General features: G+C 69.7%; 51 protein-coding genes, 1 tRNA gene and 2 pseudogenes (1 of these 54 running past the window's edge). 30 read left to right on the forward strand and 24 right to left on the reverse strand.

Annotated features, from left to right (window positions below; all coding sequences use genetic code 11):
* Nucleotides 1-813 precede the first annotated feature (813 nt).
* The 7 genes from GXY85_08720 (at nt 814) to GXY85_08750 (ending at nt 8,937) form a co-directional block, all read left to right on the forward strand.
* Complete coding sequence (locus GXY85_08720; GenBank protein NLW50906.1) at nt 814-1,815, forward strand: serine/threonine protein kinase; 1,002 nt, start codon at nt 814-816, stop codon at nt 1,813-1,815.
* A 113-nt stretch (nt 1,816-1,928) separates the two neighbouring features.
* The gene (locus GXY85_08725; protein NLW50907.1) at nt 1,929-2,477 is read left to right on the forward strand and encodes a thioredoxin family protein; all 549 of its coding nucleotides are present in this window, start codon (nt 1,929-1,931) and stop codon (nt 2,475-2,477) included.
* A complete protein-coding gene (locus tag GXY85_08730; protein NLW50908.1) occupies nt 2,474-4,108 on the forward strand; it encodes an FAD-dependent oxidoreductase in 1,635 nt (544 codons plus the stop codon). Before GXY85_08725 ends, GXY85_08730 begins: the two co-directional genes overlap by 4 nt.
* Nucleotides 4,109-4,207: 99 nt before the next feature.
* The gene (locus GXY85_08735; GenBank protein NLW50909.1) at nt 4,208-5,035 is read left to right on the forward strand and encodes a creatininase family protein; all 828 of its coding nucleotides are present in this window, start codon (nt 4,208-4,210) and stop codon (nt 5,033-5,035) included.
* A gap of 32 nt (nt 5,036-5,067) precedes the next feature.
* On the forward strand, nt 5,068-5,910 hold the full coding sequence (locus GXY85_08740) for a glucosamine-6-phosphate deaminase (protein ID NLW50910.1): 843 nt from the start codon (nt 5,068-5,070) through the stop codon (nt 5,908-5,910).
* A 307-nt stretch (nt 5,911-6,217) separates the two neighbouring features.
* A complete protein-coding gene (locus GXY85_08745) occupies nt 6,218-6,676 on the forward strand; it encodes an Hsp20/alpha crystallin family protein (GenBank protein NLW50911.1) in 459 nt (152 codons plus the stop codon).
* A gap of 251 nt (nt 6,677-6,927) precedes the next feature.
* Nucleotides 6,928-8,937 (forward strand): 9-O-acetylesterase, encoded by a 2,010-nt coding sequence (locus GXY85_08750; protein NLW50912.1) that lies wholly within the window; start codon nt 6,928-6,930, stop codon nt 8,935-8,937.
* A 134-nt stretch (nt 8,938-9,071) separates the two neighbouring features.
* On the opposite strand, the gene zupT is transcribed toward GXY85_08750, so the two are convergent.
* Nucleotides 9,072-9,974 (reverse strand): zinc transporter ZupT, encoded by a 903-nt coding sequence (gene zupT / locus GXY85_08755; protein ID NLW50913.1) that lies wholly within the window; start codon nt 9,972-9,974, stop codon nt 9,072-9,074.
* Nucleotides 9,975-10,177: 203 nt separating this feature from the next.
* Between zupT and GXY85_08760 the strand changes: the two genes are divergently transcribed.
* The gene (locus tag GXY85_08760; GenBank protein ID NLW50914.1) at nt 10,178-11,191 is read left to right on the forward strand and encodes a hypothetical protein; all 1,014 of its coding nucleotides are present in this window, start codon (nt 10,178-10,180) and stop codon (nt 11,189-11,191) included.
* Here GXY85_08760 and GXY85_08765 read toward each other — a convergent pair.
* Complete coding sequence (locus tag GXY85_08765; protein NLW50915.1) at nt 11,169-11,945, reverse strand: methyltransferase domain-containing protein; 777 nt, start codon at nt 11,943-11,945, stop codon at nt 11,169-11,171. The two genes, GXY85_08760 and GXY85_08765, sit on opposite strands and share 23 nt — an antisense overlap.
* Before the next feature lie 17 nt (nt 11,946-11,962).
* Nucleotides 11,963-13,120 (reverse strand): TIM barrel protein, encoded by a 1,158-nt coding sequence (locus GXY85_08770; protein ID NLW50916.1) that lies wholly within the window; start codon nt 13,118-13,120, stop codon nt 11,963-11,965.
* Between the two features lie 221 nt (nt 13,121-13,341).
* Here GXY85_08770 and GXY85_08775 point away from each other — a divergent pair, with 221 nt between their 5' ends.
* Nucleotides 13,342-14,145, forward strand: a complete 804-nt coding sequence (locus GXY85_08775; GenBank protein ID NLW50917.1) for a hypothetical protein — start codon at nt 13,342-13,344, stop codon at nt 14,143-14,145.
* 107 nt (nt 14,146-14,252) lie between these two features.
* Nucleotides 14,253-14,438, forward strand: a complete 186-nt coding sequence (locus GXY85_08780) for a hypothetical protein (protein ID NLW50918.1) — start codon at nt 14,253-14,255, stop codon at nt 14,436-14,438.
* A gap of 77 nt (nt 14,439-14,515) precedes the next feature.
* Here the strand turns inward: GXY85_08780 and GXY85_08785 are convergent, their stop codons facing one another.
* Both GXY85_08785 and GXY85_08790 read right to left on the reverse strand, forming a co-directional pair.
* Nucleotides 14,516-15,265 carry a hypothetical protein gene (locus GXY85_08785; GenBank protein NLW50919.1) on the reverse strand — a complete coding sequence of 250 codons (750 nt, stop codon included), beginning with the start codon at nt 15,263-15,265 and terminating at the stop codon, nt 14,516-14,518.
* A gap of 23 nt (nt 15,266-15,288) precedes the next feature.
* On the reverse strand, nt 15,289-15,516 hold the full coding sequence (locus GXY85_08790; protein NLW50920.1) for a hypothetical protein: 228 nt from the start codon (nt 15,514-15,516) through the stop codon (nt 15,289-15,291).
* 125 nt (nt 15,517-15,641) lie between these two features.
* Here GXY85_08790 and GXY85_08795 point away from each other — a divergent pair, with 125 nt between their 5' ends.
* Nucleotides 15,642-16,442: a 16S rRNA (uracil(1498)-N(3))-methyltransferase gene (locus GXY85_08795; protein ID NLW50921.1), complete on the forward strand. Its 801-nt coding sequence runs from the start codon at nt 15,642-15,644 to the stop codon at nt 16,440-16,442.
* On the opposite strand, the gene GXY85_08800 is transcribed toward GXY85_08795, so the two are convergent.
* Nucleotides 16,409-16,485: transfer RNA gene (locus GXY85_08800), tRNA-Cys, on the reverse strand. The two genes, GXY85_08795 and GXY85_08800, sit on opposite strands and share 34 nt — an antisense overlap.
* Before the next feature lie 289 nt (nt 16,486-16,774).
* Between GXY85_08800 and GXY85_08805 the strand changes: the two genes are divergently transcribed.
* From GXY85_08805 to GXY85_08830, 6 genes and pseudogenes are all read left to right on the forward strand, one after another.
* Nucleotides 16,775-17,935: a hypothetical protein gene (locus GXY85_08805; protein ID NLW50922.1), complete on the forward strand. Its 1,161-nt coding sequence runs from the start codon at nt 16,775-16,777 to the stop codon at nt 17,933-17,935.
* A 130-nt stretch (nt 17,936-18,065) separates the two neighbouring features.
* Entirely contained in the window at nt 18,066-19,022 is a 957-nt protein-coding gene (gene sppA, locus GXY85_08810) for a signal peptide peptidase SppA (GenBank protein ID NLW50923.1), read from the forward strand.
* A gap of 160 nt (nt 19,023-19,182) precedes the next feature.
* Nucleotides 19,183-19,275, forward strand: a pseudogene (locus tag GXY85_08815) (transposase).
* Between the two features lie 175 nt (nt 19,276-19,450).
* On the forward strand, nt 19,451-19,657 hold the full coding sequence (locus tag GXY85_08820) for a zinc ribbon domain-containing protein (GenBank protein ID NLW50924.1): 207 nt from the start codon (nt 19,451-19,453) through the stop codon (nt 19,655-19,657).
* A 55-nt stretch (nt 19,658-19,712) separates the two neighbouring features.
* A complete protein-coding gene (locus tag GXY85_08825) occupies nt 19,713-20,693 on the forward strand; it encodes a GNAT family N-acetyltransferase (GenBank protein NLW50925.1) in 981 nt (326 codons plus the stop codon).
* A 45-nt stretch (nt 20,694-20,738) separates the two neighbouring features.
* Complete coding sequence (locus tag GXY85_08830) at nt 20,739-21,245, forward strand: hypothetical protein (protein ID NLW50926.1); 507 nt, start codon at nt 20,739-20,741, stop codon at nt 21,243-21,245.
* A gap of 35 nt (nt 21,246-21,280) precedes the next feature.
* On the opposite strand, the gene GXY85_08835 is transcribed toward GXY85_08830, so the two are convergent.
* The gene (locus tag GXY85_08835; protein NLW50927.1) at nt 21,281-22,018 is read right to left on the reverse strand and encodes a flavodoxin family protein; all 738 of its coding nucleotides are present in this window, start codon (nt 22,016-22,018) and stop codon (nt 21,281-21,283) included.
* A gap of 39 nt (nt 22,019-22,057) precedes the next feature.
* Nucleotides 22,058-23,854 carry a hypothetical protein gene (locus tag GXY85_08840; protein NLW50928.1) on the reverse strand — a complete coding sequence of 599 codons (1,797 nt, stop codon included), beginning with the start codon at nt 23,852-23,854 and terminating at the stop codon, nt 22,058-22,060.
* A 233-nt stretch (nt 23,855-24,087) separates the two neighbouring features.
* Here GXY85_08840 and GXY85_08845 point away from each other — a divergent pair, with 233 nt between their 5' ends.
* The 3 genes from GXY85_08845 to GXY85_08855 all read left to right on the forward strand — a co-directional run bounded on the left by GXY85_08845 (nt 24,088) and on the right by GXY85_08855 (nt 29,285).
* Nucleotides 24,088-25,287 carry a serine/threonine protein kinase gene (locus GXY85_08845; GenBank protein ID NLW50929.1) on the forward strand — a complete coding sequence of 400 codons (1,200 nt, stop codon included), beginning with the start codon at nt 24,088-24,090 and terminating at the stop codon, nt 25,285-25,287.
* Between the two features lie 44 nt (nt 25,288-25,331).
* Nucleotides 25,332-26,618 (forward strand): iron-containing alcohol dehydrogenase, encoded by a 1,287-nt coding sequence (locus GXY85_08850; protein NLW50930.1) that lies wholly within the window; start codon nt 25,332-25,334, stop codon nt 26,616-26,618.
* A gap of 150 nt (nt 26,619-26,768) precedes the next feature.
* Nucleotides 26,769-29,285, forward strand: coding sequence for an alpha/beta fold hydrolase (locus GXY85_08855; GenBank protein NLW50931.1), 2,517 nt, complete (start codon nt 26,769-26,771; stop codon nt 29,283-29,285).
* 58 nt (nt 29,286-29,343) lie between these two features.
* Here the strand turns inward: GXY85_08855 and GXY85_08860 are convergent.
* Nucleotides 29,344-29,946 (reverse strand): annotated as a pseudogene (locus GXY85_08860) (hypothetical protein).
* A gap of 181 nt (nt 29,947-30,127) precedes the next feature.
* On the opposite strand from GXY85_08860, the gene GXY85_08865 reads away from it, so the two are divergent.
* From GXY85_08865 to GXY85_08875, 3 genes are all read left to right on the forward strand, one after another.
* Entirely contained in the window at nt 30,128-31,255 is a 1,128-nt protein-coding gene (locus GXY85_08865; protein ID NLW50932.1) for a mandelate racemase/muconate lactonizing enzyme family protein, read from the forward strand.
* A 118-nt stretch (nt 31,256-31,373) separates the two neighbouring features.
* Nucleotides 31,374-33,203 carry a family 20 glycosylhydrolase gene (locus GXY85_08870; protein NLW50933.1) on the forward strand — a complete coding sequence of 610 codons (1,830 nt, stop codon included), beginning with the start codon at nt 31,374-31,376 and terminating at the stop codon, nt 33,201-33,203.
* 46 nt (nt 33,204-33,249) lie between these two features.
* Complete coding sequence (locus GXY85_08875; GenBank protein NLW50934.1) at nt 33,250-33,588, forward strand: cupin domain-containing protein; 339 nt, start codon at nt 33,250-33,252, stop codon at nt 33,586-33,588.
* Between the two features lie 89 nt (nt 33,589-33,677).
* On the opposite strand, the gene GXY85_08880 is transcribed toward GXY85_08875, so the two are convergent.
* Genes GXY85_08880 through corA form a run of 3 tightly spaced genes read right to left on the reverse strand, consistent with a single transcriptional unit; the run spans nt 33,678 to nt 35,577 of the window.
* Entirely contained in the window at nt 33,678-33,842 is a 165-nt protein-coding gene (locus GXY85_08880; GenBank protein ID NLW50935.1) for a hypothetical protein, read from the reverse strand.
* A gap of 40 nt (nt 33,843-33,882) precedes the next feature.
* Nucleotides 33,883-34,464, reverse strand: a complete 582-nt coding sequence (locus GXY85_08885) for a hypothetical protein (protein ID NLW50936.1) — start codon at nt 34,462-34,464, stop codon at nt 33,883-33,885.
* A gap of 48 nt (nt 34,465-34,512) precedes the next feature.
* Nucleotides 34,513-35,577: a magnesium/cobalt transporter CorA gene (gene corA, locus GXY85_08890; protein ID NLW50937.1), complete on the reverse strand. Its 1,065-nt coding sequence runs from the start codon at nt 35,575-35,577 to the stop codon at nt 34,513-34,515.
* A 198-nt stretch (nt 35,578-35,775) separates the two neighbouring features.
* Here corA and GXY85_08895 point away from each other — a divergent pair, with 198 nt between their 5' ends.
* Nucleotides 35,776-38,064 (forward strand): ABC transporter ATP-binding protein, encoded by a 2,289-nt coding sequence (locus GXY85_08895; protein NLW50938.1) that lies wholly within the window; start codon nt 35,776-35,778, stop codon nt 38,062-38,064.
* A gap of 4 nt (nt 38,065-38,068) precedes the next feature.
* A complete protein-coding gene (locus GXY85_08900; protein NLW50939.1) occupies nt 38,069-38,623 on the forward strand; it encodes a DUF1854 domain-containing protein in 555 nt (184 codons plus the stop codon).
* A 9-nt stretch (nt 38,624-38,632) separates the two neighbouring features.
* On the opposite strand, the gene GXY85_08905 is transcribed toward GXY85_08900, so the two are convergent.
* The gene (locus tag GXY85_08905) at nt 38,633-39,562 is read right to left on the reverse strand and encodes a hypothetical protein (protein ID NLW50940.1); all 930 of its coding nucleotides are present in this window, start codon (nt 39,560-39,562) and stop codon (nt 38,633-38,635) included.
* A 309-nt stretch (nt 39,563-39,871) separates the two neighbouring features.
* Here GXY85_08905 and GXY85_08910 point away from each other — a divergent pair, with 309 nt between their 5' ends.
* A complete protein-coding gene (locus tag GXY85_08910; GenBank protein ID NLW50941.1) occupies nt 39,872-41,380 on the forward strand; it encodes a hypothetical protein in 1,509 nt (502 codons plus the stop codon).
* Between the two features lie 16 nt (nt 41,381-41,396).
* Here the strand turns inward: GXY85_08910 and GXY85_08915 are convergent, their stop codons facing one another.
* Complete coding sequence (locus tag GXY85_08915) at nt 41,397-42,869, reverse strand: MATE family efflux transporter (protein NLW50942.1); 1,473 nt, start codon at nt 42,867-42,869, stop codon at nt 41,397-41,399.
* Between the two features lie 219 nt (nt 42,870-43,088).
* Between GXY85_08915 and GXY85_08920 the strand changes: the two genes are divergently transcribed.
* Together GXY85_08920 and GXY85_08925 are read left to right on the forward strand one after the other, a co-directional pair.
* Nucleotides 43,089-43,922 carry a sugar phosphate isomerase/epimerase gene (locus GXY85_08920; GenBank protein NLW50943.1) on the forward strand — a complete coding sequence of 278 codons (834 nt, stop codon included), beginning with the start codon at nt 43,089-43,091 and terminating at the stop codon, nt 43,920-43,922.
* A gap of 60 nt (nt 43,923-43,982) precedes the next feature.
* A complete protein-coding gene (locus GXY85_08925; GenBank protein ID NLW50944.1) occupies nt 43,983-45,413 on the forward strand; it encodes a proline--tRNA ligase in 1,431 nt (476 codons plus the stop codon).
* A 64-nt stretch (nt 45,414-45,477) separates the two neighbouring features.
* Here GXY85_08925 and GXY85_08930 read toward each other — a convergent pair whose 3' ends face one another.
* From GXY85_08930 to GXY85_08950, 5 genes are all read right to left on the reverse strand, one after another.
* Nucleotides 45,478-46,506, reverse strand: a complete 1,029-nt coding sequence (locus tag GXY85_08930; protein ID NLW50945.1) for a DUF4380 domain-containing protein — start codon at nt 46,504-46,506, stop codon at nt 45,478-45,480.
* 101 nt (nt 46,507-46,607) lie between these two features.
* Nucleotides 46,608-47,918: a hypothetical protein gene (locus GXY85_08935; protein ID NLW50946.1), complete on the reverse strand. Its 1,311-nt coding sequence runs from the start codon at nt 47,916-47,918 to the stop codon at nt 46,608-46,610.
* Nucleotides 47,919-48,093: 175 nt separating this feature from the next.
* Nucleotides 48,094-48,297 carry a cold-shock protein gene (locus GXY85_08940; GenBank protein ID NLW50947.1) on the reverse strand — a complete coding sequence of 68 codons (204 nt, stop codon included), beginning with the start codon at nt 48,295-48,297 and terminating at the stop codon, nt 48,094-48,096.
* 423 nt (nt 48,298-48,720) lie between these two features.
* Nucleotides 48,721-49,560, reverse strand: a complete 840-nt coding sequence (locus GXY85_08945) for a M55 family metallopeptidase (protein ID NLW50948.1) — start codon at nt 49,558-49,560, stop codon at nt 48,721-48,723.
* 35 nt (nt 49,561-49,595) lie between these two features.
* Nucleotides 49,596-50,474 (reverse strand): TIM barrel protein, encoded by an 879-nt coding sequence (locus GXY85_08950; GenBank protein ID NLW50949.1) that lies wholly within the window; start codon nt 50,472-50,474, stop codon nt 49,596-49,598.
* Between the two features lie 263 nt (nt 50,475-50,737).
* On the opposite strand from GXY85_08950, the gene GXY85_08955 reads away from it, so the two are divergent.
* Complete coding sequence (locus GXY85_08955; protein NLW50950.1) at nt 50,738-52,438, forward strand: HEAT repeat domain-containing protein; 1,701 nt, start codon at nt 50,738-50,740, stop codon at nt 52,436-52,438.
* A 9-nt stretch (nt 52,439-52,447) separates the two neighbouring features.
* Here the strand turns inward: GXY85_08955 and yidD are convergent, their stop codons facing one another.
* Genes yidD through hflX form a run of 5 tightly spaced genes read right to left on the reverse strand, consistent with a single transcriptional unit; the run spans nt 52,448 to nt 56,202 of the window.
* Complete coding sequence (gene yidD, locus GXY85_08960) at nt 52,448-52,687, reverse strand: membrane protein insertion efficiency factor YidD (protein NLW50951.1); 240 nt, start codon at nt 52,685-52,687, stop codon at nt 52,448-52,450.
* On the reverse strand, nt 52,674-53,048 hold the full coding sequence (rnpA, locus tag GXY85_08965; GenBank protein ID NLW50952.1) for a ribonuclease P protein component: 375 nt from the start codon (nt 53,046-53,048) through the stop codon (nt 52,674-52,676). Before rnpA ends, yidD begins: the two co-directional genes overlap by 14 nt.
* Nucleotides 53,048-53,731, reverse strand: a complete 684-nt coding sequence (locus tag GXY85_08970) for a hypothetical protein (GenBank protein ID NLW50953.1) — start codon at nt 53,729-53,731, stop codon at nt 53,048-53,050. The genes rnpA and GXY85_08970 overlap by 1 nt, the downstream gene beginning before the upstream one ends.
* Nucleotides 53,731-54,822, reverse strand: a complete 1,092-nt coding sequence (locus GXY85_08975; protein NLW50954.1) for an FAD:protein FMN transferase — start codon at nt 54,820-54,822, stop codon at nt 53,731-53,733. Before GXY85_08975 ends, GXY85_08970 begins: the two co-directional genes overlap by 1 nt.
* 45 nt (nt 54,823-54,867) lie before the next feature.
* Nucleotides 54,868-56,202: a GTPase HflX gene (gene hflX / locus GXY85_08980; protein ID NLW50955.1), complete on the reverse strand. Its 1,335-nt coding sequence runs from the start codon at nt 56,200-56,202 to the stop codon at nt 54,868-54,870.
* 269 nt (nt 56,203-56,471) lie between these two features.
* Here hflX and GXY85_08985 point away from each other — a divergent pair, with 269 nt between their 5' ends.
* Nucleotides 56,472-56,555, forward strand: the beginning of a protein-coding gene (locus tag GXY85_08985) for a pyruvate synthase (GenBank protein NLW50956.1). The gene runs 498 nt beyond the window's last position; the window shows 84 of its 582 coding nt (coding positions 1-84); its start codon is at nt 56,472-56,474; its stop codon lies beyond the right edge, outside the window.

Raw genomic sequence — 56,555 nt, forward strand, 5'->3', positions numbered from 1 at the left:
GGCCGCGGCGAAGAGGAAGAGGAATGCCGATACGGTCCGTACGGAAGCCGACGTGCGTCCCCGATGCGTGCCTGCCATGGCCGCCCGCCCGAGAGCAAGAGGGCCGATCACCGACACATGGCACGGCACTCCGCCGGGCAGAGGCGGCTGTTCTGCCGCCGGCCGGCCCGCCGGGCTGCCGCACCCCATGCCGAAGTCCGCCCCCCCGGCCCCTCCGCCCCGGGGGCACACTTCATGCCGATGTACTATAGCCCATGGGGCGGAAGGCGGCAATTGGCTATTTATTCAGTCTCGTGTAAATATTTATTTACAAAACATCTGCATAGTGGAAGACGGCCCCGGGGCCGCACGGGACGCCGCGGGCGGGGACGCCGCCGGGCGGGCCGCCCGGGGCTGCCGATTGAGGACGCCCGGGGTTACGCATTGCGGGGGCGGTGCGCGGCCGTCCGGCCGTGCGAAGAAGGTGTCAAGATGGGATCGTCTCTTTGCATCTGCCCATGTTTCGTGTATACTGGATGCCGTGGCGGAAGCCCGGCGATGGGCGAGCCGACGGGAGGAGCGCGGGATTATCTCGGAGAGCGGGTTCATCTATCCATCCTGCCTGCAGTCCCGGCCGATTCGCGCCTGCCCTGGCGCCGAAGCATTCGCTGCATGTGAGTGGATGTTCCGTGGCCTGCAACAGAGAGGTCGCCGGAGCGGCAGAGACTAAAGGTATTGTGCTGAAGATCGCCTCCGGGCGCCCTTCCTGCCGGGCCGAGGCATCGACGGACCGGTGCCGGCTGCCGGGCCGTCATGGGCCGCAGGGACAGGAAGATGCCTGAAAAGAAACCGCGCCGGTTCGCAGGATACCATCTGAGGCGTATCCTGGGGCACGGCAGCATGGGTGTGGTCTACCTGGCCGATCACGAGGCCACGAACACGCCGGCGGCCGTGAAGGTGCTCTCGTCCGCACTGGGGCGGGACCACTCCTATGCCCACCGCTTCCTGACGGAAGCCCGGCTGGCCACCCAGCTCGACCATCCGAACATCGTCAGGGTCCACGACTACGGCGTGGACGGCGGCCACTACTTCATGGCCATGGAGTATGTCGACGGGCGGAACTGTCGTGCCCGGATCGCCGAGGACGGCGCCATGGACTGGCGCGAGGCCGTGGCCGTGGCCGCCGAGGTCGCCGAGGGGCTTCGCGCTGCCGCCCTCAAGGGCATCATCCATCGGGACATCAAGCCGGAGAACATCGTCATCGACTCCAGCGGCCATGTCCGCATCACCGATCTGGGTCTGGCCAAGGAGTTGGACGTTCTGGAGCCCGCGCCGAACGACACGAGCCTCGGCACGCCCGACTACATGAGTCCGGAGCAGGTCAACAACTCGGAACTGGTCGATCAGCGCAGCGACATCTACTCGCTCGGGGCGACGCTCTTCCACATGATCTGCGGCCGCGCGCCTTACACCGGCCGCAGTGCGTACGAGGTGATGGTCAAGCACGTCTCGGCCACCCTGCCGTCTCCTACGAAGTACGTTCCCGACCTGCCGCGCGAGGTCTGTGACGTCATGCGCAAGATGATGGCTCGGGACCCCGCAGACCGCTACCAGGACTACGACGTCCTGATCGCCGACCTGCGCGCCCTGCTGAGCGGCGGGCGCGTCGCGGCCTCCAGCTTCGACGACGACAGCCTGCTGGGCAGGAACGGAAGCAGCCAGAACGGCGCCGCCTGCGCCCGTCCGAGCCGCCGGGGCGTCTGGGTGGCCGCGGCCGTGCTGCCGGTCCTGGGGGCCATCGGCACGATCATCTACTTCATCCTCAACATGGACTGAACGGTCCTCGGCCGGCTCGCCGTCCTGCCGAACGGCAGGCGGTCGACAGTCCGCATCCGCCTCGCCTATAATGGAGGCGTTCCGTCGTTCATCGCTGGTCAAGGGGGCCTTGCATGGTGTTGCGGATCGCTGTGGCTGTGCTTGTGGGAGGCGGCGTGGGGCTCGGCGTCGGCCTGGTCGGCAGTCGCCTGGGCGGGCAGTGCCCGCTGGCGTGCAATCCGTACATCTCTACGGCCATCGGCGTGGTGATGGGGCTGCTGGTCGCCAGCAGCGGCGGCGGGGTGATGCCTGCGTCCGCCCTCGTGAAGATGCCGAGGTCCGATGACGAGTACTCGCTTGTGATCGGGCAGGACGGCGTGGTGGTCGTCGAGTTCCATACGCGCAATTGCCCGGCCTGCGCCCGGCAGGCCCCGATCATCGATTCGCTGGCCGAGCGGCTCGCCGGTCGCGCGACGGTGGCCACAGTCGACGCGCGGCGCCTGCGCCGGGCGGCGCACGCGGAGGGGATCGGGACCGTGCCGACGACCCTGATCTTCCGCAACGGCCGGCGCGCGGAGAGGCTGGTGGGCCTGACGGACGAGGAGACGCTGGCCCGCCTGGTCGAGAGGCACCTGTCGGCGGACGACTCCGCCGTCGAGACAGAGGGGACGGACGCACAATGAAGGTCGTCATCGTCGGAGGTCTGGCGGGCGGCATGTCCGCCGCCACGCGCACGCGGCGGCTGGATGAGAGTGCGGAGATCATCGTCTTTGAGAAGGGGGCGCACGTTTCCTTCGCGAACTGCGGCATGCCCTACTTCATCGGCGGGATCATCCCCGAGCGCGACGACCTGATCATCGTCTCGCCGGAGCGGCTCCGCTTGCGTTTCCGCATCGACGTGCGCACACGGTCCGAAGTCACGGCCATCGACCGCCGGGCGCGGCAGGTGACGGTGCGCGACCTGGAGACCGGGCGGAGCTACACGGAGTCGTACGACCGCGTGGTCCTGTCGCCGGGCGCCAGCCCCGTCTGTCCGTCCAGTTGCGCAATCGGCGACCGCGACGTCCACGTGCTGCGCAACCTGGAGGACATGGATCGCATCGCCGAGGCGGCCCGGGCCGCCGAGGGCGGGCGCGCCGTGGTTGTCGGCGGCGGGTTCATCGGGCTCGAACTGGCCGAGAACCTGCGCGAACGGGGCCTGCAGGTCGCCCTGGCCGAGATGCTGCCCCAGGTGCTTCCCCCACTCGACCCCGAGATGGCCGAACTCGTCCATGCCGAACTGCGTGCGCACGGAGTGGAGCTTCATCTCTCGAACGCCGTGGCGGCCATCGAGCGCCAGGACGGCCGGCTGACCGTGCGGCTGCAGGACGGCACGGCGCTGCCGTGCGCCTTCGCCGTGCTGTGTGTCGGGGTGCGGCCCAACGTCGACCTGGCCGCCCAGGCGGGGCTGACCCTCGGCGCGACGGGCGGCATCCGCGTCAACGAACGTCTCCAGACCAGCGATCCCGACATCTACGCCGTCGGCGACGCTGCCGAGACGGTCGACTGGGTGACCGGCCGGCCCGTGCTGATGCCGCTGGCCGGCCCCGCCAGCCGCCAGGCGCGGATCGCTGCCGACAACATCTGCGGCCGCGACAGCACCTTCCGCGGCGTGCAGGGCACGGCCATCGTCAGGGTCTTCGGGCTGGCCGCCGGGCAGACGGGCGCCGGCGAGAAGGCCCTCCGGCGCGCCGGCATCCCGTATGAGAAGGTCTACGTCCATCCGGACAGCCACGCCGACTACTACCCCGGCGCGTCCAGCATGACGTTGAAGCTGCTGTTCGCCCCCGGGGACGGCCGCATCCTGGGCGCGCAGGCCGTCGGCGCGGACGGGGTGGACAAGCGCATCGACGTGCTCTCCACCGCCATTCAGGCGCGCATGACCGTCTACGATCTGGAAGAGGCCGAACTCGTTTACGCTCCCCAGTTCGGTGCCGCCCGGGACGCCGTGAACATGGCGGGCTTTGTGGCCGCCAACGTCCTGCGGGGCGACCAGCAGCTGGTCCATGCCGACGCGCTGCCCGAGCGCGCGTTCCTGATCGACGTGCGCACGCCGGCCGAGTTCGAGACGGGGCACATCCCCGGAGCGGTCAACGTGCCGGTCGACGACCTTCGCGGCCGCCTCGGCGAGGTCCCCCCGGACGGCCCCGTGGTGGCCTACTGCGGCGTCGGCATGCGCGGCTACATGGCCGGCCGCATCCTGAACCAGCAGGGGCGCCCGGCGGCCAACCTGTCCGGCGGCCTGCGCACCTGGAAGCAATACCACCCGGCATGAGGGCCGTCCTGGAGCGCCGCCGGTCCTTGAAATCCTGTCGTCGGCGTGCGATCCTGCCCGCTCTCCGTCCCGATTCCGGAGCCCCCAGGGAGATGCATCATGGCTGAGTCAGCGAGTTCTGTGAAGAGGATCATGGCGGATACGATGACGACCGGCGAACTGGCCGCGCATCGCCGCCGCAACGGGATCGTCCTTCTGCCCGTCGGCTGCCACGAGATGCACGGCACGCAGATCGGGCTTGGGTGCGACACGTTCGAGGCCGAGGCGGCCTGCCGCGTGCTGGCGCCCGAATGGGACGCCGTCGTGTTGCCGCCGATCGCCTACACCTTCGGGGGCGCCACCGGCCCGTGGCCGGGCACCGTCAGCCTGCATCCGCGCGAGACGATGGACTACGTCTCGGCTGTCGTCCGCGCCATCCTGCGCAACGGCTTCCGGCGCGTCGTGCTCATCAGCATCCACGGTCCCAGCCGCTCCTACCTCGCCATGGTGCTGCGCGGCGTGTTCGAGGAGACCGGGGAGCTGCCCATCCAGTTCCACCCGCAGTGGGGCGAGTTCAACCGCCTGGTCCGTGAGGAGTTCGGCGAGGGCCAGGCCTCGACCGCATCGCACCTGGCCACGCTCTACATCTGCGGCCGCCACGGCGAGTTCGACCCGGCCGTGATCGGCGACGAGACGGCGCCCCGGACGGTTCCGCTGGACAGCCTGGTCACGCTGGAGAAGCACGACGTCCACGCTCCCTATCGCTATCTGCGGCCCGAGGACCACGTGGGCCGGAAGCCCGGGCTGACGCTGGACGACGCCCCGCGGCTGGCCGAGCAGTTCCGCCAGGCGGTCCTGACCCGCGCCGCCGGCCTGCCCGAGGACTACGAACGCTACCAGAGGGAAATGCAGCAGGCCATTGCAGGCGCCCCCTGGGATCAGGTATAGAATGGCGTCCCTTTTGAATCAGGAGGAGCATCGTGTCCCCGAAGCCCGTAGACATCGCCGGGATCGCCCGCAAGACGTACGCCACCGAGGCGGAGATGGGAAAGGCCGCCGCCGAAGAGGTCGGCGCGCTGCTGCGCGACCTCACCGTGCGCGACGGCGTGCCCGTGCTGCTGAACCTGGCCGCCGCACCGTCGCAGGACGCCTTCCTGGACGCGCTCAGCGCTGAAGAGGGCATCGACTGGACGAAGGTCACGGCGATCCACCTCGACGAGTATTTCGACCTGCCGGCCGATCACCCGAACACCTTCCGCAGCTACCTTCAGGAGCACATCATCTCGCGCGTGCCGATTCCGGCCGGGCAGGTGCACTTCATCAAGGACGTCCCGGCCGACACACCGGCGGCGCTCGCCGAGGAATACGGCCGTCGTGCGCTGAGGATCCTCAAGGACGTCCGCGCCGCCGGCGGCGTCTACCTGGCCTGCATCGGCATCGGCGTCAACGGCCACATCGCGTTCAACGAACCCGGCAGCGCCATCCGCACGGACCGCTTCCTGGTCCCGATCGAGATCGACGCGGTCTCGGTGCAGCAGCAGTATGACGACTACAAGAATCACCCGGATCCGGCCGCGCGGTATGCCACGCTCGACGACGTGCCGCGCCGCGCCATCACGGTCAGTTGCGCCGGCATCCTGGCGGCCGACCGCATCGTCTGCCTGGTGCCCGGCCCGCAGAAGGCGGCCGCCGTGCGGGGCATGTGGGACGGCCCCGTGTCGGACGACATGCCCGCCTCGCTGCTGAGGCTCCACCCGTGCGTGACGGTCTACCTGGAGGTCGACTCGGCCGCCCGGCTGGACCACCGCCCGACGCCGGCGTAGACGGCCGGTCCAGACACCGCCCTGCCTCAGGTATGGGGACGGCCGAACGCATCGGCCGTCCCCGTCGATATCCGGCCTCCCTTCTCCCCGGGTCTGCCGATATGGCAGGCCAATGACTGCCATTGCCATCCTGGCACCCCGGGCAGGCCGGTGCATGGACGCTCCCCGGAGCGACGATCCCGTAAAGCGCTCCTGTAGAATCCTTTACGTGGAGGCGGCACGATCGGCACGCGGCTTGCTTATCTGAGGGGCGGACATGAGAGAGCCCTCCGAAGGGGGCGGAACCGGAAGGCAAGGAGGTGGGACAATGGCGAACGCACTTCAGAGAAGGTACCCGGGCGGGTCGTGGCTGGAATGGCCGTTCCGTCGCCTGTTCGACGACGTGTTCGAGGGGTTCGAGGGCGAGGGAAGCCGTCTGCCCCAACTGTGGGCCGAGGGACGGTTCGTGCCGGCCGTGGATGTCTCTGAGGACGACGACCAAGTGGTGCTGACCGCCGAGGTGCCAGGCATGGACAGGAGCGACCTGGACGTCTCCGTGGACAACGGCGTGCTGACCATCCGGGGAGAGAAGAAGGAGGAGCAGAAGTCGGAGAAGGCCGGCTGGCACCGCGTCGAGCGCCGCTACGGGCAGTTCGAGCGGCGGGTGCGCCTGCCGGAATCGGTGGACGTGCAGAAGATCAAGGCGAGCTACAAGGACGGCGTGCTGAGGCTCGAGATGCCGAAGGCTGAGACCGCCCGGGCCCGCTCGATCCAGATCAAGGACTGATGTCTCACGGGCGGTCGTTGCGCGGCGGCCGGGGCTCCCACCCCGGCCGCCGCCGTTGTCCGGCCCGGCGGCTCATACCCCTGGGGCACGACCTGCGCAGAGGCGCCAAGACGCCGGGAACGGTCAGACGGACAGAGGTCGCTCTCGGTCCCGTCCGTCTTGCGTGACACCCAATTGTCTTTGCGGCGGTCGCGCGGTAGAGTGACGTGCTGGACCATTCCCGTGGATCCGTTTTGGGGAGGGTTTGCGCTATGAACAAGTCACTCGCCATCGTGCTGGGTCTGTTGCTGGTCGCCGCGGTGCCCGTTCGAGCTGAGGTCAGCCTGTCGCCGGCCTTCGGGGATCACATGGTGCTTCAGCGCGGCGTCAAGGCGCCGGTCTGGGGCCGGGCGGCGCCGGGCGAGCAGGTGACCGTGGCCATCGCCGGCAGGACGGCAGAGGCGACCGCCGACGCCGATGGACTCTGGCAGGCCGCCGTTGGGCCGCTGGAGGCCGGCGGGCCGCACAGGCTGTCGGTCAGCGCAGGGCAGGAGACGTTGACGCTCGGCAACGTGCTGGTGGGGGACGTGTGGATCTGCTCGGGCCAGTCCAACATGGAATGGCCGCTCTTTCGGGCCCGTGACGGCGCCGACGAGGTGGCCGCGGCGGAATGGCCACGCATCCGCCTGTTCACTGTGGCGAAGAACGTATCCCGGACCCCCATCCGCTCGTTGACGGGGCAGTGGAGCGAATGCAGCCCTGCGACCGCCGGCAGCTTCTCGGCGGTGGGCTACTTCTTCGGGCGCGAGCTTCTCGGCGAACTGGACGTTCCGATCGGTCTGATCGATTCCTCCTGGGGCGGAACCGTGGCCGAGGCCTGGACCCGCTACGAAGTGCTGCAGGCGGATGACGTGCTCCGTCCGATCGTGGAACGCTTCGAGAAGCTCCTTGCCGAATGGCCCACCCGCCGGATCGAATACGAGAGGCAGTTGGCCGAGTGGGAGGCGGCCAACTACTTCCCCGAGCCGGTCAACGAGGGCCTGGTCAAGGGCTGGGCCGCGCCGGAATTCGACGACTCGGAATGGGCCGAGATGTCGGTCCCCGGCGCGTGGGAGGGATCCGGGCAGCAGATCGATGGCGTCGTCTGGTACCGTCGCGCCGTGGATATCCCTGCCGACTGGGCGGGCAAGGGTCTGGCGCTGGGTCTGGGCACAATCGACGACGCGGACGTGGCCTACTTCAACGGTACCCAGGTGGGCGAGACGCGGAGGGACACGCCCAATGCCTACCGGCTGCCCCGCACGTACACGGTGCCCGGGGGACTCGTGAGGGCCGGCCGGGCCGTCATTGCCGTGCGGGTCTACGACCGTTACGGAGCGGGTGGGTTCACGGGCACGCCGGCGACGATGCGCCTGAAGCTCCTGGGGGGCGCCCACGACGGGTTGGCTCTCGACGGCCAGTGGCGGTACGCTCCGGGTGCCCACCGTGAGCAGCCGGCGGAGTATCCCCCCAGGCCTCGCGCCCCGCAGGGGCCGGAGGACGCCAACTCGCCGGCCGGGCTCTACAACGCGATGATCAACCCGCTCATGCCGATGGCCATCAAGGGCGTCATCTGGTACCAGGGCGAGTCGAACGGGTGGCGGGCCGAGCAGTACCAGACGCTCTTTCCCGCGATGATCCGCTGCTGGCGCCATGCCTGGGGCCAGGGCGACTTCCCCTTCCTGTTCGTCCAGTTGGCGAACTTCACGCAGATGCAGCAGGACCCCGTCCAGCCGCAGGATGCGTGGCCGGAACTCCGCGAGGCCCAATCGATGGCGCTCGCTGAGCCGAACACCGGCATGGCCGTCATCATCGACATCGGTGCGGCGGACGACATCCACCCCCTCAACAAGCAGGAGGTGGGGCGGCGTCTCGCACTGGCCGCCCTGAAGGTGGCCTACGGCCACGACCTCGTCTACTCGGGGCCGATGTTCGACTCCATGAAGGTCGAAGGCAACAGCGTGGTTCTGAGCTTCCAGCACGTCGGCAGCGGGCTGTGTACCAGGGACGGGGGACCGCTGAAGGGGTTCATCGTCGCGGGCCAGGACCGCGTGTTCCATTGGGCCGAGGCCCGAATCGAGGGGGACACGGTCGTCGTGCGCTGCGACGAGGTGGCCGCGCCGGCGGCCGTGCGCTACGCATGGGCGAACAACCCGATCTGCAACCTCCAGAACCGCGAGGGCCTGCCGGCCTCACCGTTCCGCACCGACACCTGGCGCGGCCTGACGGCCGGGAACCGCTGACTCCGGAGACACGGAGCCGCGGAGCGCTGCCGGCGGGAGTTGCCCACCGGGTAGAGCCGGGCTGGGCGAGCAAGGTCGGGCCGTGCGGCGAGCGGCGGCCAGTGCCACTGTCGATGCCTTCGCCGAGCCCGGTGTCAGCGCATCAGCAACAGGCTGAGGGCCATCACGGCCATGCCGCCGACGAGGCCGAGCAGGCTGTCGTGGCCTTTGCCATAGGCGCGGCTGGTGGGCAGCAGTTCGTCCAGGCTGATGTAGACCATGATGCCGGCCACGCCGCCGAAGAGGACTCCCAGCACCTCCGGCGGTACGACGCTGACCGTGCCGCCCACCACGAGCCGGAGCCCCAGGTAGGCGACGAGGGCCCCCGCCGGTTCGGCCAGGCCGCTGAGCACGGAGTAGACGAACGCCGTCCGGCGTTTGCCCGTGGCGTAGTAGATGGGCACCGAGACGCTGACGCCCTCGGGGATGTTGTGCAGCGCGACGGCGACGGCAATCGCCGCCCCCAGCTGGGGGTCGGCCAGCGCGGCCATGAAGGTCGCCAGGCCCTCGGGGAAGTTGTGGATCGCGATTGCGAGCGCCGTGAACAGGCCCATGCGCATCAGCCGGTGGTCCGGCGAATGATCGTGCGGCCCCTGGTGCGCACCCGTGCCGTCGGCGGCGGGCGCGCCGGGCGCGGGGGGGCGTGCGTGGGGGTCCCGCAGTGGGGCGGACTCGGCGGCCGAGTGCAGGTCGTGCGGGTTCTCGGCTGCCGGGATCAGGGCGTCGATGAGGCCGATCAGCGCGATGCCGCCGAAGAACGCGCCCACGCCGATCCAGTCGCCCGTCGGCTCCCCGTAGGCGCCCGTCAGTTGTTCGGTGCCCTTGAACAGGATCTCGACGAACGACACGTAGAGCATCACGCCGGCGGAGAACCCGGTGGCGACCGACAGGAACCGGTAGTTCGACCGCCGGGTGAAGAACGCGATGACGCTGCCGATGCCCGTGGCCATCCCGGCAAACAGCGTCAGGCCCAGCGCAATCCACACGTTCCCTGCCATCCCGCGCCTCTCCAGGACCAGAACGCAGAACACACCGTTCGCTACAGCCTACCGCATCCGCTCGCTGCCGTCGAGTCGGGCCGCCAGCGTCGCCGGCGCACGGGCCGTGCGTCTGTTGCGGCCCCGGTGCGGCGGTGGCACAATGGTCGTTCGTCACGTTGCGCGCCGGGTGTCGTCGTGGTTCCATGCCATTGGAGATGGCGGTGAACAGGAAGGAACGTGTCCAAGCCGTGCTGGCCGGCCGCAGGCCCGATCGGGCGCCCGTGAGCTTCTGGCACCATTTCCCGGCAGACGCGGCCGCCGGGCAGCCGGCCGTCGATGCCCACATGCGGCACCTGGAGGCCTACGACCTCGACTTCCTGAAGATCATGGGGGACAACGGCTACCCGCGGCCCAAACCCATCGTCACTTCGATCGGGGACCTGGGGAGTTTCCAGGTACTGAACGGTGACGAAGGCCCCTTCGAGATGCAGCTCGGTCTGATCCGAGGCCTGCGGACGCGTCTCGGGCCCGACGTGCTGTGCTGTACGACCCTCTTCAACGCGTGGACGGTCCTGCGGCGCTGCCTGGGAGACGCGGACATGCCCCCCGTGCCCGGCGGGGGCGGGGCCGACCCGCGCGACGATGCCATCAAGGGTTGGCTCGAACAGGACAGGCCCGCCTTCGTCGAGGCCCTTGATCGGGTTGCCCGGTCGCTGGCGAACTTCGCGGCCCGGTGCGTCGAGGCCGGGGCGGACGGCGTCTTCCTCTCCTGCCGTGAGGACTGGGTCGAGGGGCCCGGCGGCCCGGGGACCTACGAAGAACTCGTGCGCCCGCGCGACCTGCTGATCCTGGACGCCGTCAAGGACGCGACGTTCAACGTCCTGCACGTCTGCGGCACGCCCATCGACTTCCGGCGCTTCAACGACTACCCCGTCCACGTGGTCAACTGGCCCGACCGGCAGTGCGGCCCCAGCATCGCCTCCGTGAAGGACTGGCTCCGGCCCGCCATCTGCGGCGGAGTCAACAACCTCACGACGATGCCGAAGGGCACGCCGCGGCAATGCGCGGACGAGGTGCGCGACGCCCTGCGCCAGGCGGGCGAACGGCCCATCATCATCGGCGCCGGCTGCACCTACGACCCCGCCGCCGTCCCCGCCGAGAACCTCCGCGCCATCCGCCGCGCGGTCGGCGATCAGGCGTTCCCTCACGGCGCTACGTACTCGCCGAGAGGTTGATCCGGCGGAAGGTCTCGAAGCAGCGGCCGTCCGGCCGGCGCGTCTCCTCGATCATCCGGCGGATGACGTGCGCGCGGAGGGCCTCCTTCTCGCCCGCCGGCACGCGCGCCAGGAAGGGGACAAGGCTCGGCTGATCGACCCAGCGCACCATCGCGTCCACGTCGGGGAAGAAACGGTCCGCGTTCTCGGCCCACACGCGCGCCTCGCCCGGGCCGCTTTCGGCCACGAGCGCCGCGTACTCCTCGAGCGGCGGCATGTACCACGGCCATTCGAAGCGGGCGAAATGGAGGGCGAACCGCTCCGTCGCCATCGCTTCGCGCACCACGCGGAAGAAGTGGGAGCAGTTCCCCTCGCCCGCGAAGTTGAACCGCACGTGCCCAGCCGGGCGCAGCGCGCGGCGCACGTTCGCGAGCAGCCGCCGGTGGTCCTTCACCCAGTGCAGCGTGGCGTTCGAAACGACTACGTCGAACCGGGACTGGAAGTCGATCTCGTTGATGTCCATCCGCAGGAACTGCAGGTTCGGGCGGGCCTTCGGCAGCGCGGCGTCGATCATGCCCTGCGAGGCGTCGATGCCCACGACCTGCCCGCGCGGCACGAGGTCGGCGATGCGGGCCGTGAGCGTGCCGTCGCCGCTGCCGAGGTCGAGCACGCACTCATCGCCCTGGAGTGCCAGCTCGGCGATCAGCACGGCGCCCCATTCCTTCTGGTGCGTGGACGCCTGCTCGTATCTGCGGCCGTCGAATTCGTGTGCCATGCGGGCGGGCGATTCAGTTACTCGACGGGCGGCATGGGCGAGAGCTTCACGCCCTCCGGGCTGCGGGCGCGGATCAGCATCGCTTCGATCAGCCCCCGGTTGCGGTCGGGGCGTGTCGTGCACGCGATGACCTGCTCGTGGTCGAGCCGGTTGATCCGCTCGTTCATCGACTTCAGGGCGTCCATGCAGTTGATGAGTGCGCGCTGGACCGGCATCCGCTCCGGGTTCAGGTCCAGGCCGAAGTAGCCCTTGTAGCCGTGCATCTTCAGGACGTAGAGTGCGGCCTCGGCCTGGTCCGGGCTGATGGCGCCGACGTTCTGGTCCTGGTCGTAGTTTCCGAGCGGTTGGGCGTTCCAGTGCGTGTGGAACAGCCGCCCGTACTCCATCACCAGGCTGAAGGCGTACGGCAGGTCCTCGAAGCCCATCAGGACGTGCCCGACCTCGGGGTTGAGGCCGATGAGCGCCTCGCCCTTGTCGAGCAGCCTGCGGTTCTCGGGGTTCTTCAGGAGCGCCTCGGTCTTCATGCCCATCAGGAGGCCTTCGGGCGTGGTGCCGTACAGGATGTGGCCCCGCGGCTCGTAGGGCTTGGGCTCCTCGGCCACGCGCACGCCGGGCACGGCGTCCATGGCCTCGGCCAGTCCCTCGCAGAAGCGGTCCCTGGCGGCCGTCAGGTCGATGCCGAACGGATTCTCATAGCCGTCGATTCCGGGCCAGACGATGGCGAAGTCGCTCTGGATGCGCTTGTTGAGTTCGAGGGTGGTCTTCGTGCGCCGGATGGCGGCGCGGCGCACCTTGGGGATGGGGCTGCTGAGGGCGCCGAACTCGAACTGGGCGTCGTAGAAGAGGTTCGGCACGATGGTGATCAGACGGATGCCGGTCTCGCGGCCGAACCGGACGTAGCGGTCGATGTTCTCCTCGTTGACCTCGTTCGGGTAGTGCGCTTCGAGGCCGCAGAGGCCGTGCCTGGCCAGCGGGGCGGCTGTTTCGAACACGCGGTCCAGCCACTCGTCCGGCCCCGGCTTCTCGACGTACTTGTCGTGGAACCGCCCGCCGCCGGGCCAGAAAAACCAGACGCCGGCGGAGAATTTCAGGTCGAGTTCAAAGCTCTGCAGGTGCTTGATGAGCGCCTGCGGCGTCCGTCGCCGTGCCTGCTGTCTGGTGCTGACGCGGGGCATCGCCGCCTCCTTGACCGAGGTGGGAACCGAGGGATCCGGTACCTTCTTCGCGCAGTGCATGGTAGCAGAGGGCCGGCGCGGGTCAAGTGCGAGCGTCTCCCCGCTGACGGGCCGACCGGATCTTCACTCAACGTGCGGGCCGGTCTGCGGTATAATGGTTGCGGCGGCCCCGGCCGGAAGGGCGCGGCCGACGGCGTTCAGCGAGCCCAGAGATCGAGCCCATGGCGACAACCGCCTTCGTACGATATGGAATCATGGACAAGACGGAGCCGTTCTCGGCTCCGGACAACGTCCTGCAGGTCAACGACGAAGTGATCGTCCGCACGCAACGCGGTGTCGAGTGGGGGCGGGTGGTGCTGCTGCAGCCGCAGAAGCCCGGCAAGGGGCGCATGGCGGGCGAGGTGCTGCGCGCCGTGACGGCGGCCGACGCGGAGAAGCACGCCGACATCGTGGACCGTCAGGAGATCGAGGAACTCAAGTGCTGCCGGAGGCTCGTCAAGGAGCACGAGCTGCCGATGAAGGTCGTCGGAGTCGAGCACCTGTTCGGCGGCACGAAGATCATCTTCTACTTCCTGGCCGAGGGCCGGGTCGACTTTCGCGATCTGGTCAAGGACCTGGCCAAGGCCTATCGTACCCGCATCGAGATGCGGCAGATCGGCGTGCGGGACGAGGCGCGTCTGATGGGGCAGCTCGGGCCCTGCGGCAAGGAGCTGTGCTGCCGCACCTTCCTGACCGCGCTCAAGCCCGTGCCGATGAAACTGGCCAAGGATCAGAAGTCGACGCTCGATCCGGCCAAGATCAGCGGCACCTGCGGGCGGCTGAAATGCTGCCTGAAGTTCGAGGAGGAGACCTACCGCGAGTTCAAGCGGAATCTCCCGCGGCGGGGCACGAAGGTCAGGACGCGGCAGGGCGACGGGGTCGTGGTGGACTACGAGATCATCACGCAGACGGTCGAGGTGGATATGGGGAAGGGCGAACGGCAGAAGTTCCCCCTGGAGGAACTGCAGTTCGACCACGAGCGGTAGCCGCCGCGCGATCCCTTGACACGGCCGTCGGCACGTTCTACACTTGCCGGTGTGCGGTTGGCGCAAGGCGGCCGCGCGTGGGCCTTCGAGGAGTTGTGAGGGGACATATGCTGCGCCCAAGAACCCTGGGGAAGATCGCCATCGGGGTGCTGGTATTCTGCTGTCTGGCCACCGCCTTCCTGTTCGCGCTCGAGGTGAAGAACGAGGCGACCCTCTACAAAGGGTTCCGTGCCGTCGCCTATGCGGTCATGGGAGTGGCGTTCGCCATCGTCTACCGGTACTTCGAGGACTGACGAGCCCCCCGTACCCGGCCGAAGCGTGCGGCGTCTTCCGCGTGCGGTATCCCCCGTGCCGCACCGGCCCCGGGCGCCTATTCCTCCTCGCCGCCCTCCGTCGTGTCCGGCGCCGGTGCCGGTTCCTCCTCCCGTCCGGTGCGGCCTTCCTTCTGGCGCATGTCCGAGAACAGGGGCTCGACGGTGATGATGTTCTCCCGGCGTCCGTCCGGATCGAAGGAAGCGGACGGCCGGGTGGGCTTCCGGTGGCTGCTGAAGGGGCTGGACGGCCCCGGCGGCGCGGCGACATCGTGCAGGATCTCCTCCTGGACGGCCTCCAGCGCGGCCAGGACCGTGCTCTCGACGGTCGTCAGGGAGTCGGCGACGAGCTGCCGGACGGCCTCCCGAAGCTCCCGTTCCAGGGTCGAGAAGTCGCCGCGGAACTCCCCCACGTGCTTGGCCAGGGCCTCGGCCGTCTGTGCGCCCTTTCGTGCATCCGCCGCGACCGCCTCCAGCTTCTCCTCGAGCGACTGCAGATCACGTCGCAGCGCCTCCACGTTGCGCCGGGCCTGACGAAGCTCCGCGGCCTGGGCCTCGGCGGCGGTCTTCCATGCCTCCCGGGCCTCGATCATCTCCCCGCTGGTTCGCTCCTCCAGTTCGTCCACCCGGCCCTGAAGCTCGCCCGCCACGCCGCTGAAGTGCGACTCGACGCCCTTGAGGCCGCCGCCGAGCGCGTTCACGCGCTCCCGGAACCTCTCCAGAGGGGCCATGAAGATCAGGCAGTAGGTGGCCATGCCGAGCGCCGTCAGGCTCGTGACGATCAGTACCACGCCCAACCATCGGTCCATCGCGTCGGCTCCTCCCCGCAGGGTTACGGTTCGTCCTGGCGGCCTGTGAACGCGCGATGCACGCGGCGGAACCTTCGCCAGAACACCACGGCCATCAGGATCAGCACGCCGACCAGCGCGGCCTGGCCCCAGACCGTGTCCCGCACGAATACCGTCAGGAAGAACAGCGCCCCGACCGACAGCAGAATCAGCAGGTCCTCCCCGCGGATGCCGGCCCGGGGGGCCTCTTCATTGTCCCACTCATGGGGCACGTGCGCCTCCGGGTGGACTCGGGGCAAGGCGAACGTCTATATTCTAACGGGGCACGCGGCCATGTCAACGCGGTCGGGCACCGACCGGGCGGCGCGCCCGTTCCCGAATGCGGCAGGGCAGGGCGATGGATGGCACTGAATCGCTCCGGCGGTTCCTGGCTCCCGATGCCGGACGGGTCGGGCAGGTGGTCACGCTCGGGGCCGAACAGAGCCGCCACCTGTCCACGGTCCTGCGTGTCGGAGTGGGCGCCCGGGTGCGCCTCTTCGACGGGCGCGGCGCAGAGTTCGCCGGGCACGTCGAGCGGATCGGACCGGCGGGGGTCCAGGTGCGCGTGGATCAGGCGTGTGCGCCGCGAGCGGGTGGCGAGGCCGTTCTGACCCTCGCCTTTGCGCCGCCGCCCGGGCAGCGGGCCGACGTGCTCGTCGAGAAGGCCGGCGAACTGGGCGCCTGGCGGATCGTCCCGATCGTGTGCGAACGCCTGCAGGGCTTCCAGGCGACGGCGGCGGGCAAGCGACAGGACCGCTGGGAGCGCAAGGCGCGCGAGGCGGCCCGGCAGTGCGGCCGCGCGCGCGTGCCGGACGTGGCCGAGCCGGTGGCCTTTGACCGTTTCGTGCAATCGGACGGCGCCCGCGTGCGGCTGATCGGCTCCACGGGCGAGGCGACGCCGCTCTGGCATGCGCTGGCCGGTCTGCACGGCCCGGCGGCATCCGTCACGATGATCGTCGGCCCTGCCGGCGGCTTCACGCGCCGTGAGACGGATCTTGCGCAGGAGGCGGGGTTTGTCGCGGTGTCGCTGGGGCCGCACGTGCTGCGGGTCGAGACGGCGGCGGTGGCGATGCTCGCGGTGGTCACGGCCTGGCTGGCCGGTGCCGGGCCGTCGGCGGCAGGAACTGGAGGCGGCGACGGGATTCGAACCCGTGGATGACGGTTTTGCAAACCGTTGCCTTGGTCCACTTGGCTACGCCGCCCCTGGCACCTATCTTACTGGAAGGCGGGGGCGAAGCCAAGCACCTGTGCGTGGGGCCGCCGTCGGGCGGGCGCCGAGCCCGGGTCGGGCGGGCGGCGAGGTCGGCCTCCGCGCCGTTTTGGGCTTGACTTTTGCCCGTCGGGCTGTTGGTGTAGAGGTGAGGGCGTCGGGCGCCCGGAGGGCGCAACGGGGGACCTCGGACGGTGGCGGGCCCGGCCGTGCGGCGGGCCGCTCCGGGGCGGTGCCCGAACGTCATCCGGTTCATCTTCGGGAGAGTCAGGAGGGGCGCCGTGGCACTGCTGACGAAGGACGAACTGCGGAGTCTGGTGGCGGACGGGGACGGTCCGGCGGTGTCGGTGTACACGCCCACGGAACGCCAGGGGAAGGAGACCCGTCAGAATCCGATCCGCTTCAAGAACCTGGTGCGGTCGGCGCGGGACGCGCTCGGCACCTCGGGGCTGACGCCGTCGGAGGCCGACGCGTTGCTCGCGCCGGCCCGGCGGCTCCTGGAGGACGTGGATTTCTGGCAGCACCAGGCGGACGGGCTGGCCGTCTTCGTCGGACCGGACCGCATGTTCTGCTATCGCGTGCCGCTCCCGGTCGAGAGCCTGTCCGTCGTCGGGCGGCGCTTCCATATCAAGCCCCTGCTGCCGCTTCTGAGCAGGGACGGACGGTTCTACATCCTGGCGGTCAGCCGCAGGAGGGTTCGCCTTCTGGAGGCGACGCACTGGAGCGTGCGGACGCTGGACGTGCCGGGGATGCCGCAGAGCCTGGAGGAGGCGCTGAACCTGGACGTGCCCGAGAAGCACCTGCAGTTCCGCACCGGCACGGGCGACGGGGGAGCCGGGGGCGCCAAGGGGGCCATCTTCCACGGCCACGGCGCCGGCAAGGACCTGGAGAGGGACCGGACGCGGGAGTTCTGTCGGCTGATCGACGCGGCCGTGCACGCGGTGCTGCGGGAGGAGCACGCGCCGCTGGTGCTGGCCGCGACGGAACTGCTGCGGGCGGTCTACAGGGAGGTCACCGGCTACGGCCATGTCTGGGACGGCGCCGTGAACGGGAACCCGGACCATGTGAGCGAGGACGAGCTGCGGGACCGGGCCTGGTCGCTCGTCGAGCCGGGCTTCCTGGCCGCTCAGACGGAGGCGGCCGGGCTGGTCGAGCAGGCCCTGGCGACGGACCGGGGGGCCGGCGACCTCAGGAAGGTGGTTCGGGCGGCCCACGCCGGACGCGTCGAGGTGCTGTTCGTGCCGCTCGGCGTGCACCGCTGGGGGCGCTACGAGCCCGAGACGCGGAGCGTCGTCGTTCACGAGCAGGGGGCTCCGGGCGACGAGGACCTGCTGGACGGGGCGGCCGCGCAGGTGCTTCTGCACAGGGGCACCGTCTACGCGGTCGAGCCGGGCGCCGTTCCCGGCGGGCAGCTCGAAGCGGCCGCGCTGTTCCGCTACTGAGCCGGCCGCCGGGCGTCGCGCGCGTTGACGGGGTGTTGGTGGCGGCCTACAATCCGTGAGGTCAACGGGCCCGATTCGGCGGCTCCCGGGGGAGCCTGGGCTCGCGTGCCGGTCTGGGAGGGAATGGGCAATGACGCGTGCCGGCCGTCTGTGCGTGGGGGCAGCGGTTCTGATGCTGGGGGCGTGCGGGTGTCTGAACCTCGGGCCGCTCCTGACCGGACGGATGGAGACGGTGGTTGTGCGGCGTTCGCCGCGCTGGATGGACTGCAACCGCGTCGCCCTGATCGATCTGGACGGGTTCCTGGGAGACCGGAGCGGTCGGGCCCTGCCGATGACCACTGTGGCCGACGTGCGTGAGAAGCTGGACAGCGCGGCGCGCGACGCGCGCGTGCGCGCCATCGTCGTGCGCGTGGACAGCCCCGGCGGCGGGGCGGCCGCCAGCGACATGATGTACCGGCAGATACAGCAGTTCCGGAGCGAGACGGGCCGGCCCGTCGTCGCCGCGTTGATGACCACCGCCGCCTCCGGCGGCTACTACGTGGCACTCCCGGCCGACCGCATCGTGGCCGCGCCGACCACGGTGACCGGCTCGGTCGGCGCCGTGATGACGGTGGTCAACGTCGAGGGCCTGCTGGGCAAGATCGGGGTCCGGTCCGACAGCATCAAGTCCGGCGAGGTCAAGGACATCGGTTCGGCCACCCGCACCATGACCCCGCAGGAGCGGGCCCTGCTGGAGGGGGTCATCCGGAGCTACTCACAGCGCTTCCTGGACCTGGTGCGGCAGCACCGCCCGCAGATGACCGAGGAGGCGATCCGGACCATCTCCGACGGCCGCATCCTGACGGCGGAGCAGGCGCTGGAACTCGGCATGGTGGACAGGATCGGCTACTTGGATGAGGCCATCGAGGAGGCCTGCCGGCTGGCCGGCATCGAGACGGCCGAGGTCGTTCTCTACCGCCCCTTTCCGCACTACAACGAGAACATCTACGCCCGTGCGCCGTCCGGCGGGGCCGGCGCGCCACTGTCCGCCATGGACCTGCTGAGCTGCCCCGTGGGGCCGCTCTACCTGTGGGCCCCCGGGTTGTAGATACCGTGCCCGGAGGCTGAGCGGTGTGCGACGGACGGGGCAGAGCCATCTGCGCTGATCGTGAGGAGGGGCGATGGAAGCGGTTGGCGCGAGGGCAAAGAAGTAGTTACCCCAGGTTCGGCCCGTCAGAGGCGCTCTGGGGTGGTTGGAGGTCGACAACTACCCGGTGCGGGCGGTCTGGAACTCGATCCTGGCCGGGATCGTCTATCAGCATCCGTCGGTGGAGAGCCTGCGGCGGGACAAGCTGCGGAGCCTGGTGGCCGCCTGAGGGCGGCACCGGCTCCGGGGCCAGCTCGCGCCGATCCCCTCCGCCCGGGCCCCACAGCGCAGATGGCTCGGGCAGTTGACAGGTGACGGGTGCGGCCTGTGTAATGGTCATGCGCGTGAGCCGCCCGGTGCGGCCGGGACGTGGATTCGGAGGGGGAGATATGCCGCTTGTGGAGTATCGCTGTGAGGACTGCGGGCACGTCACGGAGATCCTCGTGAGGGTCTCGGAGGACCAGGCTCCGCCCTGCCCCGAGTGCGGCAGTGCGCGTACGCGCCGGCTGATCTCCTCGTTTGCCGCGCGCGTGGCGCCCGGCAAGCCCGTCGGCCGTTGCGAGACATGCCCGCACGACTCATGCCCGATGCGCTGAACGGCGCCGCACGACAGCCGTGTCCGTCTGCGTTGTCGTTTCTGAGGAGCCGTCCATGGCCGGCGAGTCGATACGCCCCTGTGCGAAGCAGGATGCCCCTGCCGTCGTGACGATGTGGAACGACGCCCTGATGCGGGAGGCGGCGGGCCACGAGTGGTACCTGGCGGCGCACCGGCTCACCGTGCCGGCGCTCGAACAGGTGGCGGCGCATCCGAACTACCGGGCCGACGGGGGCCTGGTCTGCGAGGTGGACGGCGAGGTGGTCGCCTACGGCCGGGCGGCCGTTCGGCACGTCCCCGCGTTTGAGGGCCAGGACCTGAGCGCGCTTCCGGCGTACCTGGAGGGGTTCGTCGTGGATGAGCGCTGGAGGGGACGGGGCATCGGCGGACGCATCCTGACGCAACTGGAGGCCTTCGCGCGGAGCAGCGGCAGAGACGCCGTCCAGATGAACTGCTTCTGGTCGCCGATCCGGCCGATGTCGCTGCTGCCCGGCTCCACGGGCTACGGCTTCCTTCTGCGGCGCGGCTACGAGGCGCTGCCGCCCGAGATGCAGTTGCGGCTGACGTTCGAGGGTGCCGGATTCGATCACAAGGCCCGTCAGGGGCGCCAACGGCTGCGCGAACAGGGCCTGGACCTCCGGTACTACGAGGATGCCGACCGGGCGTCCTTCGAGGAGCTTCTCCGCGGGCATTTCCTCGCGTGGTGGCACGACCTGTACGGGCCGAACCTGGATCGGCCGACGCCGCACGGCGTGCTCGTGGCGCTCGACGGGCGGCGGGTCGTCGGGTTCATCGGGTTCGTGCACGTGAAGGACGACGGGACGGCGGACTTCACCCCCGGCGTGCACCCCGACTACCGCCGGCGGGGCATCGCCACCGCGCTGCTGGACATGTGGGCCGCCGAGGTGCAGCGCCTGGGGGCCGTCCGGAGCGAGATCGCCACCAATGTGGAGAACGCCGCTCGCCACATCTACTTCGAGATGGGCTACGAGAAGATCGGGGAGTTCTCCTCTCGGCTGACACGGAAGCTGGATTGACGCGCACTCGGCGCGCCGAGTCACGAGTGAGAAACGGAAGCACGTATGAGCGAGCGAAGGTGCCTGGTCGTCTTCTACTCCCGTACGGGGAACACGCGCCGGGTCGGCGTGGAGGTTGCACGGCAGCTCGGCTGCACGGTGGACGACCTGACGGACGTCAAGCCCCGCGGCGGCATGCTCGGCTTCGTGAAGGGTGGGATCGACGCGGCGCGGAAGAGGCTGACGCAGGTCGCCGGCGTCGGGCACGACCCGGGGGAGTTCGATCTGGTCGTGATCGGGACGCCCGTCTGGGCCGGCACGATGGCGCCGGCCGTGCGCACGTATCTGGCGGAGCGGAAGGACCGCCTTCCCGAGGTGGCGTTCTTCCTGACAACGCGCAGCACCGGGGTGGAGAAGACCTTCCGGCACATGGAGGAGGCGTGCGGAAAGCGCCCGAAGGCCACGCTCGATCTGCGCGAACGCGACGTGCGCAAGGGCGATCCGTCCGAGGCAATCGGCGCGTTCGTCGCCGCGCTAAGCGCCGAGCCGAACGAGGGACGCCCCGCGCCGTAGGCATGCCACGAGGCGAACGCGCGGCTGCGGCGCTTTTACCCCGGCCCGTCCGGTGAGGCGTCCGGGTCGTTGCGGAAGTACTCGCCCACCGCTTCCTCGAACTGCTGCGCGGTCAGGCCGGCCCATTCGATGATGGGCCGTTCGAGCAGAGCGCGCGTCTCCTGCGAGATGCGTCCGCTCTGAGCCAGTTCGCGTCCGGCCTGTCCGAGCGAACCCCGCAATGCCTCCCATGGTTCCGCCAGCATCGGCGTGCCTGAGAGAGTGTCCAGGAATCCGCCCGCGGCGAGGCAGACGGGCTCCACGCCCAGGCGACGGAACTTGAATCGCAGAGCGTCGAAGGACGACTCGTCCGCGAAGCCGCAGTTCGACAGGACAAGCCACCTGACCGTCCCGGCGCCGGCCTGCAGCGGGTGGCGGCCCTCTGCGTCTCCGTTGCGGCCCAGCCACGGCTGTGCGGTCGGCAGGAGCCGCTCCAGGAAGGCCTGGACGCGTGCCGGCACGCCGAGGATATGGAGCGGGAAACCGAGCACGAACACGTCCGCCGCCGCCAGTCGTTCGAGCATGGCGGCGCCGCCGTCGCGCAGTATGCACCTGCCCGGCGTCCTGGTCCAGCAACTGAAGCAGCCGGTGCAGGGCCGCACGTCCAGGTCGTCGAGGTAGACGTACTCGACCTTCGCGCCCCCCGCCCGCGCCGCGTCCAGCATGGGCCGCAGCAGGATCTCGGTGTGGCTCTCCGCCTTGCGGGGACTGCCGTTGACGGCCAGTATCCTCATGAGCCCTCCGTACCTGCTCGTGCACAGACGCCGGTCGGGTCAGGGCAGGCGGGCCGGCGGGCCGGCCATGAACGCCTGCATGAAACCATTCACGAGGCTCGAAAGCGCCTCCACCGGGACGACCAGCCGTGCCTGGAGCCTGCCCGCATCGTCCACGGCCGCCGCCAGGCCGACTCCGGGGGCGGGCGCGAAGCGCAGGTTCCGGCCGAACGGGAGGAACGGCATGCCGGCATTCTCCATGGCGGAGGCCAGGGCGCGCACGTAGGCGCCGATGAGCCCTCCCAGATCGACGTAGCCGACCACGGCCGGTTCGGCGGGCATGCCCGCCATGGCCGCCTTGAACTCCGGCCGGCCGGCCAGCGACGAGAGGCTGCCGTCGAGCGCCGCCTTGAGGCCGTCCAGGGCGCCGGAGCCCTGCCAGACCATCCAGGCTTCGTCCACGAACGCCGAATACGCCCTCAGGTCCGGTCCCATCATCGCGGCCATCATCTCCCGCTGCATCGCTACGGCCTGGGCGGCTTCGGGCTGACCCGTCTCCTCGAACTGGAGGTCGTAGTCCCATTCTGCGATGGTGTGGCCGGCGTGCGTCGCCGCGTCCGGAGTCATGGCGACCCGCGTCGTGACGCCGGTGCGGGCCTGCCTGGCGACATCTTCGACGAGCGGCAGAAGGGACTGGAAGACCTCCTGAGCGCGTGCGGCATCCTTCACGCCGGCAACGTTGACGGGGACCAGGAAGCCTTGCGGCGAGACGGCGATCGCCGTGGCGAGGCGGCCGTCCATCACGGCGAGCATCTCCGTCACCTTCTCCCGGATGCGGGCGAGCGACTCGGCGGCGGACTCGTCGGACCCCGCCAGAGCACTCAGGAGCCTCATGTACAGGTCGAGGGTGGGGGCCGGATCGCCGACGTGAGCGGCGAAGACGGCCACCGCACCGGCCGGCAGGGAGCCCATAAAGTCCAGGGCGCGCCCCTCGACGGTCGTCAGGTGCGCGGCCAGTGCGCTGCCCACGACCGGCTGCACGCTCTTCGTCACGACGATCGCGTCCGGGGCCAGGGTGAGCGTGGCCTCGACGACCTCGACCTGGGTGGCGGCGGCCTCGACCGTTGCGATGGCCATCCGCCCCATGTCCAGGTTCACCTGCGCCTGCCGGGGCAGGTGAACGGCCGCCCGGTCGATCTCTCCGCGGAGCATCTCGAACGGGTTGCGTCCCTGTTCGTCCAGTGCGCCGACGAGATCGCGGATCCGCACGGCGACTCCGGCGTCGGCCTGTGGGAAGAACGACTTCCCGGCCAGTGTGCCGTCCGCCACGAGGCTGCCCACGGCGCGCACTCCGTCGGGGTTGCGGCCCAGCACGACACGGTCATCGACGATCATGATCGCCAGCGGCCGAGCCGGGCCGGCATCCCACACGTTCTCGTCGAAGGCGTTCAGGGGGTCCTCCTCGTACAGGTGCAGATTGCCGTCCGTCTCGCCCCCGTGCAGGTTCTGCGGCAGGGCGTCCAGGTAGCGGTCGGCATCCAGGACACCGAAGGTGAAGACGGGGGCCGCCACGTCCCCATCCCGGCAGGTCACCAGGAGCAGCGGGGCGCTGAGGTCCAGCACGGACGGGTCGTCGGTCCTGGCCGGCCCGCTCAGGGCGGTGCGGAGCGAACTGAACGGGGCGCCCGGTACCAGGCGCCGGAGCAGGTTCTGGAGCTTCTGCTCGGCCTGCGCGAGATCGGTCACCTCGACGAGCGCCGGTACGTTGGCGGGCAGCGAGGGCCGTTCGGCTGCGTTCACGGGCAGCATCAGGCAGGCGATCAGGGCCGGCAGTGCGCGAAACAGGACCTTCTTCATGGTCGGTACCTCTCGCCAGAGACACGGACGGCCGTTGGCGACGGCTCCTGACCAATGATACGCGCCGGAATGCGGGTGTATTCGCCGGTTGGGGGCCGCCGTCACTCGCCGCGCACAGGATACCAGACCGGGTGCTCCGCCACCAGAGCGGACGTTCGGAATCATCGCACAGATATTTGTGCTGCGGCCCTCTGTCACCATATAATGCTGAGGCTGGCTCAGGAGACCACCGCATGACCGACGCTATGCCGGAGAAGTTCGGCAAGTGCAAGATCGTCAAGGAGCTGGGCCATGGTGCAACGGCGTACGTGTATCTGGCCCGGCATGAAGTGCTGGACATGCCCGTGGCGGTCAAGGTCCTCCGGAGGGGGCTCAGCGAGCGCAAGCCTCATTATGCCGAGCGCTTTTTGCGCGAGGCGAAGATGGCCGCCTGGCTGGACCACCCGAACATCGTGCGCGTGATCGACTGCGGCGTGGAGCACGGCCACCACTACATGGTGATGGACTACGTGGACGGGCCGAACTGCCTGCGGCTCCTGGGCGACCGCCCGAGCGGCATGGAGTGGCGGGAGGCGGTCGAGGTGGCCCTTCAGGTGGCCGACGCTCTGGCGTACGCCGTCTCGCGCGACGTGATCCACCGGGACGTGAAGCCCAGCAACATCATGATCGACAGCACGGGGCGCGCGCGCGTGACCGACCTGGGCCTGGCCAAGCTGACCATCAAGGGGATGGCCGCCCTGACGCAGGAGCTGCACACGGTCGGCACGCCGAACTACATGAGCCCGGAGCAGATCAAGTCGTCCAGCGACCTGGACCTCCGCGCGGACATCTACTCGCTGGGCGCTTCCCTCTATCACATGGTCTGCGGGTCGCCGCCGTTCAACGGCAAGACGGCGATGGAGGTCGTGGCCATGCACGTGGGGGCGCCCCTGGAGCCGCCGTTCCGGCGCCGTCCCGGGCTGCCGCGGTCGCTCTCCAGCGTGATCTGCAAGATGATGGCCAAGGCGCCGGGGGACCGGTACCAGGACTACGCATCCCTGACGGGCGACCTCCGGAACCTCCTGGCGGGCAAGGAGACGTCCGCTGCCGACTTCCACGAGACGGCCCTGCCGGTGCGGGACGACGAACTGCGCGACATCCTGGACCAGTTGCAGTTCTCCGCCGGGCTCGACATCGAGACGGAGGAACAGGCGCCCCACGAGGACGGCGCCGAGGTCGGCCAGGAGAGAGACGCGCTGGGCAGCTCCGATATCTCTCCGTTCGGGCCCGAGGACTACTCCGCCTACGTCCCGCCCCCGGAGGAGTCATCGGCCAGCACGCTGCTCCAGCAGGCGCGCGACCGGCGGCGCGAACTGATCATCGGCCTGATCATCGCGGGTGCGTTCGTCGTCATCGTCGCCATCATCCTGCTCGTCGCCATCGGCGGGCGCTGACCGACGCGGACGGCCCGCCGGATCCCTTTCAGCGGAGAGACGGAATGAACGCCGTGACGGCCCGGGCTCGGGCGCTGATCGAGGAGTTCAAAGGCGAGGCGTATGCATTCGGCCCCGGGGCCGTGGCCTCCGCCGGCCGGCTGGCCGCCCGCCTCGGGCGTCGCTTCCTGCTCGTTGTGGGGCGATCGGGTGGGGCCAACGGGATGCGGGACGGCCTCCGGGACGCCTTTCGGGCGGCCGGTCTGGCCATCGTCGACGAATGCCCCGGCGCCGCGCCGAACTCGCCCCTGGAGGACGTGGAGCGCGTCCGCGACCGGATCCTGGCCGTCCGCCCGGACGCCGTCGTGGGGCTCGGCGGCGGCAGCCTCATCGACGCGCTCAAGGCCTCGGTGGCGCTGGCCTGCCTCGGCGGTCGTTGCGACGACTACTACGGCGTCGGGCGGGTCTCGGCGCGCATGCGGGCGGAGGGCAAGGCGCTGATGCCGCACCTTGCCGTGATGACGGCTGCCGCTTCCGCCGCACACCTGACGAAGTATGCCAACGTGACCGACATGGCCACGTTCCAGAAGCGCCTGCTCATCGATGAGGCGCTCGTGCCGTGCGCCGCCATCTTCGACTACCGGGCCACCGCCACCATGTCGCCCGGGTTCACGCGCATCGGGGCGTTCGACGGCATCTGCCACCTGCTGGAGGTCTACTTCGGCATGGACCCGGGGCACGCGCTCTTCCCGCGCGTGACCGAGGTGGCGCTGACGGGCCTGGAACTGATCGTCTCGGCGCTGCCGCGGGTGCTGGACGACCCCGGATCGCAGCCGATGCGCGAGGCCATGGGGCTGGGGACCGACCTGGGCGGCTACGCCATCATGATGGGTAGCACGAACGGGCCGCACCTGAACAGCTTCTCCTTGGTGGACCTGATGGACCACGGCGCGGCGACTGCGCTCCTGGTGCCGTACTACACGTGTTTCTTCGCCCCGGCCATCGAGGAGAAGCTGCGCAACGTGGGCCGCGTCTACCGGGCCCACGGCCTCCTGGAGGACGGGGCGGACCTGGATGCCCTTGCCGGCATGGACCTCGGCATGGCCGTCTCCGGCGCCATGCTGACGATGGCCCGCCAGGCCGGCCTGCCCACGGCGCTGAACGAGGTGGACGGCTTCGGCCCGCAGCACGTCGAGCGGATGCTCTCGGCGGCCAGGGAGCCGGGGCTCGCCTCGAAGCTGGCGGCCATGCCCATCCCGATGACGGCCGGGGACGTGGAACGCTACATGCGCCCGCTCCTGGAGGCCGCCGCCCTCGGCGACCGGTCGCTCATCGTGCCGCCTCGGACGTGACCTCCGCATCGATCGGCGCGGTCATCGACCGAAGGGCGACTTTTGGCCCCCGGGGGCATCTGATATACTGATGGTGCGTTCCGGATGGCGGCGTGTCGCCGGGGCGCGGAATCGTGCCGAACGGGATGCCAAGGGCCGGGAGAGGAATCCGTGGCTGCTCGACAGCAGAAGGTCCGGTTGCACATCCTGATTGCGCTCACGCTCGTCGTCATGCTCTTCGGCCTGAGGCATGTCCGGCGCACCTTCCAGGCGGAGAAGGTCCGCACGGCGTCCGTTCGGACCGAGCGCGAGCTGCGGCAGTACGTGCGGCCCGACCAGGCCGGGCTGCAGGACATGGCCCTGGCCGCGCACGGCGCGCTGGCACGCGATGCCGCCGCGCTGTTGATGCAGGCGCGCTACCTGGTCGGGCAGGACCTGCAGGGCGCCTCGGCCGCTTCCGCGCGTGCGATCGCGCGGGAACTGGACGATATCCATGCCAACGTCGCACTCCTGCGTGCGGGGAAGCGCCCCGTCTTCCCGCGCGGCAAGCCCTTCCTGCGCGCCTATCACTCCCGGCTCGACGACACCTTCCAGCCCTACGGGGTGTGCGTGCCCGAGGGTTACGACGAGAGCTATCCGCTGCCCGTCATCATCACGCTGCACGGCCTGCAGGGGTTCGGCGGCCGCCAGTGTGCCGACGCGCCGTGCTACCCGGGCGCCCTCTCGGTGAAGCCGCAGGGGCGCGGCGCGACCGACTACATGTACGTCGGCGAGGATGACATCCTGGCCGTTCTGGACGAGGTCCGGGCGCTCTACTCGATCGACAGCGACCGGGTCTACCTGGTCGGCCACTCGATGGGCGCCACCGGGAGCTGGCACCTGGCGGTTCACTACCCGCACCTGTTCGCGGGCATCGTGCCCATCAGCGGCAATGCGGACTCCGACGCCTGGGAACATCGCTGGGGCTGGAATCCTCCCGGGCCCGCCGACCACGGGGCCCTGCGCAGGTTCCTCCATGCCAGCCTCTCGCCCGCCTCGTACGCCGTCAACCTGGCCCATTGCCGCGTGGTGGCCGTGCACGGCACCGGCGACGCCGTCGTGCCGGTGGAGCATGCGCGGAGCATGGCCGGGAGGCTGCGCGAAGCGGGCGGACCGTTCGAATACCTGGAGTTCCCCCAGCTCGAGCACGGGGGTGCGCCGGCATGGGTCAAGGACTACGCGATCGCGAAGGTCTTCGGGCAGGCCCCGCCCGAAACGCCGACGCGCTTCCGCTACCGGACCTCGAGCCTGCGCCATGACCGCGCGTGGTGGGTGACCGTCGATGCGCTGGACCATCCGGCCCGCTTCGCCGAGGTGGAGGCCGACCTCAGCGACGGCGTCGCCCGTGTGGACGTCACGAACGTGTCGGCGTTCACCGTGCGTACGGATCAGGCCCCCGCCGAGATCCGGAGCATCCGGGTGGGCCCGAGGACGTTTGCACTGGAATCCGGCGAGCGGACGGTGAGCCTCGAGAAGTACGGCCTCGCCTGGCGTCGGGCCGAGGCCGCGGGACCACGCAAGCGGAGGGGCCTGAGCGGACCGGTCTCGGACGCCCTGCGCGATCCCTTCCTGATCGTCTACGGCACGGTTGGCGGCGACGCGACCCACGGACTGCTCAGCCGGTCCGAGGCGTTCCGGTTCGCCGATGAGTGGGAGATGCGCTACGGGGACGCCCCGCGCATCAAGGCCGACGTGGATGTGACCGACGAGGACATGCGGGACCTGAACCTCCTGCTGTTGGGCGGGCCGCAGGTGAACAACGTCGCCCGGACGATCCTGCCCCGAACGCCTCTGGCCGTTCGGGGGGATGCCGTGTACGTCGGGGAACGTGCCTTCCGCGGCCGGGACGTCGGGTTCATCGCCTGCTATCCGAACCCCCTGAGCGCCGACCGGATGGTCGCGTTTGTGGCGGGCACGACGCCCGCCGCGCTTTACCAGGCGTGGGACCGCTTCGGCCTCTGGTTCAACTGGGGGGCCTACGACAAGTACAAGTGGTTCGACTACGCCGTCTTCGACAGCCTGACCGTCGGGCCCGAGTCGTTCCTCGCAGTCGGGTTCTTCGATAACCGGTGGCAGATCGCGCCCGACGGCGGTGTGCTCGGCGGCGGGGCCGAATGGCAGGGGGTGCCCGAGGTTCGCGCGGCCCTGCGCCCGCAGGGCTTCCCCGAGCGCACGTCCATTGGCGACTCGCAGCCGCACAGCTTGCCCCTCTCCGAACTGCGGCCGATCGAGATCCGCCAGTACCGGGGCGCCGTCGGGCTCGACCGGGCCTACACGGGCGGCCCCATCGTCGTCGCGGGGCAGCGCCATGCCCGGGGCTTCGGTGTGCGCCCGCCATCCGAACTGACGTTCGTCCTGGACGGCGCCTTCCGGCGCTTCGAGGCGACGGTGGGCCTGGCGGAGGGCTTCCATACGGGGGACTCGCCGGCCCGCACGGCGGTGGAGGAGGTCATCTTTGAGGTCTGGGGCGACGGGGAACTCCTGGCCGCCTCGCCCCGATTGCACCGGCGCGCGGAAGGACGCGATTCCGCACTGATCAGCGCCGACGTGACCGGCGTGTCGACCATGACGCTCAAGGCCCGTCCGGCAGGGGGGCGCACCTGGCTCTACGGGGCGGCCGGCTGGGCCGAGCCGGTCCTCACGCGGTAGCGGCGCCCTCGTCCGGGTCGTGGCCGTCGTGTGCGCGTTCCTCCCGGGCTCGGGCGGGCACGAACAGGAGGGGGAACACGATGTCGCTGAAGCAGCAGGGCAGCCAGACGGCCAGGAAGAGCACGACCAGCACCAGCGGCATCAGGGGGAACCAGTTCACCGCGCCCTCGGCATTGGACACGACGTAGAAGAGCGACGCCCAGGTGCTCAGCAGCACGTGGCCCGCGTGGGGTACCCGCGTCTTCGGGCGCGCGATACCCACGGCGATCCCGATCAGGGCAGCCGGGTTGATCAGCCACCACTCGTCGATCGCCGGCAGGTGGTGGTGCATGTGTGCGTCCACGTGCCCTGTGAGCTTCAGGATGGCCGCCCCGCCGTGGTGGGGGATGATGACGTCGCTGATCGTGGCGATGCCGACCGAACCCAGGAAGCCCACCACCACGCACAGGGCCACGGTGCCGCCGTAGCGGCGGTAGACACCGGCCGTCACCAGGGCGCTCAGGAAGACGTGCAACGCGTGGGCGCCTTCGAACGCCGGCGCCAGCGCGTCGTGCCCTACGTCGGCCAGCACGAGGATCACCATCAACATAATGCCGGTGAACGCGCCGAACGCGGTGAACGGCGCATGGGCCCTCAGCTCCTTCAGGATCGTCTTCAGCATGGCGCCCTCACTCCCGGAGGAAGAGACATGAGACCATAGATGCAACCGAGTTGCAAGTATCAGTCGCGGTCCCGGGCCGTTGTGTTCAATGCATCGGCACGATTTCGTCGGTGCTTGCGTGCGTCGGCCCCGGGTCCGTAAGATGCCGGCACGGCGTTCCCTCAGGCCCGGAGCGGGAAGCATGAAGGTCACGGACTGGACGGTCTACGAGCCGGACGTGCTGCGCCACGTGTTCATCGAGCTGCATACCGACGCGGGTATCAGCGGCTGGGGCGCCGCCTTCTCCAGCCGCCCGCAGTGTCTGGGCGCGCTCGAATGGCTGAAGAAGTTCGTCGTCGGGGAGAACCCGCTGGAGGTTGAGCGTGTCACGGAGAAGCTCCACCAGATCACCTACTGGTTCGGCCGCGGCGGGGCGATGACGCATGCCATCAGCGGGATCAACATCGCCCTGTGGGATCTGGTCGGCCGCGCGCTCGGCCAGCCGGTCTCGGTGCTCCTGGGCGGCCGCTACCACGACGCCGTGCCCGTGTACGCCTCCGTCCTGTTCGATCCGGTGGAGACGCTGACCGAGCGCATCGGCCGGATACTCGGGCGTGGCTTCCGCGCCCTGAAGCTGGGCTGGGAACCGTTCGGCCAGCAGAGCCTGGCCAGGGACGAGGCGCTCATCCGCATCGCGCGTGAGGCAGCCGGCGAGGACGTGACGCTGCTCGTCGACGCCGGGGGCAGCTACCCCTTCTGGCGGCCCCGGCTCAAAGACGCCCTTGAGCGCGCCCGCATGCTGGCCGACTACGCCGTCTACTGGTACGAAGAGCCCCTGGAGCCCGACGACATCGAGGGCTACGTGCGGCTCACGGACGCCTCGCCCGTCAAGATCGCCCACGGCGAGGTGCTCACGCGCCGGCAGTCCTTCGACCCCTTTTTCAAGCGTCGCGCCATGGACATCGCCCAGCCCGATGCGACGAAGGTCGGCGGCCTCTCGGAGATGCGGCGCATCGCCTGGCTCGCCGAGCCGCACGGCATCGAGGTGGTGCCGCACGGCTGGAACACGGCGGTCGGCGTGGCGGCGGACGCGCACTTCGTCTCGTCGCTCCACACGCGCTCGTTCGTCGAGTTCAACGTGGGCAACCCGCTGGTCGAGGACCTGGTCGCCCCGGGGTTCCGGCTGGACGCCGACGGCTGCCTGCCGGTGCCCGCCGGGCCCGGCCTGGGCATCGAGATCGACCGTGACCGGCTGGAGCAGTTCCGCAGGGAGGGCTTCGCCAGCGAGACCTGGCTCTGGGACCAGCAGGGAACGTTCGAGGCCAGGTGACGGCGTCCGGCCGACAGACCGGCACGGACTGCCACGGTCCGTCTTGCCCGTCTGCCGGGCCGGTGGTATGATGGCGCCGTTTCGGCAATCCCGACGTGCAATTGCAGGGAGCAACAGCATGAGTCTCGAGCTGTTCCCGATGCCGCGGAAGATGAAGGTCGGCAAGGACGTCCTCGATCTGACGAACGCGCGGTGGATCAAGGTCGCGCCCGGCCTGTCGGCACGCCTCAAAGGGCATGTGCATGCGCTGGCCCGCCACGTCTCCGCCCTGTTCCCCAGGCCGCTGCAGGTGACGGCCGGCGATCCGGCCGCAGGCGCCGTGCTGTTGTCAATCGACCTGGCGAAGCGCGGCCTCGACCCGCAGGCGTACAGGGCAAAGGCCACTGCCGACGGCATCGAGCTGACGGCCGGCGACGAGGCCGGCCTGTTCTACGGCCTCCGGACGCTGCGCCGGCTCCTCGCCCAGACGGGCGGACGCGTGCCCGCCCTGACCATCGAGGACTCGCCGGACTTCCCCGCCCGCGGCATCATGCTCGACATCAGCCGCTGCAAGGTGCCCACCATGGAGACGCTCTATGCCCTGGTGGACCTGATGGCTGAACTGAAGCTCAACCACTTCCAGCTCTACGTCGAGCACACCTTCGCCTTCAGCGAGCACGAGATCGTCTGGCACGACGCCTCGCCGATGACGCCCCAGGAGGTGCAGGCGCTGGAAGCCTACTGCGCCGATCGCTACATCGAGCTGGTGCCCAACCTGAACTCGTTCGGGCACGTCGAGCGTTACCTGCGGCATCCGGAGTACAGGAACCTGGCCGAGTGCCCCGACGGCTTCACGCGCGGGCGCATGCACTCGCCGTACGGCACCACGCTGCGGCCGAACCGCAACAGCCTGCGCTTCCTCGACTCGCTCTACCGGGAGTTCCTGCCCAATTTCAGCAGCCGCTGCTTCAACGTGGGCTGTGACGAGACCTGGGAACTCGGACAGGGCTGGAGCAGGAAGCGCGCCGAGGAACTCGGCAGCTCGACGCGCGTCTACCTCGACTTCCTGCTCGGGATCCACAAGCTGGTGCAGAAGCACGGCCGCACCATGATGTTCTGGGGCGACATCATCCTGAGGCAGCCGGAGCTGATCGCCGAGCTGCCGAAGGACATCATCGCGCTGGAATGGGGCTACGGGGCGCAGCACGACTTCAACGGGCGCTGCCGTCACTTCCGCGAAGCCGGCGTCCCGTTTTTCGTCTGCCCCGGCACGTCCACCTGGCAGTCCCTGACCGGCCGCCTCACCAACGCCGTGACCAACCTACGCAACGCCGCCCGCTACGGGCAGGAGCACGGCGCCATCGGCTACCTGAACACCGACTGGGGCGACCTCGGCCATCATCAGTACCTGCCCATCAGCTACCCCGGCTTCCTGACCGGCGCCGCGCTGTCGTGGTGTCTGAAGGCGAACCGCGACGCCGACCTGCCGGCGGCCCTCAACCGCCTGGTCTTCCATGACCGCACCGGGTGCACGGGCAGGCTCGTCTGCGACCTGGGCCGCGTGCTGGAGGTGGTGCCGCGGGACTTCGGCAACAAGACGCCCTATCAGCAGCTTCTCTTCCGCCCGATCGGCGACGAGGAGACCCTGAAGGGCATCACCGCCGGCAGCCTGCGCAAGAGCATTGCGCGCTTCGACAAGCTGGAAGCACAACTGGCCGACGCGCGCCCGGAAGCGCCGGACGGCGAGCTGGTCAAGGCCGAGTTGCGGGGCGCGATCGAGATGGCCCGCCACGGCGCCGAGCGCGGCCTGGCCGCCATGGAGCCCGAGAGGTGGGACCGTGCCGCCATGCGCCCCAAGCTTCAGCACATCATCGGGCAGCATCAGGAACTGTGGCTGGCTCGGAACCGACCGGGCGGCCTGGCCGAGAGCACCGACTACCTGCGCCGCCGCCTGCCGGACTACGATTGAACCGCGGTACGCGGCGAGTCGGACGGGCAGGACAAGGGAGAACACCGTGAAGCACGTGCATTACAGCGAGGTCAAGGCCGTCGACGTGACCGAGACGGGCGCCGAACGCGTGAAGGTCCGCTGGCTGATCGCCCAGGACGACGCGGCGCCGCACTTCTACATGCGCCGGTTCGAGGTCGAGCCGGGCGGCCAGACGCCGCACCACCTCCACCCGTGGGAGCACGAGGTCTACATCCTGGAGGGGGAGGGCACCGTGTTCGGCCCCAAGGGTGGCGAGCCGTTCGGCGCGGGCGACGTCGTCTACGTGCCGCCCGAGGAAGAGCACCACTTCGCGGCGGACCGGGGCCGGCCGGCAGTCTTCCTCTGCCTGATCCCGAAGACCTGAGCCGCGCCGCGGCCACGGCTCGAGGGAACGGACGCGGCACGTTCCGCACGTTCACCCGCCCGCCGGTCTGCGCGACGACGCGGGCGGCCTCAGTCCTCCTCCGGGACGAGCGACAGGTCCAGATCAGCGAAGCGGGACTTGCCGAGGTACTCCACCGTCAGGCGCACGTTGGGCTTTCCGTCGGCCAGGGCCTTCTCGATCACTTCGCCAAACGCATCGGCGGAAGGAATCGGCGCGCCGCCTCCGCCATGCATACTACGCACTCGGCGGCAGGTTCATTCAGATATGGCGGCGTCAGTTCTGGCGGCCTTCGATGGCCGACAGCAGCACGCCGGCCGCGATGCCCAGCCGCCGGTCCAGCCGCCGCTCAGTGTCCGCCGAGAAGTCCAGGTCCGTCTTCAACACGAAAAGGCTGAAAGGCTGCCGTAACTCGAGCACGCGCCGGCCCTCGATCTCCGCGTAGAACGTCTGCGGGATGATCTTGATCAGCAGGCGGCGCACGAGTGCGAGGAAGGTGCTGTCCTCGCGGATCACGCCGATCTCGTTGTCGTCGGCGTCCAGGATCCGCCAGTCGTCCCGGACCATCGAGCGGAGGCCGCGCCGCTGCAGGGCGCCCACCTTGCTGTCCGTCGTGGAGTCGACGACGTCGTAAGTCGCCGAGATATCGAGCACCTGCCGGGCCTTCATCATCAGCACTTCCTGCTGTTTGCTTTCGTCGGTGTAGAGGCGGATGTCCTCTTTCAGGCGGAAGGCCTTCATGTCGGCGTAGAAGGCCAGGTCGCCGTTCGGGTGGTAGATGTGGAAGGCTTGTCCGAAGACCTTGAACAGCTTGCGGCGGATCACGTAGCGGTCGTGCATCGTTCGGCTGTCGGCCATTCGGCTTCGCCTTTCAGCCCGGTATGCGGCGCCGGCGCCCCGCCGCGTTCAGATCCAGCCCCGCTTCCGGAAGTAGAGCAGCATGCCCCCGGCCACGGCGGCCATGATGCCGAGTGCGCCGAAGTAGCCCCACGTCCAGTGGAGCTCGGGCATGTGGTCGAAGTTCATCCCGTAGACGCCCGCGATGAAGCTGAGCGGGATGAAGATGGTCGCGATGATCGTCAGGACCTTCATGACCTCATTCATGTGGTTGCTGACGCTGGACAGGTACAGCTCCACCATGCCCCCGATCGTGTCGCGGAACGTCTCCACCGTGTCGATGACCTGGATGGTGTGGTCGTAGACGTCGCGCAGGTAGACGCGGGTCGGCCGGGTCAGCAGGGGCGAGTCCGTCCGCTCGAGCCCGCTGACCACCTCGCGCAGGGGCCAGACGACCTTGCGCAGGAACAGCACCTCGGACTTGAGGCTGTGCACGTCCTGCAGCGCCGTGGGGCGAGGGTCCTCGATCATGCTGTCGCGAAGGGGTTCGACGGACTCGCCGAGCTCCTCGCAGACGACGAAGTAGTTGTCCACGATCGCGTCCATGAGCGAGTAGAGCAGGTAGTCGGCGCCCGCCTTGCGCAGGCGGCCCTTTGCGGAGCGGATGCGCTCGCGGACGATGCCGAACACGTCGCCCTCGCGCTCCTGGAAGGAGAGCACGAACCGCTCGCCGAGGATCAGGCTCACCTGTTCGGCATCGACCTGGCGTGTCTCGCGGTTGTACGAGAGCATGCTGAGCACGACGTAGAGGTAGTCCTCATAGTCCTGCTGCTTGGGGCGCTGCCCCGTGCTGACGATGTCCTCGATGACCAGGGGGTGGAGCCCGAAGTGCGTTCCCAGTTGCTGGATGAGCGCCACGTCGTGCAGTCCGTCCAGGTTGATCCAGCTCACCGTCTTGCTGTCGCGGAGGCCGAAGCACTCCTCGGGGGACTCGATCGCCCTCTCCTCGAAGTGGCCTTCGTCGTAGTCGATGACGGAGAGGCGGACCTTCTCGACCTTCTTCTCGCCGGTGTGGACGGGCGTGCCCGGGGGCAGGCCCGCCTTGCGCGAGCGCCGAATGGAGAACCGCGCCATCGTCCCAGCCTTTCGGTCTCCGGGGGCCGCCGGGGCCGGCGGCGGGATCCCTGACGGCAGCATTATAGCAGCGGGACCGGCGGGCCGAAAGTGCGGTTTTCGGCGGCCCGGAGGGCCTTCCCGGGGCGGTTGCTTGCATTCGGCGCGGGGGCGGCCGATAATCGGCGGACGGTCGCATTCGCTCATCCGAGGGTCGTTGTGGCCGGCTCCGAAGGGACGATATCGGGGGCGCAGAGCGGCGTGCTGCTGGGCACGCTTCCGGAGGAGGTGCGCGTCGGGGCCGAGGCTCAGGGCGTGCGGGACGCCGACTGCCTGTTCTGCCTCTGTTCGGACATCGACCTGGACGGCCGGCGGGAAGACGTGTGGCTGATCGTCACGGGTTCGGCGCTTCTGGCCGTGGCCGACAGCCCCGCCGGCGGCCGGGTCGCGGCCGGGCCGTTCGCCGTCGACCAGGTGCAGAAGGTGCGGGTGCTCCAGACCGTGGGCAGCGCCTTCCTGCAGGTCATGCTCGGCGGGCTCTACGTCGACGTGCTGCGCTTCAGCAACTCCCGGCGGGAGTTCTTCCACCGGGCACGCGTGCAGTTGGAGCGGATACTGAACGGCCAGGCGTTCCAGCCGGAGCACCTGACCCGGCCGAGCGAGACCACCTGCCCGAAGTGCGGCGTGCCCCTGCCGAACCGCGGCGGCCAGTGCCGCATCTGCACGGGCGGCCACGGCATCGTACTGCGATCCCTGGATCTGATGACGCCCTACCGCGGGTTCATCGCCCTCCTGATGGGGCTGATGATCCTGCGCGTCGGCGTGAGCCTGGTGCCTCCGTACCTGGTGCGGCTCCTGGTCGACGGCGTGCTGCAGCCGCCCCCCGGCCAGGGCATCCCGGGCCATCCGAGCGCCCTGCTGCTGATCTTCGTGCTCGTGCTCCTGGGCATCCACGCCCTTCAGAGCGGGCTCAACATCGGCATCGGGCGTGCGAGCGCCGCCGTGGGCACGCGCATCACCCGCGAGATGCGCGAGATGCTGCAGGCCAAGCTCCTGCAGCTCGACGTGTCCTACTACGACCGCCACTCCGTCGGCAGCCTGATGAGCCGCGTGCTCTACGACACGGACTACTTCCAGGGCTTCGTGGACCAGGTGGCGGGCGGCTTCCTGCTGAACCTGCTCCAGGTGTTCGGCATCTGCATCATGCTGTTCGTGCTCAACCCCTACCTGGCCCTCCTGGTGCTGCTGCCGGTGCCCCTGGTGGTCATCGGCACACTGGTGTTCCTCCGGCACGTGAAGCCCCGCTACTGGCCCGTGTGGGAGAGCCAGTCGAAGATGAGCCAGCTCCTGTCCGGCGTCCTGTCCGGCGTGCGCCTGGTCAAGGCGTTCGGGCAGGAACATCGGGAGGAGGAGCGGTTCAGCGAATCGGCCTACTACCTCCTGAAGGCGCGCCGCCGTCTGAGCTACAGCGTGGCCACCTTCCACCCGCTGATCCAGTTCGCCGCGCTGCTGGGCAGCATGATCATCTGGTACGCCGGCGGCAAGCTCGTCATCTCCAACCGGCTCTACGGCGCCGGGATCTCGCTCGGCGTGCTGATGGCGTTCTTCAACTACGTCGGCATGTTCTACGGCCCGATCCAGATGCTCAGCCAGTTCTCCAACTGGATGACCGGCTTCGTGTCGGCCGCCCAGCGTATCTTCGAGGTCATGGACGCCGACGTGGTGCTGAAGGAGAGCCCCTCCGCCGTGCGTATGCCGACGCTGCGTGGAGAAATCGAACTGAAGGGCGTCTCGTTCGGCTACGATCCGCACAACCCCATCATCAAGAACGTCAGCCTGAAGATCGAGCCCGGGCAGTTCATCGGTATCGTGGGAAAGAGCGGATCCGGCAAGACAACGCTCGTGAACCTGATCTGCCGCTTCTACGACGTCCAGCAAGGCCACGTGCTGATCGACGGCGTCGACGTGCGGGAGATGTCCCAGGCCGACCTGCACCAGCACGTCGCCCTGGTGCTGCAGGAGCCGTTCCTGTTCCGCTCCAGCATCCGCGACAACGTGGCCTACGGGAATCCGGACGCCGGTCCGCAGCAGGTGATGGACGCCGCACGGGCGGCCAACGCCCACGAGTTCATCGCCCGCATGCCCGCCGCCTACGACCGTCAGGTCGGCGAGCGCGGCGCCGGCCTGTCCGGCGGCGAACGCCAGCGCATCACCATCGCGCGCGCGCTTGTGCGCGACCCCCGCGTGCTGATCCTCGACGAGGCGACCTCATCGGTCGACACGGAGTCGGAGCAGGAGATCCAGAGGGCGTTGGCCACCCTGGGCCGAGAGCGGACGACGATTGTCATCGCCCACCGGCTGTCCACGCTCAAGAGCGCCGACCGCATCTTCGTCATGGACGAGGGCCAGATCGCCGAATCCGGCAGCCACGAGGAGCTGATGGACATGGCGGGCATCTACTCCAAGCTCGTGCGGATCCAGACCGAGCTGACGCGACTGGAGCTCTGAGGCGATGGCCGAGCCGAATGCCCCACAGCCCGAAGTGCCCGATCGCCCCGGACTCGGCGTGCGCTGGCTCCAACCGGAGACGACCCACGTCTTCTCCGGCACCTTCTCCCTGCTCCACTGCACCGTCGAGAGCGAAGGCATCTACCGCGCCGTCTTCGCCGTCATGCTCTTCCCGATCAGCTACCCGGACCGCTTCATCTCGCTCCGGTATACCGACAGCGAGGACAAGGTGCGGGAGATCGGCGTGATCGATCGCCTGCGCGACTTCCCCGCCGAGGCCCAGGCGCTTCTGCACGAGAGCCTGCAGAGGCAGACCCATGAGAAGGTGATCGAACGCATCCACGAGGTGCGCGAGGAGAAGGGCATGCTCTTCTTCCACGTCAAGACGCAGGACGGCTGGGAGAGGTTCGTCATGCCCTGGCGCGGCGATCGGGCCGAGGACTACAGCGAGGGCGGCAAGCTGCTCCTGGACGCCTACGACAACCGCTACGTCATCCCCGACCTCGCCGCGCTGACCACCGCCGAACGGCGCCAGCTTACGGCGTACGTCTACTGGTAGTCCGCCCGCTCAGAACGAGTAGATGAGCTTCAGCCAGCCGGCGGTGCCCTCCGGCCGGTTCTTCGCGTGCATCTCGTGCTGCAACTTCGCCTCGATGTTCAGCCGTCCCCACTGGTACGAAACCGTGGGGCCGATGGCGAACACCTTCTCCTCGGACCCCGGCAGGCGCCGACCGTCCTGCTTGTCCTCCGCCATCGACGTCAGGTAGTACCCGCACAGGCCCGCCCGCCACTGCCGCTGCCCGCCCCACGAGTAGCCGAGGTTGTAGTCCAGGTGGAACTGGTCCCCCTCCTTGTAGTCGAGCCTGCGGTCCTCCGTGTGGATGTCGTACATCAGCTTCGTCGAGGCCGAGAAGCCGCCGGTGCCGATGTAGCTGACGGCCACGGCCGGCTCGAACGTCCAGTGGTTGTTGCCGATCGTCACCACGTCCCGGCTGTCGTAGCGGCCGGTCGGACAGATGACGTCCAGCCCCGCCACCCAGTGCCACGGCGGCCGGTGCCAGCCCAGCAGGAGGGGGCTCACGTAGACGTCCCCCAGGCCGAACTTGCTCTCGCCGAAGAAGTCGGACTCCATCTCTTTGTAGATGAACGGGATGACGGCGTGCCAGGCGGGGTTCGCGCCCAGGATCGTGTGCTTGCTCACGTACACGGGGCGGATCACCTGTGCGTAGACGGTGGCCGTGAAGTCCGTGAACGGCGGGTCGGAAACATGCCCGCCGCGCCGACCCTTCATCTCGTGTGCATGGTAGAGGAAGTTGTAGTCGACCAGGTGCAGGCCGGGCGGGGGCAAGGCGCCCGCATACCAGCCCTCCGCACCCAGTATGGCCGACGACGCCGAGCGGCAGCCCGGCGCCAGCATGTCGTCGGCCCGCACCGCCGGCGCCGTCAGGACACCCAACGCCAGCAGGCACGCCGGGGCGACTCCAAACCATGGCCGCATGCTTCAGGTCCTCCCGCAGGATCCTCGTTCCGCGTCCGGGCATCGAGCGCCCGGCCACGCGGACGACGTGGCAAAGGGAAGCAATCGTAGTGCCCGAAAGGGGGCAAAGTCAAGCCATGGCTCTGTCGGTTGCGGCCGTCGAGTGCATGGGCCGCGCTCACGGTTGCGCATCGGCGCCCCCGCCACGCTCTTGCAGAGCGCGCCGCCCGCCGGTAGCATCGGCCGGCATCGGGACGGTTCCGTGTACAGAACCGGCACCGCCGGCGCGCCGCTCCGCAGCGGGTGTCGCAGCCCTGGAGGAGATCGGCCATGAGACCGATCATCGCGACGGTCGTTCTGGGTCTGCTGGCGTACGGCGCCTGCGGCGCCGACTACTACGTGTCCATCCAGGGAGACGATGCGGCGGCCGGCACGCCCACCGCGGCCGCCTGGAGGACGATCGGCCGGGCGAACGCGGCCCTGAAGGCCGGCGACACGGTGCACATCCGCGGCGGCGTCTACGAGGACGCCATCGCCCCGCAGGCCGACGGCACCGAGGGCCGCCCGATCGTCTACCGTGCCTACGACGGGGAACCGGTTGTGCTGACCGGTGTGCGACTGGCGGTCTCGATGCAGGATCGGGCGCACGTCGTGATCGACGGCATCCACTGCCGCGCGGTGCGTCAGTTCGTCATTCTCGACAACAGCCACCACATCGAGATTGCCAACTGCCGGTTCGAGGGCTCCACCGAGCGCGGGGGCTGGGTCAACGGCGTGGTGCTGCGCAACGGTTCGCACCATAACCGGATCAGCCGGTGCTGGATCGGGCGCGTGGGCTACTCGACGCGCAATGACGACATCGGCGGCACGATGTACATCGGCGACGACAGCCATCGGAACGTGGTGGAACACTGCACCCTGGCCTGCGGCGGACATCACGTGCTGCAGATCGTCTCCGATCATAACATCATACGCAACAACTACTTCCACAACGAGAACTGGATGGAGGCCCCGCACCGCGCGGCGACCGGCGGCATGGCGGGCAACCGGAACGTGATCATCGAGGGCCGAGGCGGCTGGAACGTCGTGGAGGGCAACGTGATCGCCTTCAGCGGGGTGCCGCCGGACCAGGACGGCTCCTCCGGCATGTCCGTGCGCACGCCCCACAACATCATCCGCCGCAACATCTTCCACGACAACGACATGGCGGGCCTGAACGTCTACTCGTCCTCGCGCAGGGCCGAGGTGCGCTCCAACCGCATCTACCACAACGTCTTCTTCCGCAACGGCCATGCCGCCATGGTGACCTTCGAGCCGTTCCTCAGCGGCCTCTCCCTCTCGCAGCATGGACAGGGAGCCATCGCGGGGGTCTCGGTCGTCAATAACCTATTCTGGCGGAACCGCAACGGCGTGGCACTGTCGTTCTACCGCTGCAGTCGGGCCGATCAGGCGGTGCGCGGCAACTGGGAGGAGGAGGGCGATCCTCTGTTCCTCAACGTCGGCGTGCCCGCCCATCCGCTGCAGCCCGGCGTGCTGGACTTCCGCCTGCATCCGCAGAGCCCCTGCATCGACGCCGGCGAGTTCCTGACCCGCACGGCCGCCCCCGGCAGCGGAACCGCCATCCCCGTGGAGGATGCCGGCTTCTTCATCGACGGCTACGGCGCCGTCGAAGGCGACCGGGTTCAACTGGAGGGGCAGGCGCAGGAGCTGCGAATCCGCCAGGTCGACTACGAGGCCAACGTGCTGCACGTGGACGCGCCGACGGCCTGGCAGGCCGGCCAGGGCGTCAGCCAGCCCTTCGGCGGCCTCGGCCCCGACATCGGCCTCTTCGAGCACTGACCGGCCGCCTGCGGGCTCAGGCCAGGCGCCGGCGGCGGATGCGCTCGCCGATCCGCTGCCAGCGTCCCAGGCGGAAGGCGACGACGGCCAGCAGCCCCGAGAGCACGTTGCCGCCGGCCAACGCCGCCCAGACGCCGTGGACGCTGTCCCACTTCGCCGAAAGCCAGTAGGCCGTCGGCACGGTGAACAGGATGACCGCGACGCCCACGATCACCATCGGGAGGACCGTGTCGCCGCCGCCCGTCATGGCATTGCCCAGCACGAACGAGACGCTGAGCAGCACGAAGGAGAAGCTGAGCCAGCGCAGAAGGCCTGCGCCGAGATCGCGCACGGCGGGATCGTCGTTGAACAGCCCGACCAGAACGCGTCCGCCGAAGCAGAACGCCAGGCTGAAGCAGAGGACGACGGCGGCCGCCAGGCCGACGGCGATCCAGGCCGACCGGGCGGCGCGTTGCGGCCGCTGCGCCCCGACGTTCTGCCCGACCAGCGCCGCAGCCGCCGTCCCGAAGCCCATCGACGGCCCGAAGACCACCATTTGCAGGCGCATGCAGATTCCGAAGGCGGCCACTGCCAACGTGCCGTACCCGGCCACCAGCCGCATGAGCAGCAGGCTGCCGAAGTTCTGCATAAGCATGCGCCCCGAAGCGAACAGGCCGATGCTCGCGATGGGTGCCATCTGGCGCGGGTGCGGCCGCAGGTCCTGCACGCGGAGGCGGAAGTGCTCGTGCTCGCCGCCGAAGAACACGCGGATCATGACGGCCAGCGCGACCGTCCGGCCCACGAGCGTGGCCCAGGCCGAACCCGGCACGCCCAGCTCAGGCACGCCCAGCCACCCGAAGATGAGTATCGGATCGAGCACGATGTTCACCACATTCCCCAGCACCATCGCCAGAAACGGAGTGCGCGCATCGCCCGCCGCGCGCAGAGAGGCGCCGAAGACGATCATCAGCATCATGGTGGCGCTGCCGCCGGCGACGATGCGCAGGTAGCCGGCGCCCAGCTCCACAACCGTCTCGCTGGCTCCGAGCAGACGCAGCATGCTGTCCGCCAGGGGGATGCCCAGGGCCGCCACGATGACCGACAGGACGGCGACCATGGACAGGCTCTGGGCGACGACGGCCGTGGCGTGGTCGCGGTCGCCCGTGCCCATGGCGTTGGCCACCAGGGCCATCGTGCCGCCCGCCACGCCCTGTGTGAGCATCATGATGATCCCGAACATCAGTCCGCTCATGGAGACGGCGGCGACTGCCGGGGCTCCGAGCTTGCCGACAAAGAACATGTCGACGATGCCGAGGAGGTCGTGGCTGACGAACGCGCCCCAGGTCGGCATCGCGATGCGGACGATCTCCCTGGGGATGCTGCCCTCCGTCAGGGACGGACCGTCCGGCCGGAGCATCGGCCGGGCAACAGGCGGGGCCGGGGCCTGGTGTTCCTCCGCCGGCCGCCCGGCCCTGCAGGCGGCCGAGGTCTCTGAACCATCGACAGGCATGACTGCTGCGGCTCCCTGCGTGCGTTCGGGGGGTGCGCCGTCACGAGTGGACAGGTGAAGTCGGTCCATTCTACCGCGACGGCCCGCACACTGCTCGGTCCGGCGCCGGCACGTTTCCGTCCGGGCGCCCTGCGTAGCTTGACAGGGGCGGCGGGGGGGCGTAGATTACGCGTCCGCTTTCCATCCGTGAGCGAGGGCAGTCCAATGGCCGAAGAGCGAATGCCTCTGGGTGTGTTCACCTCCATCGGCGCCGGGCTGGGCGCCGGGATCGAGAAGGTGGTCGGGCTGGGCATACGGACCGTGCAGATCCATGCGCCGGGCCCGGACGGATGCACGCCCGAGCGGGCGGAGCAGATCGCCGGGCGGTTCGCCGAGTCCGGGGTGGACGTGACGGTCGTCTACTGCGGATTCGCCGGCGAGAGCTACGCGAGCATCCCGGTTGTGCGCGAGACGGTGGGCCTGGTGCCGCCGGCCACGCGCCAGGCACGGCTGGCCGAGACGCTGCGCATCGCCGACTTCACGTCCTGGATGGGCGTGCCGGCCATCGGCATCCACGTGGGGTTCGTCAGCGAGGACTGGCGGTCGGACGAGTTCGCCGACGTGGTGGACGTCCTGCGCACGGTCTGCGGCCACTGCGCGGACCTCGGGCTGCGGGTGCATCTGGAGACGGGGCAGGAGACGGCGGACACGCTGCTGCAGTTGCTGGAGACGGTCGACCGCGAGAACCTGGCCGTGAACTTCGACCCGGCGAACATGATCCTGTACGGGAGCGGCGAGCCGCTGGAGGCGCTTCGCAAGGTGGGTGCCTTCGTGCGAAGCTGCCACGCCAAGGACGGCACGTGGAGCGACCAGCCCGGCGTCGAGTGGGGCAGGGAGGTGCCGCTCGGGCAGGGCGACGTGAACATCGAGCAGTTCGTGGCCACACTGAATGAGATCGGCTACGACGGCCCGCTCACCATCGAGCGCGAGATCAGCGGCGAGAAGCAGATCGAGGACATCCGCGTCGGGATCGAGTACCTTGCGCAGGTCAAGGCCCGCCTGGGCATCGCCTGACGTGCGCCGGCCGGACGTGCGCCGGCCGGATGCACGCGACCATCGAGGAACGACTTCACCATGGCCAAAGGCCTGACATCGCAGAGCGAAGACTACTCCGCCTGGTACAACGAGGTAGTTCAGCAGGCGGAGCTTGCAGACTACGCCCCCGTGCGCGGCTGCATGATCATCCGTCCCTATGGCTACGCCCTGTGGGAGAACATCCAGGCGGCGCTCGACCGGCGTTTCAAGGAAACGGGGCACGTCAACGCCTACTTCCCGCTCTTCATCCCCGCGAGCTTCCTGGCAAAGGAGGCGGAGCACGTCGAGGGGTTTTCACCGGAGCTGGCGGTCGTCACGCAGGGCGGCGGCAAGGAACTCGAGGAGCCGCTGATCGTGCGCCCGACGTCGGAAACGGTGATCGGGCACATGTACGCCAAGTGGATCCAGAGCTACCGCGACCTGCCCGTGCTGATCAACCAGTGGGCGAACGTGGTGCGCTGGGAGATGCGGCCCCGGCTGTTCCTCCGCACGACGGAGTTCCTCTGGCAGGAGGGGCACACGGCCCATGCCACGCAGGAAGAGGCCGATGCCGAGACGCGCCGCATGCTGGACGTGTATGCCGACTTTGCCGAGACCGATGGCGCCGTGCCCGTCGTCAGAGGGCGCAAGAGCCGGAGCGAGAAATTCGCCGGCGCCGTCGCCAGCTACTCGATCGAGGCGATGATGGGCGACGGCCGCGCCCTGCAGAGCGGCACCTCGCACGACCTGGGACAGAACTTCGCCCGCGCCTTCAACATCACCTACCAGGACCCCGACGGCCGGCTGGAGCACTGCTGGACGACAAGCTGGGGCATCAGCACGCGCATCATCGGCGCGATCGTCATGGTGCACGGCGACGACAGCGGCCTGGTCCTGCCGCCCCGGCTCGCCCCGTGGCAGATCGTCATCGTGCCGATCTGGAAGACGGACGAGGAGCGGGCGCAGGTGCTGGCCGCGGCCGACCGGGCGCGCGCTGCCCTCAGCGCCTACCGCGTGAAGCTGGACGATCGCGACCAGCTGACCCCGGGGTTCAAGTTCAATGACTGGGAGCTGCGTGGCGTGCCGCTGCGCGTCGAGATCGGCCCGCGCGACGTGCGCGACGACAAGGTCGTGTTCGCGCGGCGCGACGTGCCCGGACGGGAGGGCAAGCAGCCGGCGCCGATGAGCGGCCTGGCCGAGGCCGCCGGGAGGATGCTGGACGAGATCCAGGCCTCGATGCTGCAGCGCGCGCGGGCCTTCCTTGAGGCCAACACGGCCGACGTGTCGGACTACGAGGGGCTGCGCAGCGCGGTGGCGAAGGGGTTCGCGCGGGCGTGGTGGTGCGGCTCCGGAGAATGCGAACAGAAGGTGAAGGACGACACGCGCGCGACGACCCGCTGCATCCCCTTCGAGCAGCCGGGCGGCACGGGGCGCTGCGCCGTGTGCGGAGAGCCGGCGTCCGAGGTGGCCATCTTCGCCCGCGCCTACTGACGCATCCGACCGGCCGCGCGCCGACCGGCCGCGCGCCGACCGGCGCGCGCCGACCGGCGCGCGCCTACCGGGGCGAGCCCCTGCGGTCGCTCACGGCCTCTGCCAGCTCCCGAGCGACCCGGACCAGGTCCTCGTTCGTGTTCACGGGTTCGGGTACGGGCAGCAGGTACCAGTACTCCGTCAGCGTGGTGGATTCGCCGGGCTGGAGTTCCACGGCCGGGCCGACGACCTCCAACTCCACGTAGTCCTTGCAGGTGTAGACCTCGCGCGGCGTCTCGGGATCGGGCGGGAGCGTCGGGTCGATCTCGAAGACCTTCAGGTAGACCTCCTCCCCGCGCCGGCAGCCGAGCCAGCCGGGGGGGCCGGAGAAGAACGCCTTGCCGTCCGCACCGGACGTGTTCAGGACCATCATGCCGTCCACGAACGTCCACTGCTGACGGAACGGCTCCCGGTCGACCATGCGGTAGCGGGCGCCGGGCCCCATCGGGACGAACGCGTCGACGTCGTGCCGGACCTGCGTGACGTCCCAGATGGATGCGGTGATGGGCTTGTCGGAGATGTTGACGGCCGTCTGCTTGACCTCGAGCCGGGAGCCGGCGGGCGCCAGGGTGAACTGGCGGTCGAAGCGCAGGCCGAAATCGGGGCAGGGGAGCCCGATCATCGTCACGACTCCGTCCCGAGATACCTCGACCCGGCAGGCGCCCCGGTCCAGCTCCCAGGGCGGCGGGTTGCGCCAGACCTTCTCCGGGGCGGGCCAGAGCTTGTAGCCGCCGAAGTTCTCCCACTGGCGGGTGTGCCCCTGCGTGCCCGGACTGCCGCTCACCTCCGGGGCGAGTTCGTCCTTGATCCAGAGCAGGTTCTCGCCCCCCGCGGTGGAGTACTCCATGATGCGCGCGACCTGCGGCACGATGACCACGACGGCGTCGCCGTTTGTCATCAGCAGCGCATCCTCCCAGCCGCGGTATGGGACGCGGTTGACGCGGACGGCTCCGGGTGCGTGGGTGCCCCCGCTGCCGGACGCGCACCCTCCCGCCATCGCGAGGCAGAGTACCACGAGCGGCAGCAGACCGGCGGTAGCGAGCGGCATCTTCATGTTCTCCTCTCCCGTAGACGTGACGCCGGCAGTGTAGCACGCCCGGCGGACGGGCCGCAAGCCCGCGTGCACGCGGGCACGCGGGCGCCGTCCTGCGGCGGCTACTCGGCCGGCGCGAAGCCCCGGACCGTCTCCCATGCGACCTCCTGCAGGAACCGCGCCGTCTCGGGGTCCACGGGGGCCTGGCCGGCCTGGGTGGCCGTGCAGGGGATGCCGACGGGCGAGCGGCCGGTCAGGACGGCGTAGAAGACGCAGGCGCTCAGGTAGCTGCCGGCGAGTTCGGGGTGGTGCTTGTCGTGGATGTTGTGGAGCTGCAGGTCCGGCCTGCGCTCACGGACGGCCTGCCAGGCGGGCCCGACCGGCACGAAGACGGCGCCCACCTTGCGGGCCACCTCCAGTTGCTCCCGCGTGGACGGCTCCTGTTCGGCGGGCGGCGTCTCCTGGCCGACCCAGAGGCAGTAGAGCATGCTCCTGGCCCCCGACTCGCGCACCGCGGCGTGCAGCGTCTCGACGGCCTCGGGGCTGCCGGGGCTTCCCTGCACGACGTAGTCGAAGCCGCCCGAACGGATGCGTTCCAGCGTGTCGGTCTGCCCGACGAAGTAGTCCATGCGCGCCCCGCCGCGCAGGGCATCCTCCACGATGAGGTGGATGTCCGACTGGCCGCTGTTGACCAGCGAGGCGATCGTCTGGGGCAGCGCCCACCAGCCCGTGTAGCTGTGGCCGATGAACAGGACCTTGACCGGCCGGCCGGCGGCGGCGAGGTCGCGGCACGAGGGCACGGCGCGCGGCCCGTAGGCGGCCGGGTCCGTCAGCCTCCGGACGCCGAACTCCGTCGGCGGCGTGCGGAGTATCTCGATGCCGTTGACGGCGGCGCTCTCCCGATCGGCCTCGAAGCCGACGACGAGTTCGCCGTCGGTCACCGAGACGCCCCGCACCTCGACGACGGTCGGTCGGGCGAAGCCGTTGCCTTCTGCGAACGGATCGAACGCGGTCAGCGTGCGCCGCCCCTGCACGTCGACGTGGAAGCGGCGCATGCCGGGCTGCCAGACCGGCGCGTGGGTCTCGGCGAAGTGCAGGCGCACCGCGTAGTCGCCGTTCGGGAGGCCGAAGCGGTAGTGCCGGGCGCCGTAGCGCTCGGAGAAGTAGAGGCCGCGCGCGGGCACGTCCGGCACGGGCAGGTCCGGGCAGCGGGGGGCGTTGCCCCCGCCCTGGACACCCCATCCGCGCTCGGGCGCCCATTCCTGGTCGGGCAGCCAGGCGACGCCGCGCTCGTCGGTGTAGGGTTGGGTCGCGCCGCAGTTGACGCGCAGGACGGCGCCTCGGGCCGCCGGCCCGCCGGTGGTTGCGGAGCAGCCCGCCGCCAGCAGCAGGCAGGCCAGGAGGACGGGCGTCAGCACGAGCGATGACGTCATGACGGTCTTCTCCCGGAGAACGGGCGGATGGGTTCGGGGACCGTGTCCCCCCCCCCCGGAGACCGAATGTATGCCGGAACGGGCGTGTTGTCAATGCGGACAGGCAGAAAGAAGAGCGCCGTCGCGTCCCTCCCCGCGACGGCGCTCGTGTGCTGCGTCAGGCGTCAGCGTGCCGTCAGAGCTTGACGACGTTGACGGCGCGCGGGCCCTTGGGCCCCTGCTCGACGTCGTACTCGACGGCGTCGTTCTCGGCCAGCGTCCTGAAGCCACCGCCCTGGATGGCGCTGTGATGGACGAATACGTCCTTGCTGCCGTCATCCGGGGTGATGAAGCCGAAGCCCTTCTGATCGCTGAACCACTTCACCTTGCCTTGAGCCATTGTACGGACCTCGCAAAAACGGGCTTACTGTGAGCTGACGTACCATTGCACGTCTTGCGCTCGACCTTGTGAAAGCCGCGCTGCCATTGACGCTTGCCGATCAGTGAGCAGGCCGTAGCGTCGTTCGGAACTAAGGGAGAGCACTGCAAGGCACGCATCCGGTGCCGGGGGGAGGGAACCCACGGGACGGAACAAAGCCCACAGGCGCTTCACCGCACAAGGAACTGCCACTTCAAGAGGTCTCCAAGGCGGCAGACATAGTCACGAACCGACTCCCGAACCATTCACGCAGCTACGCGCCGTGCCGTCCACGGGACGCATCGGGAGCGCATCTTTCAGCGCGGATTATACTGCACCGGCGTCCGACGTGCAAGCACTATTATCCGCCGGAAAGTGCGGCAGCGGACGCCGCGCCGCCGGGGGTCAATCCCCGGTGTCCGAGAGCCACTTCAGGACATCGGCCTGGCGTTCGACCGTGCACTGCACCGTGCGTTCGGCCACCCGCTCCGCGTTCGGGCGGGCGGCCGCCTTGTCGGCGTCCTCGACGTCCACGAAGTCGATGGCCACCGTCATCGGCAGGTCGACCTTGAACGGCCTGCACAGGCCCTGGCGCAGTGCCTCGACGGCCTCCTTGACCTTGTGCGCCGTCAGCGCGCGGGCCTCGCCCGGCGTCGGGCCGGTGCAGGTGTCGCGGGAGACGTGGCGCTTGACGCACGCGGTGACGATGCCGGGGAACGTCGCCTGGGCCTCGGCGCAGGCCGCTTCGTCGCCCTGGGCGAAGCAGACGGGCACGTTCCAGTGCCCGGCGAAGCAGGCCTCACTGCCCATCTCGCCGACGCTCATCCCGTTGATCCGGAAGTCGCGCCACTTGCTCGTCTGCGTGTGGGGCAGGAAGGCGAACGGCGTGCCCGCCTTCGCGTGATGGCCGGGCAGCATGAAGCCGTCGACCGTCTCGTTCAGACCGGGCATCCAGCGCATCCGGCCGTTGTCCTCGCCGCGCGACCGGAACAGCCACGTGATGCGCGGGTCCGCCAGCATGCGCTCGGGGATGAAGTTCCCGCCGCCGTGGTGCGTGTCGCAGACGATCAACTCGTCCACCCCCGCCTCGAGCGCGGCCTGTGCGGCGTTGTTCGCATCGGCGATGATCAGGTCGATCCCCTCGGCGGCGACCTGCGGCCGCACCATGTTCTCCCAGTACCACACCTGCTCGCGGGAGTAGATCCCGCTGGCGCCTTCCATGTCCCAATGCATGAAGATCTTCACGTTCCGTCTCCTTGATGCCGCCTGAGCGGCGGCGTTCACAAACCCAGGCTCTCCAGGTAGTCGCGGCTCACGACGGCGCTCTCGTAGGCCGTCGGCAGTTGCGTCACGTCCGTCTCGGCCAGCAGCCAGCCCCGGTAGTCGGCGGCGCGCAGCGCCTCGAGCACGCCGGGGAAGTCCACGAAGCCTTCCCCCAGTTCGGTGTAGATCCCCTGCTCGCGGCAGACCGCGTAGTCCCACTGCCGCGACCGTCCCTCCATCATGACGCGCGGATCGATGTCCTTCAGGTGCACGGCCAGGATGCGGTCCGCATGCTCGCGGAAGAACTCGACGACGTCCGTCCCACCCCAGGCCAGGTGGCCCGTGTCGGGCCCCAGGAAGACCAGGTCGGGGTCGACCAGCGAGAGGAGCCGCTCGATCTCCTCGCGCGTCTCGATGACGGACGCGCAGTGGTTGTGGTAGCAGAGGCGCACGTCTTCGGCCCGCGTGATCTCGCCGATGCGGTTGAGGGTGTCGGCCAGTTGCCGATACTCCGCGTCCGACATGGCGTCGCTCGGCTCCACGCGGCCGGCCACCCGCATGCGGTTGAGGCCGCGGGGGCCGACGAACGTGCGCGATCCGCCGGCGCTGATGAACAGCTCGGTGACGTCCGCCTCGCGGGCGAACGCCGCCAGGCGCGCGGCCTGCTCCAGGGCCGGTTCCTGCGCCTCTGGCGTCCACAGGTCGCCGCCCATGTAGGTGGGCGCCGGGTCCAGCCCGTAGCCGTACAGTTCGTCGAGCACCCCCCGGGCGGTCATGCCGCCTCGCGGACCGGCCGGCACCCCCTCGTACCCCGACTCGACGATTTCCCGAAGGACCTGGTCCTGCGGGACGTTCTTCCACGTGATCGGAACGCAGCCGATCCGGAAGCGGCTCATGGCGCCTCTCCTCATCCATCGACGCCGGTCCGTGCGCGCGCGACGCCGGTGCGTGCGCGTGCTCCCGCCCGCGCGGACCGCTCGGGACACCGCCGATGGTACCCGTCCCCCGGCCCGCAATCAAGGCGGGCGGGCCGAAAGAGGCCCCGCGCCGCCCACGTGTGCAACCCGGCACGCGGCCGTTCCGACACTTGACGGGGCACTCCGGGCTCATTAATGTAATCACCGTCTGCCAATGCATTCTGAAAGAAGGGCCGGGAGCCATGGGAACCGCGACCGCACGCAGCCGTTCCGCCCACCTGAGATTCGGCCTGCTGGCAGCGCTGGCGGCCTTCCTGCCGGCCCTCCTCGGTTGCCCGAAGAGCGACGACCCCGCCTACTACATCGAACGGCTGGGGAGCGACAACAAGGAGGTGCAGCGCCGGGCGGTCGAGGACCTGCTGCTCATGCAGAAGCAGGCCATGCCGAAGATCGAGAAGGCCATCCGGAGCGAGAACCCGAACCTGCGCATGGGCTGTGCCGACCTGCTCGCGCGCATCCGCCGGATGGACAGCCTGACGATGGTCGGCGAGCTGATCGACGACCCGGACTCGGCCGTGCGGCTCCGGGCGACCGAGGCGGTGGGCAAGCTCTCCCAGGTCTGGAAGAGCAAGGCGGTGGAACTGCTCGCGCGCGCCTTTGAGGGCAGCGATCTGCCGGTGGTCAACGAGGCCGGCGCCGGGTTGCGCGACATGGAGTTCGAGGAGGCGACCGAGTACCTCCTGGCAAGGTTCGAGGCCGGCGAGGGCGTCCAGGCCGTCTACGCCGGGCGACTGCTCTATGAGACCGAGGGCGACACGAAGTACGTCCGCCCCATCCTGGACGGACTGGTCTCGAGCCGCCCCGACCTGCGCGATGCCGCTCAGGCCAACGCCGAGGCGCTGGCCGATCGGATCGTCGTGCCGCTGGTGCAGTTCGTGCGCACCGACCCGGCCGGGGGGCCGGCCCGCACGACGCTCGAGAAGATCGGCGAGAGCCTGCGGGCCGAACTGGACGTCATACTGGACAGCACGACGGCCCGGGACGTGCTGATGGCCCTCGGCGCGATCGGCGACGAGCCGAGCGTTGCGCGCCTGACGGCCGACCTGTGCGACTCGCGTCTGGAGAGTACCTGGCGGGTGGCCGCCGCGCGCGCCATGGCGCTGGCCGCACGCGGCAATCCGAGCCAGGCCACGGCGATCATCCGCGAACTGATGCAGGTTGTGGACGGCGAGCAGGACAACCGGATCCGGATCGGTGCCGCCATCGCCCTGTGCGAGCTGAAGCAGCAGAGCGGCGTGAAGCTCCTGCTGGACATGCTGGACAAGTTCGAGGAGGACATCGGCAAGGCCAAGAGCGACGAGGCGGTGGCCGACCTGACGGCGCTCCGCATCGGAGCGCAGGAGGCCCTGGCGGAGTCCGGCGAGTTCGTCGCGCCCGCCCTGACGGCCCGCCTGGAGGGCAGCCCGAGCCCCACGATCATCTGGGCGGCGGCCAAGACGTTCGGGGAGATCGGCCATGCGGACGCCATCCCGCGCCTGGGCAAGTACCTCATCGAGCCGAAACGGCCCAGGAAGGACGCGGACGGCCGTCCGATGCCCGACATCACCATCGAGGAGGACGGCCGGCTGGGCGGCCAGGGGGCCGACCCCGACTGGACCGCCCTGAGCGCCGCCGAGATCGCCGAGACGCACGCCCGACTCGAGGTGTTCGAATACCCGGATTACGTTCGGTGGACAGCGGCCCTGGCCCTGGGGCGCCTCGGCGGCCGCGAGGCCGCCGCCTTCCTGCGGCAGGCGCAGGAGGCCGAGCGCAGCCTGGTCGAACGTCTGGCGGCCAACCGTCAGCGGAGCGGCTACTTCAAGCGGGCGCCCGTCCTGGATGAGTTCGCGCGCGGCCACGAGAACGTCCTGTTCTACATCCGCCGTGCGCTCGGCGGCCTCTGAGCGCGCCGTTCACCGCACGGGGTCGTGGCCGCCCGGGAACAGCGGGTTGCAGCGCAGCAGGCGGAGCGTGCCCTTCAACAGCCCCACGACCAGGCCCTTCTTGCGGATGGCGTCGATCATGTACTGGCTGCAGGTGGGCGTGAAGCGGCAGACGGACGGCAGCAGGGGGGACACAAGGCGCTGGTAGCCCCGCAGGGCCAGCAGGGTCAGGCGCGTGGGCGCGGCGGCGATCAGCCTAAGGACGGTCATCGTCGGCCTCCCGCCCTCCGTTGAGCCGCTCGATGATCCGCAGGAGCGCCGGTTCGACCTCGCCGACCCGCTCCGGCCCGGCCGCCCAGTCGACCGAGACGACCAGATCGTGCGGCGCGTGCAGACGGTGGCGGTTCAGCCGGAAGGCCTGGCGGACGGCGCGCTTCCAGCGGTTGCGCACGACGGAGTTGCCGACCTTGCGCCCGATGGACAGCCCCAGGCGGCTGCCGCCTTCGTCCCGGCGCAGCGCGCAGACGCGCAGGGGCGGTTCCTGCAGACGCCGTGCGCGCCCGGTGTAGACGCGCCGGAAGTCGCCCTCGGTCAGAAGGCGCGCCTGCCTTGGGAAGCCGAACTCCGGCATCAGGGCCCTCCAAGGAGCGTCCGGAGCGCCCCCAGCCACTCGTCGACGTCGAAGATCAGCTCCAGCTCGCCCCGTTCGGCGGGCCAGCCGTACCGGTGCACGGCGCGGTCGGTGCGGATCATCAGGCACGGGACGTCCCACCACTCCCCGCGGTAGCACTCCCGCACCTCCGAGAGCGGTATGAAGGTCGTCTCGCCCCGCTCCGCCCCCTGGTCGCCCATGATGAGCCATTCGGGCTCGTAGAGCGCGTGCCGGTCGGTCAGGGTCAGCAGGCCGGTGCTGATGGAGAACCACTCGCATTCCGGATAGGGGAAGCAGCGCACGCGGCTGCGCAGGACCTCGCGCTCGAAGTGCGGTGCGGTCAGGGCCTCGGGGACGACTTCGACCGCGAACTCCGCCGGGTCGACCTCGATCTCCTCCTCGGCCGCCGGCGCGCGGTCGAGGCCCAGGAGTTCGCGTGCCTCCTCGATCAACTGCTCCGGCGCCTCGCCTTCGGCCCGCAGGACGACGTCCCGGCCGCCGGCGGAGACGCGGATCGCCTGCCCCAGACCCGGCCGTCGATGGAGGAGGAAGCGCCGCACGGCCGTCGCCGCCTGGTCGACCCCGACACGAAGCGGATCGGCCTGCAGGACGCGGTAGTTCAACTCCTCCGGTCGTACGTGCCACTCGGCGATCGAGGCCATCACGAGCCCTCCAGCAGCAGGGCGAAGCCGGTCGACATGTGCACCTCCACGCCGCCGTCCGGCCGACGTTCCAGTATCATACACTCCGCCCCGGGCAGCGCGTCAACCAGGCGCACGCCCTCCGCAGGCCCCAGCACGCTGATGGCCGTGGCCAGGCCGTCGGCCAGGGTCGCGTCCGGCGCCACGACCGTGGCGCTCGGCACGTTGCCCACCGGGCGGCCGTTGCGGGGATCGATGATGTGCGAGTAGTGCCGGTCGCCGACGCGGAACCAGCGTGCGTAGTCGCCGCTGGTCGTCACGGCGCAGGCGCCCACCCTCAGCACCCATTCCTCGGCGACGTCCGGCGCGCGCCGCACCCGGATGGCCCAGTGTCCCGACGCGGGTGGGGTGCCGAACGTGCGCAGGTCGCCGCCGATGTCCACCAGGCCGCTTGCCGCGCCGGCCGCCTGGAGCGCCTCCACCGCCCGGTCGATGGCGTATCCCTTGGCGATGCCGCCCAGGTCGATCTCCATGCCCGGCACCGCGAACCGTGCGCCGCCCGGCTCGACGCGGAGCTTCTCCCAGCCGACGAGAGCACGCACCCGCTCGATCTGGTCGGGTGTGGGCGGCACGCCGCGGGCCGCCGCCGTGCGCCAGAGGGTGCGCAAGGGCGCGTAGGTCACGTCGAAGGCGCCGCCGGCCCTGCGGGACACGTCCGCGGCCCGGAGCAGCACCGCCTCGGTCTCCTCAGAGACGGGCACCGGGCCGGGGTGGCCGTGGCGGTTCAGGCGGCTCACCTCGCTGTCGGGGCGGTAGGTGCTCATCCGGGCCTCGACCTGCCGCGTGTGCGCCACGGCGGGGGCCAGCAGGCGTTCGGCGGCCCGGGCGTCCGGGGCCGCGACCTCGAAGCGCGCGTCGGTGCCCATGACCTGGAACGACGTCTCGAACCGCCCCGGGCGGCCGGCACGCGTGCGCACGTGCATTCGCTCGTTCGAGCCGGCGGCCGGCCTCGGGCCGGTCCATCCGGCTGCGAGCGCAAGGATGCCGGCCAGGGCCGCAACGCCGGCCAGGGCTGCCAGGACCACCGCCCGCCTGTGACCCGCTTTCTCCATCTCCGAGGTGTCCCGCTGCCGTGCCCGCCGTGCCCGAGGTGACGGCTACTCCGCGTGCTCCACCGCCGGCTCCCCGGCGAGCACGCCGCCCAGCCGCCGAATCGCGTCCACGTGCCGGGGGTGTATCCGGACGGTCAGCCGCAGGCGGTCACCGTCGGAACGTTGCTCCAGCACCTGGCCCTTCTCGTGCAGGAACGCGAACAGCCGGCCGTTGCCGGCCGCGGCGTCCACCTGCAGCACGGTCTCGGCGGTGCCGACGTGCCCGTCCACCCGGAGGGCCAGCTCGTCGAGCCCCTCGCCGGTCTGCGCGCTCGTGGCGACGACCGCGCCGACCTGCCTCCTCAGCAAAGCCACCACGGAGGGATCGCGTACGGCGTCCATCTTGTTCAGGACGCAGATGGTCGGCCTGTCCAGGCTCCCGAGCTGTGCCAGCACCTTGTTGACGGCGTCCATCTCCCGCTCGCAGTCGGGCTCCGACGCATCGACGACGTGCAGCAGCAGGTCGGCTTCCCGGGTCTCCTCGAGCGTGGCGTGGAAGGACTCGGCAAGGTGGTGAGGGAACTTCCGGATGAACCCGACGGTGTCGCTCAGAAGGACCTCCCGGCCCTGCGGCAGCCGCCAGAGGCGCGTGCGGGTGTCCAGGGTCTCGAAGAGGCGGTCGCGCACGCGCACGCCGGCGCCGGTCAGGGCGTTCATCAGGCTGGACTTGCCCGCGTTGGTGTAGCCGACCAGGGCGACCGAGGGGAAGCGTTCGTTCCGGGCCTGCGCCTCCACGTGATGGCGCCGGCGCACGCCCTCCAGCTCCTGCCGCAGGTCGTGGATGCGCTGCTGGACCATGCGGCGGTCGACTTCGAGCTGCTTCTCGCCCGGTCCGCGCACGCCGATGCCGCCTCCGGCCGGGCCGCCCAGGGTGCCGCCGGCCGTGCGGTCCAGGTGCGTCCACATGCGCTTGAGGCGCGGGAACTCGTATTCCAATTGCGCCAGCTCCACCTGGAGCTGCGCCTGTTTCGTGCGCGCGTGCGCCGCGAATATGTCCAGGATCACCTCGCTGCGGTCCACCACCTTGACGGCCAGAGTCTCCTCCAGGGTTCGGACCTGCGACGGCGAGAGATCGTCGTCGCAGACGACCACCTCGGCCTCGGCGTCTCGGCAGAGCTCCTGGAGCTGCTCGAGCTTGCCCCTGCCGACGTAGTAGCGGCGGTCGGGCAGGTTCCGGAACTGCCGGACACGGCCGACGACGGTTGCCCCGGCCGTCTGCGTCAGGTTCTCCAGTTCGGCGAACGTCACGTCGGCCTCCGACCTGTTGCGCGAATCGGCCACCTGCACGAGTACGGCACGCTCGGCGCGCAGCTCCAGGTCCGTCCTTCTCGGCTCGCCCATGTGTTCCCCCGCCTGTGGCTGGGACGGCGTTCGCGCCGTCCGACCTCGTAGACTATTATAGGACGACACAACGACGCGGTCACCTGACGGCTCCGGAGGCTTTGGTCGGAGGCGTTGAGGCCGAACATCTATACAGAAGGAGAGTCATCGGCGCCCTGCGGCCCTTGACAGGGCAGGGCGGTTGTGAAACAATGCAGTGCTCCCCGTTTGTGCCCGCCGAAAGGCCGGGAGCAGGCAGGCTGTTCCATAGCCCTTGCGAGGATGTGTCCATGAGCGACAAGCTCCTTGAAATTCGTTGGCACGGCCGGGGCGGCCAGGGTGCCAAGACGGCGGCCGCCATGGTGGCGGAAGTG

It is taken from the genome of Candidatus Brocadiaceae bacterium (genome assembly GCA_012728835.1).
GTDB lineage: Bacteria > Planctomycetota > Brocadiia > SM23-32 > SM23-32 > JAAYEJ01.

Excerpts from the sequence above, each read along its gene's own strand:
- GXY85_08940 (NLW50947.1), bottom strand. The coding sequence starts at position 48,297 with ATGGCTCAAGGCAAGGTGAAGTGGTTCAGCGATCAGAAGGGCTTCGGC.
- GXY85_08885 (NLW50936.1), bottom strand. The coding sequence starts at position 34,464 with ATGGCCGACAGCCGAACGATGCACGACCGCTACGTGATCCGCCGCAAG.
- GXY85_08870 (NLW50933.1), top strand. The coding sequence starts at position 31,374 with ATGAGTCTCGAGCTGTTCCCGATGCCGCGGAAGATGAAGGTCGGCAAG.
- rnpA (NLW50952.1), bottom strand. The coding sequence starts at position 53,048 with ATGCCGGAGTTCGGCTTCCCAAGGCAGGCGCGCCTTCTGACCGAGGGC.
- GXY85_08845 (NLW50929.1), top strand. The coding sequence starts at position 24,088 with ATGACCGACGCTATGCCGGAGAAGTTCGGCAAGTGCAAGATCGTCAAG.
- GXY85_08955 (NLW50950.1), top strand. The coding sequence starts at position 50,738 with ATGGGAACCGCGACCGCACGCAGCCGTTCCGCCCACCTGAGATTCGGC.
- GXY85_08865 (NLW50932.1), top strand. The coding sequence starts at position 30,128 with ATGAAGGTCACGGACTGGACGGTCTACGAGCCGGACGTGCTGCGCCAC.
- GXY85_08770 (NLW50916.1), bottom strand. The coding sequence starts at position 13,120 with ATGCCCCGCGTCAGCACCAGACAGCAGGCACGGCGACGGACGCCGCAG.
- GXY85_08905 (NLW50940.1), bottom strand. The coding sequence starts at position 39,562 with ATGCGGCCATGGTTTGGAGTCGCCCCGGCGTGCCTGCTGGCGTTGGGT.
- GXY85_08975 (NLW50954.1), bottom strand. The coding sequence starts at position 54,822 with ATGGAGAAAGCGGGTCACAGGCGGGCGGTGGTCCTGGCAGCCCTGGCC.
- GXY85_08915 (NLW50942.1), bottom strand. The coding sequence starts at position 42,869 with ATGCCTGTCGATGGTTCAGAGACCTCGGCCGCCTGCAGGGCCGGGCGG.
- GXY85_08730 (NLW50908.1), top strand. The coding sequence starts at position 2,474 with ATGAAGGTCGTCATCGTCGGAGGTCTGGCGGGCGGCATGTCCGCCGCC.
- GXY85_08795 (NLW50921.1), top strand. The coding sequence starts at position 15,642 with ATGGATGGCACTGAATCGCTCCGGCGGTTCCTGGCTCCCGATGCCGGA.
- GXY85_08935 (NLW50946.1), bottom strand. The coding sequence starts at position 47,918 with ATGACGTCATCGCTCGTGCTGACGCCCGTCCTCCTGGCCTGCCTGCTG.
- GXY85_08850 (NLW50930.1), top strand. The coding sequence starts at position 25,332 with ATGAACGCCGTGACGGCCCGGGCTCGGGCGCTGATCGAGGAGTTCAAA.
- GXY85_08900 (NLW50939.1), top strand. The coding sequence starts at position 38,069 with ATGGCCGAGCCGAATGCCCCACAGCCCGAAGTGCCCGATCGCCCCGGA.
- GXY85_08720 (NLW50906.1), top strand. The coding sequence starts at position 814 with ATGCCTGAAAAGAAACCGCGCCGGTTCGCAGGATACCATCTGAGGCGT.
- GXY85_08970 (NLW50953.1), bottom strand. The coding sequence starts at position 53,731 with ATGGCCTCGATCGCCGAGTGGCACGTACGACCGGAGGAGTTGAACTAC.
- GXY85_08785 (NLW50919.1), bottom strand. The coding sequence starts at position 15,265 with ATGGACCGATGGTTGGGCGTGGTACTGATCGTCACGAGCCTGACGGCG.
- GXY85_08745 (NLW50911.1), top strand. The coding sequence starts at position 6,218 with ATGGCGAACGCACTTCAGAGAAGGTACCCGGGCGGGTCGTGGCTGGAA.
- GXY85_08750 (NLW50912.1), top strand. The coding sequence starts at position 6,928 with ATGAACAAGTCACTCGCCATCGTGCTGGGTCTGTTGCTGGTCGCCGCG.
- corA (NLW50937.1), bottom strand. The coding sequence starts at position 35,577 with ATGGCGCGGTTCTCCATTCGGCGCTCGCGCAAGGCGGGCCTGCCCCCG.
- GXY85_08880 (NLW50935.1), bottom strand. The coding sequence starts at position 33,842 with ATGCATGGCGGAGGCGGCGCGCCGATTCCTTCCGCCGATGCGTTTGGC.
- GXY85_08725 (NLW50907.1), top strand. The coding sequence starts at position 1,929 with ATGGTGTTGCGGATCGCTGTGGCTGTGCTTGTGGGAGGCGGCGTGGGG.
- zupT (NLW50913.1), bottom strand. The coding sequence starts at position 9,974 with ATGGCAGGGAACGTGTGGATTGCGCTGGGCCTGACGCTGTTTGCCGGG.
- sppA (NLW50923.1), top strand. The coding sequence starts at position 18,066 with ATGACGCGTGCCGGCCGTCTGTGCGTGGGGGCAGCGGTTCTGATGCTG.
- GXY85_08840 (NLW50928.1), bottom strand. The coding sequence starts at position 23,854 with ATGAAGAAGGTCCTGTTTCGCGCACTGCCGGCCCTGATCGCCTGCCTG.
- GXY85_08775 (NLW50917.1), top strand. The coding sequence starts at position 13,342 with ATGGCGACAACCGCCTTCGTACGATATGGAATCATGGACAAGACGGAG.
- GXY85_08835 (NLW50927.1), bottom strand. The coding sequence starts at position 22,018 with ATGAGGATACTGGCCGTCAACGGCAGTCCCCGCAAGGCGGAGAGCCAC.
- GXY85_08780 (NLW50918.1), top strand. The coding sequence starts at position 14,253 with ATGCTGCGCCCAAGAACCCTGGGGAAGATCGCCATCGGGGTGCTGGTA.
- GXY85_08925 (NLW50944.1), top strand. The coding sequence starts at position 43,983 with ATGGCCAAAGGCCTGACATCGCAGAGCGAAGACTACTCCGCCTGGTAC.
- GXY85_08735 (NLW50909.1), top strand. The coding sequence starts at position 4,208 with ATGGCTGAGTCAGCGAGTTCTGTGAAGAGGATCATGGCGGATACGATG.
- GXY85_08765 (NLW50915.1), bottom strand. The coding sequence starts at position 11,945 with ATGGCACACGAATTCGACGGCCGCAGATACGAGCAGGCGTCCACGCAC.
- yidD (NLW50951.1), bottom strand. The coding sequence starts at position 52,687 with ATGACCGTCCTTAGGCTGATCGCCGCCGCGCCCACGCGCCTGACCCTG.
- GXY85_08930 (NLW50945.1), bottom strand. The coding sequence starts at position 46,506 with ATGAAGATGCCGCTCGCTACCGCCGGTCTGCTGCCGCTCGTGGTACTC.
- GXY85_08825 (NLW50925.1), top strand. The coding sequence starts at position 19,713 with ATGGCCGGCGAGTCGATACGCCCCTGTGCGAAGCAGGATGCCCCTGCC.
- GXY85_08910 (NLW50941.1), top strand. The coding sequence starts at position 39,872 with ATGAGACCGATCATCGCGACGGTCGTTCTGGGTCTGCTGGCGTACGGC.
- GXY85_08830 (NLW50926.1), top strand. The coding sequence starts at position 20,739 with ATGAGCGAGCGAAGGTGCCTGGTCGTCTTCTACTCCCGTACGGGGAAC.
- hflX (NLW50955.1), bottom strand. The coding sequence starts at position 56,202 with ATGGGCGAGCCGAGAAGGACGGACCTGGAGCTGCGCGCCGAGCGTGCC.
- GXY85_08950 (NLW50949.1), bottom strand. The coding sequence starts at position 50,474 with ATGAGCCGCTTCCGGATCGGCTGCGTTCCGATCACGTGGAAGAACGTC.
- GXY85_08820 (NLW50924.1), top strand. The coding sequence starts at position 19,451 with ATGCCGCTTGTGGAGTATCGCTGTGAGGACTGCGGGCACGTCACGGAG.
- GXY85_08920 (NLW50943.1), top strand. The coding sequence starts at position 43,089 with ATGCCTCTGGGTGTGTTCACCTCCATCGGCGCCGGGCTGGGCGCCGGG.